General features: G+C 60.0%; 49 protein-coding genes and 12 pseudogenes (2 of these 61 running past the window's edge). 35 read left to right on the forward strand and 26 right to left on the reverse strand.

Features of this window, described 5'->3' with window-relative positions; all coding sequences use genetic code 11:
* Positions 1–100, forward strand: partial view of an OFA family MFS transporter gene (locus HPS36_RS15720; RefSeq protein ID WP_173230967.1) — the end only. It extends 1,229 nt beyond the left edge of the window; the window shows 100 of its 1,329 coding nt (coding positions 1,230–1,329); its start codon lies off the left edge, out of view; the stop codon is at positions 98–100.
* A gap of 36 nt (positions 101–136) precedes the next feature.
* On the opposite strand, the gene HPS36_RS15725 is transcribed toward HPS36_RS15720, so the two are convergent.
* The 3 genes from HPS36_RS15725 to HPS36_RS15735 form a co-directional block, all read right to left on the reverse strand.
* Complete coding sequence (locus HPS36_RS15725; RefSeq protein WP_173230915.1) at positions 137–274, reverse strand: hypothetical protein; 138 nt, start codon at positions 272–274, stop codon at positions 137–139.
* 425 nt (positions 275–699) lie between these two features.
* Positions 700–1,305 (reverse strand): hypothetical protein, encoded by a 606-nt coding sequence (locus tag HPS36_RS15730; protein WP_173230916.1) that lies wholly within the window; start codon positions 1,303–1,305, stop codon positions 700–702.
* A gap of 9 nt (positions 1,306–1,314) precedes the next feature.
* Positions 1,315–2,511 carry a hypothetical protein gene (locus HPS36_RS15735; RefSeq protein ID WP_173230917.1) on the reverse strand — a complete coding sequence of 399 codons (1,197 nt, stop codon included), beginning with the start codon at positions 2,509–2,511 and terminating at the stop codon, positions 1,315–1,317.
* Positions 2,512–3,095: 584 nt separating this feature from the next.
* Between HPS36_RS15735 and HPS36_RS17015 the strand changes: the two are divergent.
* Both HPS36_RS17015 and HPS36_RS16930 read left to right on the forward strand, forming a co-directional pair.
* Positions 3,096–3,278 (forward strand): annotated as a pseudogene (locus tag HPS36_RS17015) (HU family DNA-binding protein); the annotation flags it as partial.
* A 153-nt stretch (positions 3,279–3,431) separates the two neighbouring features.
* A complete protein-coding gene (locus HPS36_RS16930) occupies positions 3,432–3,713 on the forward strand; it encodes an HU family DNA-binding protein (RefSeq protein ID WP_235681785.1) in 282 nt (93 codons plus the stop codon).
* A gap of 303 nt (positions 3,714–4,016) precedes the next feature.
* Here HPS36_RS16930 and HPS36_RS15745 read toward each other — a convergent pair whose 3' ends face one another.
* The 5 genes from HPS36_RS15745 to HPS36_RS15760 all read right to left on the reverse strand — a co-directional run bounded on the left by HPS36_RS15745 (position 4,017) and on the right by HPS36_RS15760 (position 10,922).
* Positions 4,017–5,792: a PAS domain S-box protein gene (locus HPS36_RS15745; RefSeq protein WP_173230918.1), complete on the reverse strand. Its 1,776-nt coding sequence runs from the start codon at positions 5,790–5,792 to the stop codon at positions 4,017–4,019.
* A 468-nt stretch (positions 5,793–6,260) separates the two neighbouring features.
* Positions 6,261–6,665 (reverse strand): DUF7344 domain-containing protein, encoded by a 405-nt coding sequence (locus HPS36_RS17110; RefSeq protein ID WP_449405254.1) that lies wholly within the window; start codon positions 6,663–6,665, stop codon positions 6,261–6,263.
* Positions 6,662–9,550, reverse strand: a complete 2,889-nt coding sequence (locus tag HPS36_RS15750; protein WP_173230919.1) for an ArsR/SmtB family transcription factor — start codon at positions 9,548–9,550, stop codon at positions 6,662–6,664. Before HPS36_RS15750 ends, HPS36_RS17110 begins: the two co-directional genes overlap by 4 nt.
* Before the next feature lie 337 nt (positions 9,551–9,887).
* Positions 9,888–10,391, reverse strand: a complete 504-nt coding sequence (locus tag HPS36_RS15755; RefSeq protein WP_173230920.1) for a hypothetical protein — start codon at positions 10,389–10,391, stop codon at positions 9,888–9,890.
* A 222-nt stretch (positions 10,392–10,613) separates the two neighbouring features.
* Positions 10,614–10,922 (reverse strand): helix-turn-helix transcriptional regulator, encoded by a 309-nt coding sequence (locus HPS36_RS15760; protein ID WP_173230921.1) that lies wholly within the window; start codon positions 10,920–10,922, stop codon positions 10,614–10,616.
* A gap of 378 nt (positions 10,923–11,300) precedes the next feature.
* On the opposite strand from HPS36_RS15760, the gene HPS36_RS15765 reads away from it, so the two are divergent.
* Positions 11,301–11,633 carry a phage repressor protein gene (locus tag HPS36_RS15765; protein WP_173230922.1) on the forward strand — a complete coding sequence of 111 codons (333 nt, stop codon included), beginning with the start codon at positions 11,301–11,303 and terminating at the stop codon, positions 11,631–11,633.
* A 379-nt stretch (positions 11,634–12,012) separates the two neighbouring features.
* On the opposite strand, the gene HPS36_RS15770 is transcribed toward HPS36_RS15765, so the two are convergent.
* Positions 12,013–12,501, reverse strand: a complete 489-nt coding sequence (locus HPS36_RS15770) for a hypothetical protein (RefSeq protein ID WP_173230923.1) — start codon at positions 12,499–12,501, stop codon at positions 12,013–12,015.
* A 2-nt stretch (positions 12,502–12,503) separates the two neighbouring features.
* Here HPS36_RS15770 and HPS36_RS15775 point away from each other — a divergent pair, with 2 nt between their 5' ends.
* The 8 genes and pseudogenes from HPS36_RS15775 to HPS36_RS15800 all read left to right on the forward strand — a co-directional run bounded on the left by HPS36_RS15775 (position 12,504) and on the right by HPS36_RS15800 (position 18,499).
* Positions 12,504–12,854, forward strand: a complete 351-nt coding sequence (locus HPS36_RS15775; RefSeq protein WP_173230924.1) for a HesB/IscA family protein — start codon at positions 12,504–12,506, stop codon at positions 12,852–12,854.
* 77 nt (positions 12,855–12,931) lie between these two features.
* Positions 12,932–13,177 (forward strand): annotated as a pseudogene (locus tag HPS36_RS15780) (helix-turn-helix transcriptional regulator); the annotation flags it as partial.
* Positions 13,178–13,202: 25 nt separating this feature from the next.
* Positions 13,203–13,526: a DUF7546 family protein gene (locus tag HPS36_RS17115; RefSeq protein ID WP_449405255.1), complete on the forward strand. Its 324-nt coding sequence runs from the start codon at positions 13,203–13,205 to the stop codon at positions 13,524–13,526.
* A 30-nt stretch (positions 13,527–13,556) separates the two neighbouring features.
* Complete coding sequence (locus HPS36_RS15785; RefSeq protein ID WP_173230925.1) at positions 13,557–14,762, forward strand: IS4 family transposase; 1,206 nt, start codon at positions 13,557–13,559, stop codon at positions 14,760–14,762.
* 289 nt (positions 14,763–15,051) lie between these two features.
* Positions 15,052–15,387: pseudogene (locus HPS36_RS17120) on the forward strand (DUF7546 family protein); the annotation flags it as partial.
* 383 nt (positions 15,388–15,770) lie between these two features.
* Positions 15,771–17,514 (forward strand): annotated as a pseudogene (locus HPS36_RS15790) (ISNCY family transposase).
* 263 nt (positions 17,515–17,777) lie between these two features.
* The gene (locus tag HPS36_RS15795; RefSeq protein ID WP_173230926.1) at positions 17,778–18,083 is read left to right on the forward strand and encodes a hypothetical protein; all 306 of its coding nucleotides are present in this window, start codon (positions 17,778–17,780) and stop codon (positions 18,081–18,083) included.
* Between the two features lie 68 nt (positions 18,084–18,151).
* The gene (locus HPS36_RS15800; RefSeq protein WP_173230927.1) at positions 18,152–18,499 is read left to right on the forward strand and encodes an SHOCT domain-containing protein; all 348 of its coding nucleotides are present in this window, start codon (positions 18,152–18,154) and stop codon (positions 18,497–18,499) included.
* A gap of 101 nt (positions 18,500–18,600) precedes the next feature.
* Here HPS36_RS15800 and HPS36_RS15805 read toward each other — a convergent pair whose 3' ends face one another.
* Positions 18,601–18,798, reverse strand: coding sequence for a heavy-metal-associated domain-containing protein (locus tag HPS36_RS15805; protein WP_173230928.1), 198 nt, complete (start codon positions 18,796–18,798; stop codon positions 18,601–18,603).
* Positions 18,799–18,929: 131 nt separating this feature from the next.
* On the opposite strand from HPS36_RS15805, the gene HPS36_RS15810 reads away from it, so the two are divergent.
* Positions 18,930–19,520 (forward strand): AsnC family transcriptional regulator, encoded by a 591-nt coding sequence (locus HPS36_RS15810; protein WP_173230929.1) that lies wholly within the window; start codon positions 18,930–18,932, stop codon positions 19,518–19,520.
* 178 nt (positions 19,521–19,698) lie between these two features.
* Here the strand turns inward: HPS36_RS15810 and HPS36_RS15815 are convergent, their stop codons facing one another.
* Positions 19,699–20,199: a methyltransferase domain-containing protein gene (locus tag HPS36_RS15815; protein WP_235681770.1), complete on the reverse strand. Its 501-nt coding sequence runs from the start codon at positions 20,197–20,199 to the stop codon at positions 19,699–19,701.
* Positions 20,200–20,646: 447 nt separating this feature from the next.
* On the opposite strand from HPS36_RS15815, the gene HPS36_RS15820 reads away from it, so the two are divergent.
* From HPS36_RS15820 to HPS36_RS16945, 5 genes and pseudogenes are all read left to right on the forward strand, one after another.
* Entirely contained in the window at positions 20,647–23,250 is a 2,604-nt protein-coding gene (locus tag HPS36_RS15820) for a heavy metal translocating P-type ATPase (protein WP_173230930.1), read from the forward strand.
* Between the two features lie 257 nt (positions 23,251–23,507).
* Positions 23,508–24,142 (forward strand): annotated as a pseudogene (locus HPS36_RS15825) (IS6 family transposase).
* A 154-nt stretch (positions 24,143–24,296) separates the two neighbouring features.
* Positions 24,297–24,521, forward strand: a complete 225-nt coding sequence (locus HPS36_RS16935) for a hypothetical protein (protein WP_235681771.1) — start codon at positions 24,297–24,299, stop codon at positions 24,519–24,521.
* Positions 24,522–24,578: 57 nt separating this feature from the next.
* Entirely contained in the window at positions 24,579–25,097 is a 519-nt protein-coding gene (locus HPS36_RS16940) for an amidohydrolase family protein (protein WP_235681772.1), read from the forward strand.
* A 259-nt stretch (positions 25,098–25,356) separates the two neighbouring features.
* Complete coding sequence (locus HPS36_RS16945; RefSeq protein ID WP_235681773.1) at positions 25,357–25,815, forward strand: amidohydrolase family protein; 459 nt, start codon at positions 25,357–25,359, stop codon at positions 25,813–25,815.
* Here the strand turns inward: HPS36_RS16945 and HPS36_RS15835 are convergent.
* Together HPS36_RS15835 and HPS36_RS15840 are read right to left on the reverse strand one after the other, a co-directional pair.
* On the reverse strand, positions 25,745–26,188 hold the full coding sequence (locus tag HPS36_RS15835) for a RidA family protein (RefSeq protein WP_173230931.1): 444 nt from the start codon (positions 26,186–26,188) through the stop codon (positions 25,745–25,747). The genes HPS36_RS16945 and HPS36_RS15835 overlap by 71 nt on opposite strands.
* Positions 26,189–26,291: 103 nt before the next feature.
* Positions 26,292–27,540, reverse strand: a pseudogene (locus HPS36_RS15840) (hydantoinase/carbamoylase family amidase).
* Positions 27,541–28,261: 721 nt separating this feature from the next.
* Between HPS36_RS15840 and HPS36_RS15845 the strand changes: the two are divergent.
* Positions 28,262–28,456: a hypothetical protein gene (locus HPS36_RS15845; protein ID WP_173230932.1), complete on the forward strand. Its 195-nt coding sequence runs from the start codon at positions 28,262–28,264 to the stop codon at positions 28,454–28,456.
* A gap of 316 nt (positions 28,457–28,772) precedes the next feature.
* Here the strand turns inward: HPS36_RS15845 and HPS36_RS15850 are convergent, their stop codons facing one another.
* Complete coding sequence (locus tag HPS36_RS15850; protein ID WP_173230933.1) at positions 28,773–28,964, reverse strand: hypothetical protein; 192 nt, start codon at positions 28,962–28,964, stop codon at positions 28,773–28,775.
* 318 nt (positions 28,965–29,282) lie between these two features.
* Here HPS36_RS15850 and HPS36_RS15855 point away from each other — a divergent pair.
* Positions 29,283–29,989: pseudogene (locus HPS36_RS15855) on the forward strand (IS1595 family transposase); the annotation flags it as partial.
* A gap of 227 nt (positions 29,990–30,216) precedes the next feature.
* Here HPS36_RS15855 and HPS36_RS15860 read toward each other — a convergent pair.
* Positions 30,217–31,224: an IS110 family RNA-guided transposase gene (locus tag HPS36_RS15860; protein ID WP_173230934.1), complete on the reverse strand. Its 1,008-nt coding sequence runs from the start codon at positions 31,222–31,224 to the stop codon at positions 30,217–30,219.
* A 350-nt stretch (positions 31,225–31,574) separates the two neighbouring features.
* Here HPS36_RS15860 and HPS36_RS15865 point away from each other — a divergent pair, with 350 nt between their 5' ends.
* A complete protein-coding gene (locus tag HPS36_RS15865) occupies positions 31,575–32,270 on the forward strand; it encodes a helix-turn-helix domain-containing protein (RefSeq protein WP_173230935.1) in 696 nt (231 codons plus the stop codon).
* Between the two features lie 572 nt (positions 32,271–32,842).
* On the opposite strand, the gene HPS36_RS15870 is transcribed toward HPS36_RS15865, so the two are convergent.
* A complete protein-coding gene (locus HPS36_RS15870) occupies positions 32,843–33,073 on the reverse strand; it encodes a hypothetical protein (protein ID WP_173230936.1) in 231 nt (76 codons plus the stop codon).
* Between the two features lie 260 nt (positions 33,074–33,333).
* Between HPS36_RS15870 and hutU (HPS36_RS15875) the strand changes: the two genes are divergently transcribed.
* Entirely contained in the window at positions 33,334–35,088 is a 1,755-nt protein-coding gene (gene hutU / locus HPS36_RS15875; protein ID WP_173230937.1) for a urocanate hydratase, read from the forward strand.
* Here the strand turns inward: hutU (HPS36_RS15875) and HPS36_RS15880 are convergent, their stop codons facing one another.
* The gene (locus HPS36_RS15880; protein ID WP_173230938.1) at positions 35,089–35,526 is read right to left on the reverse strand and encodes a CopG family ribbon-helix-helix protein; all 438 of its coding nucleotides are present in this window, start codon (positions 35,524–35,526) and stop codon (positions 35,089–35,091) included.
* Between the two features lie 294 nt (positions 35,527–35,820).
* Complete coding sequence (locus tag HPS36_RS15885; RefSeq protein ID WP_449405256.1) at positions 35,821–36,717, reverse strand: hypothetical protein; 897 nt, start codon at positions 36,715–36,717, stop codon at positions 35,821–35,823.
* Between the two features lie 451 nt (positions 36,718–37,168).
* Between HPS36_RS15885 and HPS36_RS15890 the strand changes: the two genes are divergently transcribed.
* Together HPS36_RS15890 and HPS36_RS15895 are read left to right on the forward strand one after the other, a co-directional pair.
* Positions 37,169–38,167, forward strand: coding sequence for an IS110 family RNA-guided transposase (locus HPS36_RS15890; RefSeq protein WP_173230939.1), 999 nt, complete (start codon positions 37,169–37,171; stop codon positions 38,165–38,167).
* 558 nt (positions 38,168–38,725) lie between these two features.
* A pseudogene (locus tag HPS36_RS15895) lies at positions 38,726–39,490 on the forward strand (IS5 family transposase); the annotation flags it as partial.
* A 53-nt stretch (positions 39,491–39,543) separates the two neighbouring features.
* On the opposite strand, the pseudogene HPS36_RS15900 reads toward HPS36_RS15895, so the two are convergent.
* Positions 39,544–39,884: pseudogene (locus tag HPS36_RS15900) on the reverse strand (hypothetical protein).
* Between the two features lie 22 nt (positions 39,885–39,906).
* Positions 39,907–40,112, reverse strand: a pseudogene (locus tag HPS36_RS16950) (ParA family protein); the annotation flags it as partial.
* A gap of 40 nt (positions 40,113–40,152) precedes the next feature.
* Between HPS36_RS16950 and HPS36_RS15905 the strand changes: the two are divergent.
* Positions 40,153–41,173 (forward strand): annotated as a pseudogene (locus HPS36_RS15905) (IS630 family transposase).
* Between the two features lie 138 nt (positions 41,174–41,311).
* Here HPS36_RS15905 and HPS36_RS15910 read toward each other — a convergent pair.
* Positions 41,312–42,643, reverse strand: coding sequence for a M28 family peptidase (locus tag HPS36_RS15910; protein ID WP_173230941.1), 1,332 nt, complete (start codon positions 42,641–42,643; stop codon positions 41,312–41,314).
* A gap of 97 nt (positions 42,644–42,740) precedes the next feature.
* Here HPS36_RS15910 and HPS36_RS15915 point away from each other — a divergent pair, with 97 nt between their 5' ends.
* The 10 genes and pseudogenes from HPS36_RS15915 (at position 42,741) to HPS36_RS15960 (ending at position 53,238) form a co-directional block, all read left to right on the forward strand.
* Positions 42,741–43,271 carry a cupin domain-containing protein gene (locus HPS36_RS15915; protein ID WP_173230942.1) on the forward strand — a complete coding sequence of 177 codons (531 nt, stop codon included), beginning with the start codon at positions 42,741–42,743 and terminating at the stop codon, positions 43,269–43,271.
* On the forward strand, positions 43,268–44,770 hold the full coding sequence (locus HPS36_RS15920; RefSeq protein WP_173230943.1) for a carboxypeptidase M32: 1,503 nt from the start codon (positions 43,268–43,270) through the stop codon (positions 44,768–44,770). Before HPS36_RS15915 ends, HPS36_RS15920 begins: the two co-directional genes overlap by 4 nt.
* Before the next feature lie 121 nt (positions 44,771–44,891).
* Entirely contained in the window at positions 44,892–46,691 is a 1,800-nt protein-coding gene (gene hutU, locus HPS36_RS15925) for a urocanate hydratase (RefSeq protein WP_173230944.1), read from the forward strand.
* Positions 46,688–47,608 (forward strand): formimidoylglutamase, encoded by a 921-nt coding sequence (gene hutG, locus HPS36_RS15930; protein ID WP_173230945.1) that lies wholly within the window; start codon positions 46,688–46,690, stop codon positions 47,606–47,608. Before hutU (HPS36_RS15925) ends, hutG begins: the two co-directional genes overlap by 4 nt.
* Positions 47,605–48,831: an imidazolonepropionase gene (gene hutI, locus HPS36_RS15935; protein ID WP_173230946.1), complete on the forward strand. Its 1,227-nt coding sequence runs from the start codon at positions 47,605–47,607 to the stop codon at positions 48,829–48,831. The genes hutG and hutI overlap by 4 nt, the downstream gene beginning before the upstream one ends.
* Positions 48,824–50,389, forward strand: a complete 1,566-nt coding sequence (hutH, locus tag HPS36_RS15940) for a histidine ammonia-lyase (protein ID WP_173230947.1) — start codon at positions 48,824–48,826, stop codon at positions 50,387–50,389. Before hutI ends, hutH begins: the two co-directional genes overlap by 8 nt.
* Before the next feature lie 162 nt (positions 50,390–50,551).
* On the forward strand, positions 50,552–51,793 hold the full coding sequence (locus HPS36_RS15945; protein WP_173230948.1) for an MFS transporter: 1,242 nt from the start codon (positions 50,552–50,554) through the stop codon (positions 51,791–51,793).
* Between the two features lie 481 nt (positions 51,794–52,274).
* A pseudogene (locus tag HPS36_RS15950) lies at positions 52,275–52,909 on the forward strand (IS6 family transposase).
* Entirely contained in the window at positions 52,867–53,037 is a 171-nt protein-coding gene (locus HPS36_RS15955) for a hypothetical protein (RefSeq protein WP_173230838.1), read from the forward strand. Before HPS36_RS15950 ends, HPS36_RS15955 begins: the two are co-directional and overlap by 43 nt.
* Positions 53,038–53,055: 18 nt before the next feature.
* The gene (locus tag HPS36_RS15960) at positions 53,056–53,238 is read left to right on the forward strand and encodes a helix-turn-helix domain-containing protein (RefSeq protein WP_268898309.1); all 183 of its coding nucleotides are present in this window, start codon (positions 53,056–53,058) and stop codon (positions 53,236–53,238) included.
* Between the two features lie 51 nt (positions 53,239–53,289).
* Here the strand turns inward: HPS36_RS15960 and HPS36_RS15965 are convergent, their stop codons facing one another.
* The 5 genes in view from HPS36_RS15965 to nikB are tightly spaced (each overlapping or abutting the next) and all read right to left on the reverse strand, a layout consistent with a single transcriptional unit that may run on beyond the window.
* Positions 53,290–53,754 carry a hypothetical protein gene (locus HPS36_RS15965; RefSeq protein ID WP_173230949.1) on the reverse strand — a complete coding sequence of 155 codons (465 nt, stop codon included), beginning with the start codon at positions 53,752–53,754 and terminating at the stop codon, positions 53,290–53,292.
* Positions 53,747–54,739 carry an ABC transporter ATP-binding protein gene (locus tag HPS36_RS15970; RefSeq protein ID WP_173230950.1) on the reverse strand — a complete coding sequence of 331 codons (993 nt, stop codon included), beginning with the start codon at positions 54,737–54,739 and terminating at the stop codon, positions 53,747–53,749. The genes HPS36_RS15965 and HPS36_RS15970 overlap by 8 nt, the downstream gene beginning before the upstream one ends.
* The gene (locus HPS36_RS15975; protein WP_235681774.1) at positions 54,736–55,803 is read right to left on the reverse strand and encodes an ABC transporter ATP-binding protein; all 1,068 of its coding nucleotides are present in this window, start codon (positions 55,801–55,803) and stop codon (positions 54,736–54,738) included. The genes HPS36_RS15970 and HPS36_RS15975 overlap by 4 nt, the downstream gene beginning before the upstream one ends.
* The gene (gene nikC / locus HPS36_RS15980) at positions 55,800–56,768 is read right to left on the reverse strand and encodes a nickel transporter permease (protein WP_173230951.1); all 969 of its coding nucleotides are present in this window, start codon (positions 56,766–56,768) and stop codon (positions 55,800–55,802) included. The genes HPS36_RS15975 and nikC overlap by 4 nt, the downstream gene beginning before the upstream one ends.
* Positions 56,765–57,671, reverse strand: partial view of a nickel ABC transporter permease gene (gene nikB, locus HPS36_RS15985; RefSeq protein WP_173230952.1) — the 3' portion only. The gene runs 41 nt beyond the window's last position; only the last 907 of its 948 coding nucleotides appear in the window; its start codon lies off the right edge, out of view; the stop codon is at positions 56,765–56,767. The genes nikC and nikB overlap by 4 nt, the downstream gene beginning before the upstream one ends.

Consider the following 57,671-nt stretch of genomic DNA (forward strand, 5'->3'; position numbering starts at 1 on the left):
TATCGGTGCTGGCGTGAGTGCCTTAGCACTCCAAACCCCTACTAATCAGCCTGTGAGGCCCGCTGGTAGCGCTGTAAACCCCAGTGAAGAGCAAAAGTAGACAGATCAAATCCGACTGAGTCTCCCCACCGAGGGTCTATCGACCCTCGACCCGGGCAGTGGTGGAGACCACGATCTCGTTGAGACCGGGTACCCAACTGGAGTCGATCCCAACGGCGACGACGTCGCCTCTCACCTGTATCGAGATCCTGAGAAATCGGTGGTCGCCGACCACCGTGTTCCACCGGCGGTTCGTCCCTCAGGCTTGGCCACGAATCGGCCGCCGACAGATGCCGATGACCACGGGTGACTGAACGACCACTCCCCAGCTGAGTGGTGGTCAACAAGTCGGCGATCGCCACTCCGATTCACTCGTCACACGCGGGGGTGAACTCCCCGGCTACTGACGACGTCAACGACGACCAGGGCAGGCACGTGTTTCGTGTTTTTCGAGCCTGCCTCATTCTTGCGTCATGCGGGCGTGGCGGCGTCTCTCTGCCCACATGTAATCGGTTCATCGATAACTCGCAGTGGGTTCGCTGCTCAAACGTCACCACTGGCGATCCACTGTGAGGCATAGCCTCGGTGCGAGTAGCCTGGCCACTCTGTCGCGGAGTGTCTCTCACGGCATCGGCAAACCAGCTAGTGTGGCGTGTTAGCTTACGCTAAGTACATCGGGACGGACTCCCACGCTGGTGGCGCGAGCTCAATCTGGTCTGGGGCCATGACGGAGCCGATCGTGACTCGCTTGTCGAAGGGATCGACGCGCCCGACTGAGATGGTGCCGACGGTGGCGAGGTCGCGTTCGATGCGGGCTGCCGAGGTGTCGGCGTTCGTTAAGACTACCACCATCGCGCCGTAGTCGTTGGCAAAGGCTTGGTGGAGGCGGTCCCGGAGTCGGTTGGTCGAGGCCTGATACACGATTTCAACGACGAGTTGGATCGGATCCGTAATGCGGACGTCGGCGATGATATACTCAGTGTCGCCCCCGACGCGTTTTTCGAGATCGATCGCAATCGTCCGGGGCGCGACCGGCAGCCAGTTACAGAGTTGTTTGCTGACGAGTTCCTGTCCAAGGCGGTGATACCGTGAGACATTGCCGAAGTTCTGGCAGGTCTCCGTGGTGGCGTGGACAAATGTGCCGGGCGTCTGGTAGTCGCTCGTTGCCGTGAGTGGCGCGTCACAGAAGAGACACCGATACTGGCCGGTGGCTGGGTGTGACGTTGGGCTCGCCACTACGCGACCGGTCTCTGTGTCAATAGCCACAAACACGGCTTACGCCTCCCTGAGTTCGTCGCTGAGATGCCGACAGCGTGTTTCGATCTGCTCGAACAGGTTGATCAAGAGAGTGGTCTCTCGATCCGGATCCGTGACGGAGACGGCTTCTTTGACGAATTGGACCTGTCTGGCGAGATCCACGAGCTCGTCCGCACAGGTGGCGGTGACTGGTGGCTCGTCGGCCTCGTCGGCCTCATCGGCCCGCTGTTCGCCGAGCAGTGTTGCGACGGTTGCGAATGCCGATGGCGACAGGGTGTGTTCGTCGTCCTCGTCGCTCGCTGAATCGTCGGGGGGCGTCTCGGCTGCCAGCCGGGTCTGGGCTGCGTCGTCACTGCCGTCGGGGGTGACTGTCTCGCCGGCAGTGTCTGACGGCAGGGCGCTGGCTTCTGGTGGCGACTCGACTGGCTCGTCACCGCTCGCTTCATCAGCAACCAGCGCTGCTACCTGCCCAGTCGCGAGTAGCTTTTCGCGTGCTGCTGTTGGCAGCTCTGATGAGATGATGGAGTAGAGATCCTCACCGGCGTCGTGTCGGGCCCGCAGTGCGTCGAGGACGTCAGCGTAGTTCCGACACGTTTTGCGGGGATAGTTTTTCGAGCACGCTGTGTAGGTGGCGATCGTCTCAGACGACGCCTCAGGGAGTGCGAGTCGCGTGATCAAAATCGCCTGCTGTTTCGTCGTGAGGGTTGTGAATGTCGGCGTCGCGTCATCACCGCACAAATGCGGATGATAGAACTTGGTGACCGCGTGGTTGACTGTCCGCTCGATAGGCGGTTCCCACGGGGTGTCTGCGAGTGCGTCGTGGACGTGCTCGGTGAGCGCAGTGCGGTCGCTGAGTGTTGGATTCCGTGTCGCAACGAGGAGTGCGCTGACCTCCTTGTGTGAGAGCTGGTCTGGAAAATCCTCGCGGGTGACGCTGGTGGGGGCAGCTGTGTCAGGACTGGCGGGTTGTCGTTCGGTGGTCCCCTCGGCTGTCGTGACGCGTATCACCGTGTCCGAATCGAACCCGTCGCATGAATCGTGGGCGTCATCATCGGCCCGGGTGAGATGGACGCGCGTAAACACCGCCTGGGTGTAGCGTGCCTCACAAACGGGGCACTCGTACTGCGGTTGCTGTTCGTGTGTCGGGGACGGTGCCACCGAGGTGGTCCGTGCTGCTGGCGTCGAGTCGTGTGCCGGGGGGACGGAGTCGCTCATGATCTCTGGGTGCCGTCTCGGTGGTAGCGTGTCCAGCAGTGTAACTAATGGGCGATTAAGGGGTGAGTACGAGGCTGGTCCCGCTGACCTTCTCCCTTGTGGCGCTGTGCTCGCTGGTTTCTTGAATATAGCGCGTGAGTTGTGTCCCTCGCTCTGCTCAGATTTCGTCAGGTCCGATCGTTCAGTACACACCATCTCGTGTGTGTCTGTTTGAGGAACTCTCCACCACCCCACGCGTATTAAAATCTAAGAGAGAAACGCTCCGTTCGTCTGAATTCACCACTTTGAACCGCCTGTACACCGGGTGAATCAGTGCCTATACAACGCCTGCTGTCGCGAAGTGTCTCCGTTCCACAGCGAAGGTCCTGGTCCGTGTTTGCTTTCAGACAAACGCAGGACGCGATATAATAACAGAGATATGAAAATTTAAATAATATTATATGGCCACAGAGCGTTAGAGGAGTGTGAGTAAAGGTATCATGTCACAAAAATATCTCTCGCGACGAACCGTCCTGCGGAGGGGCGCTATCCTCTCGACGGTCATCGGACTGGGTGCGGTAACGATGACTGGTCAGGCCGCGGCGATGAACAAAGCGGAACTGATCGAGGCGATGGCGAGCGAATCCGGACTGAGTAAGGCTGACGCGAAGCGGACGCTTGACGCGTTCACCCACGCGACGACGAGATCCTTGGCGAAGGGTAATAGCGCCGTACTGGTCGGATTCGGGTCGTTCAGTATCTCAAAGCGCTCTGCCCGGACAGGGCGAAATCCAAGCTCTCGAAACGGGCCCGAGGACGACTCGCCGGTGACGTTCGATCCCTGCCCGGAGTTCGCGGCCGCCCTCGATCTCAACCCCGGCAAGGGTGACGAGGCTAGCGCCACGTGCCGGCATGCTGACGTGGTGATCGACGCGGAGTACATCGTAGGCACAGCGGGACGCTCGGATGAGAGGATATCGGAGGACGACGCCAAGCGGGCGCTCGAAGCGTTCATCAACGTGACGACGAAGGCCCTGAAAAAGGGCGATCGGCTGTCGGTGGGTGGGAGCGAAGACGAGAATGAGGGGTTCGGCACGTTTAGCATCTCGAAGCGGTCAGCCCGGACCGGGCGAAACCCGCAGACCGGAAAGGAGATCCAGATCGCGGCGAAGAACGTGGTCAAGTTCAAGGCGGGTGCCGAACTCTCGAAAGCCGTCAACTGAACCGTCGGCGGCGTGTTATCCCCGAGACCGATCTCACTGTCGTTGGCTACAACGAGAGTCTAGGAAAACTACTGATTTCGCGTCTCCGAGACTCACTCCCCATGAGCGTCGGTATTTTGTTCTGAACTGCCAGAGTTACCTATACTTAATTCGCAAGCGCCATCTCTCGGCTCATTCAGGATCTTAGTGAGAAACCCAAGCAGTCCGTGTGCTGATGCTGATCCGTTGCGGATACAGCTCCGTAGTAGCCTCAGGTGATCCTGTGACGCGGCATCTGCCGAACAGGGTGAATATAAGACACAGCTACGACTCCCTGATGAACTCAACTCCGGTGATCTCAAATCGAGCCCCTCCTGTGAGACTTTCGGCCACCCGTATGTCCCATCCGTGAGCCGAAACAATCTGTTCGACAATCTTCAACCCAAATCCGATCCCGTCGTCCTTCGTGGAGTAGCCCGCAGTAAACACATCCGAACGTCTGTCTTCGGGGATTCCGGGGCCATCATCTTCGATATAGAAACCATCCGCATCAACGCCGACTGTAACGGTTACCTCTGGGCCTCCGTGTATGAGTGCGTTGCTAAACAGGTTCTCAAGGAGTTGGCGGAGCCGATCGTCATCAGCGACAATGGCAACCGCTGCGGGCGTTTCATCCGCGTACTGTAAGGTCGCGTCCTCTGTTTGATCCGCGACCATCTGCCAGGCAGTACGTAGTGTTTCTTGGAGCTCGATCGCATCCTTCGACCCAATATCTCGTCCTTCACGCGTTAACCAGAGCATGTCCTCCGTCAGTCGCTCAATACGGTCTAATGCGGTCTCAATTGGTGGAAGATGCTCACTGTCACAGTCCTCTTGGACGAGATCTAACCGTCCCTGCGCGACGTTGAGCGGACTTTGAAGATCATGACTCACGACACCAGCAAATTCAGTGAGCCGTTGGTTCTGCTGCTCTAATTTCTTCTCATTTTCTTTGCGTTCTGTTATATCTCGCAAAATCCCGACTGAGCCCTCGAACTCCTCGCCGCGATAGGGCAAGACTCCCATGTGGTCTTCACATGGAATCGCCTCTCCGTCCTTGGATTGAATCTCAATCTCGAATTGGATACTGCTTGGGCCATCCGAAGACAGGATTCGCCCAAGAGCCGCTTCCGCCCGGTCGACAGCGTCGGCAGATTTGACGAGCGTTGGTGGTGACCCGAGGATCGTTTCCCGGTCGTAGCCCACCATTCTGACAAACGCGTCGTTGACGTACTCGAACTCGCCCGCTTCGTTGAGTACGTAGACCGGGTCTTCGATCGTCTCCATGAGCGTTCGGAAGCGAATCAGTTCTGTTTGGCGCGCTTGTTCAGCAGACAGATCCCGAACTGTACAAATCAACTCACCAGAAGCTGTCTTTGTGAGGCGGTGATCTTCTGGAAACGTCGTCCCATCGGCTCGAAGCCCGGTCGTTTCACCACTCCAATACCCGCCGTCATCTACTGACGGCAGGATCTCGTTTCGGACGAGCTCGACATCCTCGTCGTGATAGAGTATTTGCCAATGTTCGCCGATGAGTTGGTCACGCTCATAGCCGTAAATATCCGTATAAGCTTCGTTTGCGTAGATGAATCTGCCAGTCTCATCGAGCAGACTAATCCCTACTTGCGCAGTTTCAATCGCTTTTCGCTGTCGCTCCTGCGCAGCTTCCGCATGATATTGGTCGACAACGTTGCGGACACGGTTCGCCAATACAGTGTACTGATCCCTGCCACCTTGTTTTTGAATATAGTCGGTGACGCCAGCCGAAATTGCCTCACTGGCGATCTCTTCGGATCCCTTGCCAGTAAACAAAATCACGGGGAGGTTCGGCGCTATCTCTCGGATGCGTTCTAGAAAGTCGATCCCGTCTTTGTTCGGCATATCATAGTCAGTGATGATACAATCGAACTCAGTGAGAGCAAACTGGTCGAATGCGTCATTGGGACTCGTTGCTGTCTGGACAGCAAAGTCATCAGCCTCACGCTCCAGAAATTCCGTCACTAGGTCAGCGAAAGCACGGTCGTCATCAACATGAAGAATATTGACTGTACTCTCTTCCATAGTGAGTCGGAATACAACCGGCCCTAAGAAGATACCGTCCAGTTCTCCACGGCTTAGAATCTCATATCTCGTGTGTCACCCGATTTGGCAGCGCGCGCATCCGACGGTGACGTTGTTTTGCCGCCCTCGCGTTCCGTGTCGACCGGTCTGTTCTTGACGATGTCGGCGACGCCACGAGAGGCTGCTCTCGCTGTGATCGACCCTTGTCACGAGCTTGGAGCGTCTGTCGCCACGTTCGACTGTGGCGGGGCCTCGTGTTCGATGCGCCGGCGTCCAGTGGGACACCATACGACACGCACGGATGACTGCGTTTCACGCAGCGTTCTAGCCAGCAATCGCGAGATCTGCGCCATCGTATTAACCAACAAGACGATGAATTGTCGGACTGCGTTGGTTAACACAAGACACCTCTTCGTATACGCGGGCCAGTCTCTCTGGTTGGGATCTTCGTTTCTGTGGGTTGAGCCACTACGGCTCTGAGCGAATAGTCGCATCAATATCACCGAGCGGCCACTCCGCTGCGTGACTTGGCTCATAGGCTGCCCACGCAGCCCGGAGAACGAGGAGCGCTGTTGGGAGTTCAGGGCCCGGTGCGATTAACTTCCGATCAGGATTGTAGGTGATGAGGTCTGCCTCTGCGAGTCGCGGGAGATGCGTCTGAATGAGTGAGACGTACACGTTTTGGTATCGATCGCCGGTCGCTGCCGACAGCGGAACCCCATCCAACAGGGCCGTTACGCGGCGCGCAATCGGCCGGACGCGGTACGGGGGCGTAGTGTTCGCACCAATGACTAGCAGGACATAACAGCGCCGTTGTCGCCGTAACATCTCATACAGCTCGCACATTTCATCGAGCGGCGGGCTATGGCTCATCGCGGCCCTCCCTGGCGGCGTGGCATCTGCGCGGGGTGAGGTGTTGGGACGAGGCGACAGTCGGCTGTGGTGCGTGTGACACCACGGGGCCACGGCGTGCGTGACCGGCCTCGCTGTCGCTGTCCAGGGGTAGATATCCCGGAGCGAGCGCTCAGTCGTGTCGACCGGCAGTCGCGTGGCGGTATGATTGGATTTGGTGGGTGACAGTCGAGTAGCCGACGCCACCGACGTGGATGGTGGCCGATTTTTGGCAGTAACCGCGACACCGCGGTCGGCCAGGATAGCCACCATGGAAGCGAGACGTCGGTCGACGCGCCTGGGACTGCGGTCGCATCCGGAAGCACCCGCCACCGCCGGTAGCCGGAGACGGAACAGGGTCGGACCCGTGGGATCGCTTGGACGATGTCGAGGCGGCGGTCGTAACTGCTTGCGGAGATGTCTGCCCGATCGATAATCTCCGTGCGGCCAAGTGGCTGGGATGCCCGACAGAGGGTGGCGTACATCTTAGTCGCCGTTGGGGGAAGATCCGGACGGAACCGCGTGGCAGGGAGGGACGCTGCGGCGCGCTCAACGGCTTCGACAGTCGGCGATGGCTCGCTGTGGCACGCTCGCAACAGACTCTCTGCGGCGTCGTATGGCGACGCATGCCCCGGTGCGTCTCGTCGGCCACAGGACCGGAGCAACAGTCGCACGAGCCGCTGGCGCGTCCGTGCGGTCCAGGTCGTATCCGTGGTGGCCGCGACTGTCTCCACGACGTCACGGATCGCGGCATACGTCGTTCCATCTCGGACTGGAATCGTCAGGGTCGGCACCTGTTCTGTGCCGTCAGCGACGCTGTCACGGAGCATCTGGCTCGTCTGCTCGAGTGTCTTCGTGATCGCTGACTGAAGCTCAGTTATTGTCGGGCCAGCAATCACCCACGAGGCAGTCAACTCGAGCGTGTCACCGTCGTCGACATCGGTCGGGAGTCGCCGCTTCAACTTCGCTGGGCGAGACTCAAAGAGCAGGCGGTAGCCCGAATGAATCCCGTAGACGCTCTGTTTCGGGACGGTATGCTGGAGGAATTCACACAACTCATTTCGGCACCGCTCGGTGCCAGCGACAGTGGCGGTGTCGGGGACCCGGAGGGTGATCGTGAGATCGACTCCAGCGGCGTGATACAGATGGGTTGCCGTCGCGATGAGCCCGTGGAGGTCTTCAAACAGCGCCGCACGGGCTGCTGTGTCGGTGCTGCCGCGACGATCGGCGAGCCGAGCGAGCAGCTCGTTCCGGACTTGTTCAATTCGGGTCCGCCACTGAGCGTACTGTTCCTCGTCGGCACTAAACCAGCCAACTTGGTGCCCACGACGGAGCGTCCGGCCCGCGGCAGTGTCGAACGCCCCGTCGTGGATGGCGGAGAACTCGTGGCCGACACGGGAGGGCGTCAGGATCTTATTCAGCGCCTGCTCGCTGAGTAAGACTGCCGCGAGACGTCCCAACGTGGCCAAGGCCCCGCCCCATTCGACGACAGCAAGCGTCTCGTCGTGGTGGTGGCTGAGGTAGGTGACGCGGCCGTCGTCGAACGCGGTTACCGGATCGTCGACGAGGGTGATGCCGGAGCCACGAGCCGGAATGGTGAATCGCCGGTGAAGTGACTCGCTTCGAAGTGTTTCATCGGGGCTGTCGAGCCACTGGACGAATGCGGCGTCGCCGTCCGGAGTGCCAGTCGATGCGAGCCAGTCGTCGATGGCCATCGTTGGCTTCCCTACGGTGGCCTCCCGGCGGGGAGACACTGTACTTGTGCTGTCGTGAGGGGTGTCGGTAAGACCCTCGTCAAGTCGACGTTGGTCCGGATGGACGAGGTCGTATTCGGAATCAAGATACTGGTTGACGGCCGTGGCGCCGCGATCGGACAGCCGAACGGTATTGCGCTGGCCACGACGGTCGACAGAGACGAGCCCGCGTGCTTCGAGATCGAGAACATACCGGCTGACAGTCCCTGCCTCGATATCGATCGCCTGATCCTGTTTGAGATCCCGGTAGCTCCGCCCCTGGCCGGGCATGAGATTCCCGAGGAGACGCCGTTTCCCGGGTGCGGACGCAAGTTCAGTGAGGCTCTCCCACACTGATTGGGTGGCGTCACCAACGGCGTCTCGTTCATCGGAACCGTGGTGTCCCAAGGAGGGGAACCGATCCCGGCTGTGAGTAAGACCGAGATGGATCTCACTCCACCGCGAGTATCGACGGGCGAGTTCCCGCTGGACCACTGGCGAGGCGACTACGCGGACATCGAACCCGTCCGCGAGGACGGCGATCGCCGCGAGTGCGCGCACGCCCGTCCGGCGGTCGGTGAGGTCGGTCCACGTCGGACCATCGAGCACGAGCGTGATCGCCCGTGGGCTGGGGTCGAACTCGCGGTGGAACGCAACTGGGCCTTTCGCGAGCGCTCCGAGGCCGGCGTTGACTGCGCCGCGGCCGGTGCCAACTGCCTCGACTGTCTCGTTCAGCGACTGGTGACGCTGCTTGTGGTACTGCGAGTTGGTGGGTGCGTCGCCGTCGGTGAGCGCGAGCTCGGTGAGTGCTTGCGTGTACTCGACCGCCTCCGCGGTTGCGTCGTCCCAGGTATCCTCTATGGAGTTCCACTCCGGGAGCGTCTCGTCGAGTATCGACGTACTCGCACGGAAGGCGTTGGTGTCACTCCTCTGGGCTTGAACCGTCTCGATGGTTACCTCGCGGAGCTGGGCAAGGACCTCGGGAAGCCACTCCGTCAGCCGCGGCGAGACACTCGAGCAGCGGATGCCGGTGGCGCCGTATTCCGTGGTTGGGCCCACAAGGTGGACGCCACGCTCGTGGCCCTGGCCGGCGGGCTGTGAGTGCCCGCTTCGGGCCTGATCGCTGACAGGCATCACTTGGGTGGCTCCCAGCAGTTGATGACTGTGACGAGCTGCCGAAGCAGCTCTCGGATGTACTGACAGACCGTCTGCGAGACTGGGTCGACACCCTGCGCCACTCGGATTGCGGACGCAAGTTCAGGATGGCGTGTCTCATCGACAGTTCGGGTGGCCCGGAACAAGGCCGCTCGCACACTGGCCGCGTCACTGGTGGTGCTCGCAGTGAGCGCCTGCTGAAGGTGGGCGATTATCGCGTGGGGGGCATCCGGGTCTGCTGCTGACTGTGTGGACGGACGCGTCGGGTGGCGCTTATGTCTTCGTGGTTGAAGCTCGGCGTGAGGTGGTGAACACATCAGTCATCCCCCTCCGCTTTCGGTGGGTGCGTGACCGTCACCTGCGCTTGGGCCCCGCGCCGTCGCTGTCGTTGGGTCGCCGTCGGCGTGACCTGCTCCGCGAGTGGTGTCTCCGGTGGCAGCCAGCGGATCGTCGTCGTTGCTGGCGCGCTCACGCCGAGTGGGACTGGCTCGACGAGAATCGGCCAGGTGGATTGGGTCGCGGCGTCTGAGGCGATTCCGATACGCCCGGCCACGAGGAGTTCGTGGACGCCGAGGGTGAACACCTCTGGGTGGCGGTGTTCGCTGTGCGCGCAGACGCAGTGGCCGACCTCGTGGGTTCGCTTCTCGGCTGGCTTGGAGACGTACGCGACAATCTCATCGCCCTCAACAAACGAGCGCCCGCAGTGTTGGCAGGCGCCCGATGTGGACGCAAGCGACAGCTGATCGAGACTCGTGGCGAGTGCGGGCGTGGGGCGGACTGGCGGCGTTGAGCCGGCGTCAGAGTGTTGCTCCCGACTCATGGGCCTCGGTTCACATACACGAGTGACTGGCCACAATACCACCCGCACCGTGGACAGACCCAACCGTTGACGAAGCGGTTGACGAGCCGCTCGCACTCGCGGCAGCGCCAGAGCTTCGTCATTACGCGTGGCCCTCCACTGCCTGCTGGACGGTGATGTCGTCGTAGTCGCCGGTGAGGCGTTCGCGGGCGTCAAACCGGATGTGCGGTGGACCAGAGGAGCTCACGTCGTCTCACCCCGTACTTGCCACACGCGGCGCGCTTGAAGCGTGTGACGGGCCGCGTCGGTGAGACTGTATTCGTTAGTGCGTCCGTCGCGCGACTTCTGGGTAACGAGGCCGTACTCGACAAGGGTGTCGAGGTTCTGGTATAGGCGGCTGTGGTTGATCTCTTCACCGTAGTAGTCGGCGAGGTACGCATTCAGGGCCGTCCCCTTGCGGGCGTTCTCGTGGGAGAGCGCCCAAAGGAGGTCGCGTTGGAACGCGGTGAGATCCGCGAGCGCGTCGCGGTCACTGGCGCACTCCGCGCTCATGCGTCGACCTCCGCACAGGAGCAACAGATGGGAACGCCGCGCTCGGCGTCAAAACCGTCAGCCGGTGCTGGGCAGAACGCACAGCCATCGTTGGTAGTTTCGCTCGATTCGCTGGTCGTCGCGCAGGGCTTAAGCCCCGCAGTTGCCATCATCAGCATGGTTCTGTGGTTTGAGCACAGAACCCGACCCGGCCGGGTGTTCCAGCACCGCGGCCGGGATTCCTACATTTCATCGCGAGCCGATGGTTCGTCACTCGGGCTCCGTGTCTACTCAACGTAGGTGATACAACTTATAGATTGTGCCTGAAACTAAGAGTTCAATAAGCTATTTTAAGTTCCAATCGTGTGTAATAGGTTTTAGCGAACTAGTAGTCTGCTCATGAGATATTCTGGAGACTGGATGGCACTCGTGGACGACAGAGTGCTCGAATATCTACGCGAGAACGGTTCTGGATCTCCTACGGAAATGAAAGAGGAGGGACCAATCCGATATTCAAGTCAATACATCGGTCGCCGCTGTAAGAAATTGAAAGAGAACGGGCTCGTTCAGCATCTCGGGAACGGCGTTTATGTCATCACCGACGATGGTGAGGCGTACCTCGCCGGCCGACTTGACACGCAGGAATGGCGTTATATCGATGACAACGCCAGCGAGGTTACCGCCAGCAGCTCCGAAGACGTCTCTGGTGAGTCAAACGGAGGCGCAACCTGAACGCGGTCATTCATTCCGTGGATATCTAATTAGGCGAACGAATTATTGAGAAGTTAGCCTCCGATGGTGCTGCCATCTTGTGGGACGTTCGCTTCGAGCTTCTCAGCACGGAGGGTCCTGATCATATGGCTGAGTAGGGTCTGCGGCCGCTTTATGCTATGAGGTCGGATGAGTCATTTGAGGTGTGGAGAAGCGGAGAGTAAGATTTCACTCACATTTTCGGGGGCGTGCCAATATTTTAAACAAGTAGCGGTTACTACTATTCTGTGTATACCACTTCCTTCTCGACAAACTAGTCGTCGCAGTTGAAGGAAAATAACGGCGAGAAGCTATGCCCGAGCTGGCACGGCGAGTTCCGAGGTCTCACACGGAAGCAACCTCACATCCCGATTCTCGATTGCTCTCCGAGTCCGCCCCATTCTCGTGTTTCCTCATCACTAATCACCATCCAACACATGAGTTGGATGTCTTCCTTCCGGATTCGGGGCTTGGGATCCGGGCTCTCGAAGGGCTCTAGCCCCAATTCGTCGACCTTGTCAACGAATAGATTCGACTTCTCCACCGGCCCGAGACCATCGTCGTTGTATATCTCACGGAATTCGCGCTGTTCGCGCCGACTGAGCAGAGCTCCGACAGACTTCCGAGCCCGTTCCGCACCCTCCTGATCAGTATTCGTCGGCACGTGTTCCGCCAAGTGCTCCTCAACCTCGCGGAGGATCTTCGGGATATCAGGCTGAACGTTCCGAGGATCGACTTGGTGCTGCCACTGACCGAAGATGTCGTTGATGCCATACGATGTGCGTCCGCAGCGGGTCATGTTGGTGTTTGGCGTTACATTTAACACTAACGGAGGAGACATGTAGAGCATTCATGATCGACGAGGACTGCGGAGAGCTACTTACGCTAAGTAATGCTGCCGCCAGCGCGATGAACACGATCCTCCGTGAAGATGGGTTCGATCCTAAATCTGCTGGGGTACGTATCTCCGTCGAACGCGGCGGCTGTGCGGGACTGTCCTACCGGTTTGACCTGGTTACCGATCCGAGAGATGAGGATCTCGTACACGAGACCGCGCAGGCGAACGTTATCGTTGACCGGGCGAGCGCCCAGTATGTCCGTGGGGCAGAGGTTGACCTCAACCGGACAGCCCACGGTACCGGGTTTACAATCAAAAACCCCAACGCCGAACAGGAGTGTGGGTGCGGGTTGTCTTTCCATTAGCTGAGGGTGCGTTCCCCGTTGGTGGTAGATACCTGGTCTTTCGAGCGGAACGTACCGGCGGCTCTCAAGAGGAATATCCTGAATCGGATCCACAGGGGCGTGTTCTCGATCTCTTACCGGATGATGAACGACGTGTCCTCCAACCCGTCCTGAACTCCCCCGGAATCACGCAGATCGAACTTCGGGATCGATCTGAATTCTCGAAGAGTAAAGTGAGCCAGACTGTGAGTTCACTCGAGGAGCGTGGGCTGCTGTATCGGGAACGACAGGGTAGGACCTATCGCGTGTATCCGAGCGATGACCTTCAGAACCAACAGACATAGAACTTCACACGAACATTACCCCACCATGTCACAAGCAACACTCGAAAGCGATCAAATTAGCCAACTTCTTAAGTCGAGTACGTGGCTCAATCTATTCCTCGCCGTAAAACTGATTGCTGGGTTGGTGTATGTATATTTCACAGGGGATATAGGGAGTCGGTGGACGCATTTCGTCCTTCCGTTCATTTGGTTCACCGCCTCACTCTGGGTGATCTGGCACACCCGACCTGCCACGACACGTCGAGTGTATCGTGTCGGTGCCGCACTTGTCGTTACTGTATACCTCATCATGATGTTTTATTTTTCAGGATTACTTGGACCGAGCACCTGTCGCGTTTCCAGTATTTAAAACCGGCGTGAAGTCGGTAATGGCGACCTGATGGCTGCGAATTCCAACTCTCAGCAAAGGCCGCCAACAGGAAAAACGGACGCAGCGTACTTCAATTCTGATCACTCAACTGCGACCGCAGTGTACTCGCTGCTCGACGCAGTCGGCAGCGAGTCCATCGCCGACGAGTTCGATATCGGCAAACACAGCAAGAAACACGACTTCGACAACCACCTCAAAGTCGCCGTGCGTGAAGGGATCGATCCCTCAGACTCGCTTGCCGAACTCGAAGAAACCACCGATACAGCCGCTGAAATGGAGAATATGGCTGCCTCTACGTTCTCACGGTACACGAACGACCGCGACTACCGCGCGGTCGTTCGTACCATGTTCGAGCTACTCCATACCCCACAGTTGGCCCATCAACGAGCCGTCGAACGAAAACGACTCCAGCGACTCACGCGAGGCGTTGTTGCGACCGATGCGACAAATCTCGAACTCACACGGTCGGTATTCGTCTCGGACGACTTCGTCGGAGACGACGAGCAGTCCTACGAGATCTACACTGGCGACGGTGGCATCAAACTCCATGTTGCCGCGCGTGTCGACGGAGAACACAAGCATCCGCTCGGTGCGACCGTGACAGAAGGTGAGACCCACGAGAATCCGCAGTTTGAGCATCTCTATGGCGATGTCGAGGTCTTTCCAGACCTCGACTCGCCAATCTGGGTCTTCGACCGTGGCTACACACGCTACGAGCGCTTTTGCGGCTTCACAGCCATCAACGATGACTTCATCACACTGCTAGAATCGGACGCTCGGTACGATGTCTGTGAACAGATCCAGACCGCTGAGGTAACCGACGGTGATGAAACACGGCAGGTACGGGACGACCGCATCGAACTCGCCGACACAGGAGAACAGTTCCGGCGAGTAGTGCTTGAAACGCCGGACGGAGAGCAACTCGAGTACCTGACGACGCTGGCGTCGTCAGAGTACGACCCTATCGACGTAATCAGCATCTACACGCTGCGAACTGTGATCGAGATCCTGTTTCGGGAGCTGAAGCAGTATCTGAACGGTGAGAACTTCCACTCGACAACGCTCAACGGCGTGCTGTTCGAGTTGTTTTCTGCGTTGGTTGGACTGTTGTTGATCCAGTGGCTGCGGCAACGCCACCCGATGCGGGGTGGCGTGCCGCAAGCGATTCGAGAAGTACGGAAACGCTGGAACGACACGCTCGGCTCGGTTGGGTAACTCCTCTCACGGCGGGTGATTCGCCGCCGCTGTGAGCGGCGGCTCTGGTCAGCGCAGCAGAAGCCACTCTAAATTCTGGTAGAAACCCGTCCGAACCGGACTCTCGAGCCGAATTCGCTGGTTGCTCGTCACCGCGTATCTTTCAGCCAGCGGACTCAGCTTGATTTCGTTGCTCACGCCCGCGCGGTGTCTTTATCAACTTGAAACGCGACAGCCGAGCACCTCTCATTTCGGGCAGCTCACTGGACCAAGCGGCTTCGTAATAACATAGGGTCGATCTCTAGGGTGGAGTCCGGTCTTTCTCTATACAGGAGACCTGATCACAGTCTCGCTCATTCCTTACCAAGCGGTTGGCCTGTTCGCGCTGGCGTATCTCGTCCACGATGCGTTGCTTGATTTCTCGCAGTCGGCAATCGGAAGAATCGTCGGGATCGTAGCGTGCCCTGCCTGCGTTAGTCCGTTATTTGCTGTTCTACCTACAGGCGGACTAAGTGGTTCTTCAACGATGCTATTGCTTGGTGCGTATGGATACGAGATTGCGACCGTTCTGTTTCTCGTGACGATTGGAATTCTCTTCCATCGTCGAACACTCACGAGACAGTATCACCGGTTCCGAACGGACTGAGCTAGTTCGTTTGTAAGCAGCAATAACCGAGCCTCACTCGCCGTCCGAACCGTTGTTATTGTCTGGATCGTCGTCATAATTGCTCTGTTTTGACAGCTCTCTTTACGCTCATTTTTTCCGATCCACTCGAATTCAACAGGTATGAACGATCTTATCAGTAGAAACGTTTAGATATCGTTATAGACCTCTTGAACAGTCTAACACGTTTTCGGGATCTCAAATCCTACCAACCACTAGACTGCTGACAATACCAGTTAGTCGTAGTATCGATTGACGAGACAGCGATGAGTTCAGGAGAGATCTGAACTAGTCTATTTGACGACTAATGTAACGACTTGAAATCTCTCCCCGACGGACTCAGAACTACGATGACTTCTGAGCAGATGTCGGCAGGTGACGACGCCCCCGCGCTCGCGGGGGCGATCGTCTATCACGCTGGGGAAGTCTGTGAAACAGTGGATCACCTCTGGCGTGTCCTCGGAGAGGTATCGATTCCAGTTGACGGGCTTGTCGACGACCGCCAGCAACACAAGGTCGGAAACGGGACTAAACCGATGGCTCGGGTGTATCTCTATCAGAAGATCTACGACCTCGCCCAGAGCGAGGTCGAAGATCGCCTCGAAAACCGCCCGTCACTCCTGAAGACACTTGATTTGGAGAAGGCACCGTCCCAGCAATCACTCTCGTACGCGTGGCAGCAGTTTACCGACCAAACCAAACGGACGCTTAACGCCGCAGCTACGGGTATCGCAAAAGAAGCCGTTGACCGTGGCGTCGTGTTGGAAGCACGGGTTCCGATCATCCCAGATGAAGACGATATCGGAGAAGACGATGATGAAACGACCGTAACACGCGAGCACGTTCGAAAGCAGGGGAACAAAATTGTCGAGCTCGCCCGAAGGCACGCCTTCGGCGAGTTCGACTCCCACAGAGCCGATAACAGAGTCTACGAGGACGAACAGATCCTTGATCTGTTCGCCTCGGCATGCCTCACCGAAAAGTGCCCATTCTGAGGGTGAAGCTGGCTGGTTTCTCGACGAGAACGACGCCTGTGACGACTCTACGTTCCTCCGAGTGATTAAGCAGTTCGCAATGCCGGCTGATCAGGAAGTCTCTGTTCCACTCCAAGACCAACAGATCGAGGATATCGTTGCGTTTACCGAGGTGTTCCGAGAGTATCTCATGGATTCATTCGATACCGCCACGGAGAATATCCTCCAGACGATTCGGTACGAGGATCCATTCGACGACCGCCACGTCGTGGCGGCCGTCGATTTCACGCACGTTCCCTACCACGTCTGGCCGTGGGTCGACAAGGACGAAGAGATTCCAAAGTCGACGTACCCGCCCATGGTGAGCGGGTACGTCGACGACGGTGAGTTGAAACACGGCTACACGTTCGCGACGATCACGATCGTTGGGAACGACGTGCCAATCATCCTCGGAATTGAGGGTGTCAAGGAACATTCAGAGTGGGAACCAGTCGACGCCCCAGCTGACTCGAAAGCAGACGTCGTTGCGCGTCTGCTTTCGAGAGCCCAGCAGTACGTCGATCTGGACGAAGTGCTACTGGACCGTGGCTTCTACGCGAAAGAGGTTCGTGTAGAGATCAACAGTCGTGACCTGTTGTACACGATGCCAATGGGGAAATACGAGTCAGATTACGAGGTGATCAAGCAGATCAAGAGCAAAGATGGGGTAGACGCCGCTGTCAACCACGACGCCCCCGTCTATCCCGACGGGGACGTCGACCATACCGCAGAATATCTGTATGTTCCAGCCACCAGTGACGACGCTGAAGGCAAGTACGCCGTATTCGTGACCAACCGCGATCACGTCGCTCCCGACGAGATCGCTCACGTGACGAACAGCTACAGCCGTCGCTGGGACATCGAAAACCAGTACAAGTCGGTTCAGTCATACCTTCCAAAGACCTCCTCGACAGACTACCGAGTGCGGTTGTTCAACTTCACGTTCGCAGCACTGCTGTACAATCTGTGGCGGCTCACCGACTTTCTGGTGAAAGTCGGCATGGAGCGAGAAATCAGGTCGCCGCCAGTCGTGACCGCCAGGACGTTCGTCCGGGTGGTCAGGAACTCTCCTCCGGAAAGCCAGGTGAGAAGATGATGAAACACCTGTCGCTCGCCTGCGGCAAGCCGCAGGCTTCGCTATCTGAGCACTATATCAGCCATTCCCTCGCCCTCCGCTGTCACTCCTCGGCAGCCAGCAACCGATACATACCATCTCCGCAAGAACATCTCAAACTCCGTCTGATTCGACCGCTATTCGTTTGTAGACGCTCTATATCCCGAAAACGTGGTCTAATGTTTGGATTCACACCCACGAGGATAACCCCGATCCCAGCGTGTGACTACGTGAGGCGAAAAACGATGACCACCTTCACCATTGGACGCTGGCTGCTCGTGGCACTCGCGATCGTCGGACTCGCGTTCGCCGCACCCGTGGTCAGCGCACACGGCGAGGAATCGACTGTTGACGACGCGCCCCCCTACAATGGCACCGCAGACGAGTGGGCCACCTGGATGGACGCGCAGACGACCGAACACATGGGTCCCGGTGCGACCGAGTGGATGGAGTCGCACGTGGGCGTGACTGTCGAGAAAATGGGCCAGGACATGGCCGATGACGGCGACATGAACGGCTACGGCTCGGGGGCCGGCTACGGTCACTGCTGACCTACCCCTCCCTTCGCGTTGGATATAATATTGGACGAACGCACGAGGTATCAACGAAACACGAAATCATGACCTCACAATTCGAAATCCTGCGACGGAACGGGCTGAAGACCGGCCTCGTCGCCGTCCCACTCCTCGTCGGTGCGAGCGGGACGGCCGCTGTACACGGTGGCGGCGTGATGGGCGGCGGTTGGGGCGACATGGGCGGACTCGGGTGGTTCGGGATGCTCGGCGGTGGAATGCTCCTCTGGACGCTACTCCTGATCGGCCTCGTCTTGGCGCTCGTCTACGGCGTCGAACGCGGGAACGGGACCGAGAACGGGGATACGGCCCTCGCAGAGCTCCGCGAGCGCTATGCGCGAGGAGAACTCTCCGACGAGGAGTTCGACGAACACAAGAAACAGCTCGAAGGCTAGACCACGTCTCAAACCAGCATCGTCGCTCTCCCTCTAGCGGCTCTCGAATATCCCTCGAGTCAATACCGCTCGGAGTCAGTACGACTGGGAGAGACCCACTCTTACGCTGAGGCGTCGTAGCCAGCGTCGTTGACCGCGTCGACGAGGACGCCTGCGTCCACAGTCCCCTCCACGGTCGCCGACTCCGACTCGCGGTCGGCACTCGCTTCCGTGGCTCCTTGGACGCCTTCGAGCGCCTCTTCGACGGTTTGCTCGCAGTGCTCACAGGTCATGCCTTCGACGGTGATCGTCTGCGTCATACAGCTATACGTATGAGAGGCACGTGTTTATGACTTACTGCTTCAAATCCAAAGAATACGGCCCGGTGTAGCTGCCGTTCGAAGGCCAAATCTGGGAAACAGTATTGTGGTGCGGAGTTCCTACGGGAGATATGCGCGAATTGGATGAGACCGATATGGAGATCCTCTCGCTATTGGCGGAGGACGCCCGTCGCCCGTTCAGCAACATCGGTGAAACCGTCGGCCTCTCCGGACCAGCGGTCTCCGACCGCGTCACGCGGTTACAGGAAGCCGGCGTCATCAACGGGTTCACCGTCGACGTGAACCGTGCACAGCTCCGCGCCGGCGTGCCAGTGTTCGTCCAGTTCGAGAACAGTTCCGATGCCAGCGAAACGCTTCGAGAGCGGCTCAGTGGCGCAGACGGTGTCGAACACCTCTTCGTCACGGCCGAGGGGAAACTCTGGATCTACGGCCGGGCCGAGGGACAGAACGTCCGGCGGTGGATCGACGGCCTGCTCGACGATCTCCCGCCGATCGACTACTCGGTCACGCTTGTCGACGACCTCGAATGGACGCCCTCGCTCGATGGGACCGAGTTCGCCATTACCTGTGCGGAGTGTGGGAATACGGTTGACAGCGAAGGTGAATCCACCCGGATCGACGACGACGTCTATCACTTCTGCTGTGGCTCGTGTCGCGGCCGGTTCGAAGAGCAGTGTCAGCGCCTCAAAGAGGGCGTTTAACGGTTCGGGCCACCGTGCCCAAAGTCTGTTACTCCCGATCAGTTGGTGTCGGGTCGTCTCGTTGTTTCAGGCCGCGTGCGATGAAGACCGTCCCACCGTTCGTATCGCTAATTGAGACGGAATCGAACGTTTCCCGCAGTACCATCTGGACATCGGTATCGACGTTCTAGTTCGTCGTCTATTTCGAGATGGGGACAACAAGTGAATTGAGGACTGTCCACGAGAACGCCTGGAAGGGTTGTGCATCGAGGACAGCGATCCGTCCGCCGTTCTGGAGTACGGAGAACGCCTCTCGGATGGCGGCGTCGGGGTCGGGCATGGCAGTTAACGACATCGCCGCGTAGACGGCGTCGAACGATTCGGGCTCGGTACCGAGCGTCGTCGCGTCACCGCGGACGACGTCGACATTATCCCACCCTTCCTGTCGAACCCGGCTTTTCGCTCGTCCGACCATCCCTGCACTGTAGTCGACACCGACGACGCGACCGGTTTCGCCGACTCGTTTGCGGAGCTCCGCGAACGAGTTCCCTGGGCCACAGCCGAGTTCGAGCACGCTATCGCCCGCTCCGAGCGCTAACGCCTCGGCGCTCCGGTCTCTGAACGATTGCTCTCCACCCAGGAACGCCAGATCGTACAACAGGCTGAACGCTCTGTCATGTCTACTCCACCAGTCGTACAACCGCTGGCCGCGGCGGCGAGCTGTCACAAACACTCACTTCCGGCGTGATCCAGAACTCGTCTCATCCTCGCAGGGCCGTCTCGTCGATGCTGTTGAATTCGCTGGGTCGATCCCGCTCTACTGCGGTCACGATACCGGTATGTCTGTTCCCGTCCGTCGTTTCTGCGCTCGACAAACCGTGAACGAGTGCCCGTGCGTCATTTGAGAGATAATCTATGGCGGGAGTCATCACGACACGCCGTTGGATACCGCGACGTATTGACGTTCTGCCTCGGGATTCCCACTGGCTACACCTCTTGTAATCCAGAACCGACCGTCCTATAGCCAACTACAACGACTAGCTGGCTGGTGTGGCGATTCGCTTTCGATTCTGAATTTTCTAGTCCGGCATACATTGTCTTTGAAACAGAAAACGCACTAAGGGAGGAACCCGTAGTATAGTCCACCATGAGTACGCGAACTGCACACCTCGACATCACGGGGATGTCTTGTGCCAACTGTTCACAGACAGTTGGCGAGGCTCTCGAATCCCTCGACGGGGTGCGCGAAGCGAACGTCAACTTCGCCACCGACGAAGGGAGTATCGAGTACGACTCCGAGGAGGTAACACTGCGAGAAATTTACGACGCCATCGAGGACGCCGGCTATGGTGCCGTCTCGGAGACAGTGACAATCGCTATCTCCGATATGACGTGTGCCAACTGCGCGGACACCAACGAGACCGCCCTCGAAGCCGTCCCCGGCGTCGTCGACGCCGAGGTGAACTACGCGACTGACGAGGCACAGGTCACCTACAACCCTGCGGACGCGGACCGAGAAGCGATGTACGACGCCATCGAGGACGCCGGCTACTCACCCGTACGCGAAGACGGCGATGAGGAGTCAAGCGGAGACGCCCGCGACGCCGCCCGCCAGGCCGAGAGCCGCAAACAGCTCCGGCTCACGCTGTTCGGCGCCGCGCTGTCCGCGCCCCTCCTCTTTTTCATGGTCGACAAGCTGCTGCTCGGTGGCGCGGTGGTGCCCGACCGCATCTTCGGCGTCAGAGCCGTATGGGCCCAGTTTGCGCTCGCGACGCCGGTTCAGGTCGTGCTCGGCCGACCGTTCTACGTGAACTCCTACAAGGCGCTCGTCACGAACGGCCGCGCCAACATGGACGTGCTGATCGCCCTCGGCTCGACGACGGCGTACGTCTACTCGGTCGCCGTCCTCCTCAACCTGGTCGCCGGGAGCGTCTACTTCGACACGGCGGCGCTCATCCTCGTCTTCATCACCCTCGGGAACTACCTCGAAGCTCGCTCGAAGGGGCAAGCTGGCGAGGCGCTCCGGAAACTGCTGGAGATGGAGGCTGAGACGGCCACCGTCGTCGACGACAAGGGGAACGAGGAGGAGATTCCGCTCGAGGACGTCGAGGTCGGCGACCGGATGAAGGTCCGGCCTGGCGAGCAGATCCCCACGGACGGCGTGGTCGTCGACGGCCAGTCGGCGGTCGACGAGTCGATGGTCACCGGCGAGTCCGTCCCCGTCGAGAAAGAGGAAGGTGACGAGGTCGTCGGCTCGACCATCAACGAGAATGGCGTGCTCGTCGTGGAGGCAACGAAGGTCGGCTCCGACACTGCGCTCCAACAAATCGTCCAGACAGTGAAGGAAGCCCAGTCGCGTCAGCCCGACATCCAGAACCTCGCCGACCGCATCTCGGCGTATTTCGTCCCGGCGGTCATCGTCAACGCCGTCTTCTGGGCCGTCGTCTGGTTTGCCTTCCCTGAGGTGCTCGCTGGATTTGTCAACTGGCTCCCGGCGTGGGGACTCGTCGCCGGTGGCCCGGCGATCGCCGGCGGGACAATCACCGTCTTCGAGTTCGCCATCGTCGTCTTTGCCTCGGCGGTGCTGATCGCCTGTCCCTGTGCGCTGGGACTCGCGACGCCGGCGGCAACGATGGTCGGCACGACTATCGGCGCACAGAACGGCGTTCTGTTCAAGGGCGGCGACATCCTCGAACGCGCCAAAGATGTCGACACGGTCATCTTCGACAAGACCGGCACGCTCACCGAGGGCGCGATGGAGCTGACCGACGTGGTCATCTTCGACGCTGACGGGCAAGCAATCACGGACGGAGGCGACACAGCCGCCGATGGTGGACAACTGGCGGCCCGAGATCGGCTTTCAGAAGACGACGTCCTCCGGCTCGCAGCGACCGCCGAGAGCGGGAGCGAGCACCCACTCGCCCGTGCCATCGTCGACGGAGCGAAAGAGCGCGGCATCGATGTCACCGACCCGGACGACTTCGAGAACGTGCCTGGCCACGGCATCCGTGCTACGGTGGGTGAGAACGATGTCCTAGTGGGGAATCGGAAACTGCTTCGGGACAACGGCATCGACCCCGAGCCGGCCGCAGAGACGATGGAACGCTTCGAGAACGAAGGGAAGACCGCGATGTTAGTGGCCTACGAGGGCGAACTCGTGGGGGTGGTCGCCGACGCTGACACGGTCAAGGAAAGCGCAAAAGATGCCGTGAGCCAGCTCACAGAGCGCGGCGTCGGCGTAATGATGATCACCGGCGACAACGAGCGGACCGCCCGCGCGGTCGCCGGGCAGGTGGGCATCGACGCCGAGAACGTCCGCGCAGAGGTTCTTCCCGAGGACAAGTCCGACGCCGTCGAATCCATCCAGGACGGGGGGCGGCAGGCGATGATGGTCGGGGACGGCGTCAATGACGCCCCCGCACTCGCAGTGGCCTACGTCGGCACCGCAATCGGCTCGGGCACCGACGTCGCCATCGAGGCCGCGGACGTGACGTTGATGCGCGACGACCCCCTCGATGTCGTGAAGGCAATCCGTATCTCCGATGCGACGCTCCAGAAGGTCAAGCAGAACCTCGTGTGGGCGCTGGGGTACAATACCGCGATGATCCCGCTGGCGTCGCTTGGGCTCCTCCAGCCCGTCCTCGCCGCGGGTGCGATGGCGTTCTCCAGCGTCTCAGTGTTGACGAACAGCCTGCTGTTCCGGCGGTACGGCCCCGATCACGACTACGAACTGTTCGGTCGGCTTCGCTGACCGCGAACGTTTCCGGACAGTGTGCGCGCACCCCCGCCGGAACAGCCGACACCAACTCGACGGACTCCGCGCCTGCTACCTCGCGGACGCCCTCGCCGACGCGTCGCTCGAACAGCGGGACCGATCGAAGAGCACGACATGACGGCTGGAGGTGAGTGAGTCGTGGAGTACCGTCAGCGGACCGTCGAAACCGTTCTTCGGGGGAGGGTGTTCAGATAAGGATGAAAGGGTGAGGCGGTGCGTTTTCAAGGTGTTCTATGCCCGAAAACGACCGCCTCAGCGGCTTTTTAGACGAGATCAATTTAGACTTTGTGGAGCAAGAGGCAACACCGTGACTGTTGATGAAGCTCAGTATCCAACTCCATTTAGCTGGGATCCCACTTTCGAATAATGTTTCATTTATTGAGGTATTCGGTGTTAATCGGGTTCGCTCTACCATTCACAACTGGGTTCACAAAGCCGATCTACAGCCGGAATCTGGCCGGTGCCCGAATCACATTGCGGGCGATGAGATCGTGATTCGATTTGAAGATGAACAGTATTGGCTGTACGCTGCCGTCAATCCGAAAAGAACGATCTGCTCTATACACAGCTTGAGCTACCGATAAACAACGCTCTCGCAGATCAGTTTTTCGCTGATCTCCGTGACAAACACGATGTCGATGACACAACTGTTCTCGTCGATGGATCAGCCTCACTTCATCGAGCCTGTCGCAAACACGGCCTCGATTTTAGATACGAACGACATGGAAATCGGAACAGCGTCGAACATGTCTTTTGTGATATAGAACGTCGAACTATCTGTTTCTCAAACTTTTTCAGCAACGCCGAAGCAGAAACTGCTGACGAGTGGCTCAGATCGTTTGCTTTCGCATGGAATCAGCTTATCTGAACATTATCGTCAATATGGGGAATGTATATATATATACATATATATGCGAGTTGCCGGTCCACGATAGCGCTATGAGCACGACCGCGTCGTCGACGGGACCGGAGCCCCGTGGTTCCTTGGCGCGGTCCGCCTCGAAGACGGCGAGATAGCCAACGTGAGCCGCGTCCCGGAGCCGTCAACAGACGCCGAGACCGTCCTCGATGTCGACGGCGATGTCGTCTCACCTGGCTTCATCGACACGCACTCAAACTCCGACCTCCAGCTGTTTGCCGACCCTACGCTCGCGCCGAAGGTCCGGCAGGGCATCAAGACGGAGATACTCGGCCAAGACGGGCTCTCGATGGCCCCGATGTACCGGGAGGGCGGTGCCGAAGAATAGCAGGACCAGCTAGCAGGACTGGCCGAGCGGGTCGACCACGAGTGGACGTGGGGCGACGTGGGCGCGTATCTTGATGCCGTTGAGGAGTCGGGCATCGCGCCGAACGTTGGGACACTGGTCGGCCACGGAACAGTGCGGTTCAACGTGATAGGCATGGAAGACGCGGAGCCGACCGACGAACAACTGTCCGAGATGCGAGACCTCGTCGCTGAAGCGATAGACGAGGGGGCGTTCGGGCTGTCGACGGCGCTGGTTATCACGCAGTGTTCGTACGCCACAACCGAAGAAGAGACCGCGCCGGCCGGGGAACTGTCGCCATACGGCTGTCCGTTCGTCGCCCACATCCGCAGCGAGTGGGGGGACATCTGGAACGCCTTGAACGAGTTCGTCAACATCGGCGCGACGGCCGGGGTGCCGGTCCATCTCTCGCACTTCAAACTGGGCGGCCCGCGAGCGGGGTGTCGACTTCTCGGCCGACCAGTACCCCTACACGGCGAGCAACACGCTGCTGTCGCACGTCCTGCCGCCGTGGGTCCACGCCGAGAGGCCCGAGCAGACGGTCGGATACCTTCTTGATCAGCAGGCCCGCGAGCGCATCAGAGCGGAAATCGAACAAGGCCGCATCGAGGGCTGGGACAACCCCGGCGCCTACTCCGGCTGGGAAAACGTCGTCATCGCCTCCGTCGAGAGCGATGTAAACAGTCATGTCGAGGGCGAGTCTGTCGCGGCGCTGGGCCGTCGGTGGGATACCGAGCCGGTCTACGCCGTCTTCGACTTACTGGCCGAGGAGGAACTGAGCGTTAGCGTCATCAACCATTTCATCGACGAGGACGACGTGCGCGACATTCTCGGCTCCGAGCGGATTAACGTCATCACCGACGGGCTCTTTGGCGGGAACCCCCACCCACGGGTCTACGGGGCGTTCCCGCGCGTGCTGGACAAATACGTTCGCGAGGCGGACCTTATGTCGCTGGAGGAGGCCGTCCGGAAGATGACTTCGCTGCCTGCGCGGTCGATGGGGCTGGACACGAAAGGCTTCTTTCGCCCCGGGATGGACGCGGACCTCGTCGTGTTCGACCCGGATATCTTCTCCTCACCGGCGACGTACGACAACCCCAGACAACACCCCAAGGGCATCTACCATGTGCTCGTCGACGGCGAGTTCGTCGTCAGGGACGGCGAGACGACCGGCGCGGCCCCCGCGAGGCGCTCCGGGCGTCGCGTTAGAGTTCGCGTATCGTCTCGCCGTCGGCCTCAATGGCCTCAATGTCGGCCGGCGAGAGCGGGACCTTGACCTCGATCTCGACGAGGTACTCTTCGTTGGCCAATTGGTCGTGTCCGAGCACGGTGTGACACGGGTACGGCTCGTCGAAGGTCTCCCAGTACACCTTCTTGTAGCCGTCGTAGTAGTGTTGGGCCGGGTCGACGATGTGTGTCGTCACCTTCGAGATGTCGTCGTAGCTCTTGTCGATAGCGTCGAGCAGAATCCTGACATTCTCGTAGGCCTTCCGGGCCTGCGTCTCGATGTCGTCGCCGACGACCGTCGAGTCGGCGCCCATGGCGACCTGCCCGGCCATGTAGAAGGTGCCGCCGTCAATTCGCGCGTGGTTGTACCCGATCTCCCGGGCGTCTTTGAGTTCCGGGGGGTTGATGGCGTAACTGGTCACACCCGAACATCATCGATATCGGATAAAAAACGTCACCCTCCAGATGGTGGTCCGAAACCCCTCTCTAACTCGGCGAATCCACGTAGTCGGTCACCCGCGTATATCACGCCGACGCGAGCGATCGAACCGTCTCCGCGAGCACAGCCGTCGCCGCGGTACAGTTGCTCCAGTCGGTCCATTCCCGCGGGGAGTGTGAGTAGCCGTCGTCCGACGGCGTAAAGAGCAGTCCGGCGTCGGTGACGGCGGCGACGTTGGCCGTGTCGTACATCGCTCCAGACGACAGTCGTACCGACTCGACGCTAGTCGCTGTGGCCGCGGCCTCGGCCGCTATGAGAAATCGGTCGCTACAGAGCGTCGTGGCGCTGTCTCGGTACCGCTCTATCGACGTGTTCACGCCCCGATTCCGCTCCAACCGCGTTATGCTGTCCCGACAGCGTTCGACCATCCGCGTCATGTTGTCGTGGTCGACATCCCGGATGTCGAAGTCTAAGTCCACACGTTTGGGGACGATGATTCCGCGCGTTCGGCGCGATAGAGCCCTTCCCGGCAGTCGCCACCGCGGCTTCGCTCGTCTCGGCGCAGTCCCGACCGGCACGTTCCAGATCGGGGACCAACTCCGATGCGGCCGCGAACGCGTCGGTCCGCTCGTCCATCGACGTCGAACCGGCGTGATCAGCCTCGCCGGTGATACGCACCTCGCACTTCGTGATGCCGGTAATCGAGTCGACGATACCGACGCCGGCACCGGTATCCGTTAGCGTTGTACCTTGTTCGACGTAGAGTTTCACCCACGAGTCCCAGCGGCCGGCCTCGACCGTGTCGTCCCAGGCAAAGCCGATACGCTACAGGCTCTCTTCGAGGGAGACGTCGTCGTCGTCCGTGAGCGACAGCGCTCCCGACGCCGTCCGCTGTCCCGCCACCACGGATGACCAGAGAGTTCCGGCACCGAACCGACCGCCCTCTTCCTCAGTGAACGAGACGACCTCAATCGGCCGGTCGGGAGCAACGTCAGCCGACTGTATGGCACGGACGCTCTCCAGTGCCGCGTAGACTCCCAGTGGCCCGTCGAATATTCCGCCTCGCGGCACGGAATCCAGATGGCTACCGGCCGCGATCGGTGCGGCCTCCGGATTACAGCCTCCCGGCGTCCAGCGATCGACGATGTTTCCCACAGGGTCAACAAGGACGGACAGGCCCGCCGCAGTCAGTCTTTCGACGAAGCGCTCTCTGACCTGTCTGTCCGCCTCGCTGCCGGTCAGGACCGTTCGGCCGACGCCCCCGGACGCATCGACCGCCCCGAGCCGCGCGTTCGCCTCGATATCCTCACACAAACGGTCCGCATCAATGTACATATCTCTACGCATCGCCGTCCCGTTTATAAACCCGTGACCACCGTTCAGATGGTCCTGTTTACGACCATCGTACCGGTTCTCTCGACTTAGAAGTGTACAGATGTTGGATAAGCCAGACTCACACTTCGGTGCGGACCGACAGGTGCCAGAACCGACCGAACCAGTTGTCACCGATATCTAGGCGACCATCATGTGGCGTACGTCTCCAGGATATGAAATGTTGCCTCGTGACACTCGTGATACTTGGCGAACTCCAGCCTAACACCACCGACTTACTGGCAAGTCGGCACACTCGGTTAGATTGCTGGGTACTTGATTGGCCGGTCGGCGACATCAATCACCGCCCACGTTCGCGGGTCCCGTTGATTACGAGGGAATCGTCTTCGGTGACAGCCTGTATCGTACACATGACTGTCGGTGTCGTGCTCTCATCCGGTCGAACACGTTGGCCTACATCGAATATGCCCATCACTAGGAGCCGCGCCGGACTCGCGCTCCAGAGCCACCGAGCAGTGCCGTGGCGCGGCGCCCGGCCGCGTTTGAGATCACGTCGATTGATGACCCGATAGATGGATTTCTTTGAAACATCGTGCGCTGTGCGAGGACGACAACGCCGAGGACAACCGCGAGAGCGGTCGCGAGGGGGGCTAGGTGTTAGTAGGCGTCAGTGTCGAACTCGTATAGGCTGAAGGCAGACACGAGTTCACGTCGAAGTTGGCTCGTGACAACCGGTTCAGTGCGGTCAGTCATTGCGAACAGCCCCCCGAATTTCCTGCTCAAGGAGACCTGTATCAGCGAGGATATCCGGATCTTCAATAGGTTCAACTTCATGTATAAGGGCTTGGAGCCGGTCATCTGTAGCTTCGGCATAGAGGTAGAGGTCACGGCACCTGTCGTGGAGGGCACGCAACGTTGATTCGGCAACTGGTGTTCCATCAGCTGCTTCAGTGTAGCTGTAGCCCTGCTCGACACGTTTGAGTGCCCGTCAAATAGTCAGGAACTCGTCGGCGTTGACTTGGAGATAGCCGTCTTCGAGGGTGTCATAGAACCGTTCTCATGGCTATCGACGATTCAGTATTATCGGCTCCGAGCTTGGTGTCTACGGCTTCATAGAAATCACGGTCGCTAAGGTGAACTACGCCAACCGAGCAAGAATAGTCATCATACAGAAATAAAACGCCTATTTTTGAGCAATTTTAAGCACCGTGCACTTGGTGCACAGCTTTATACGACTACATTCCCCTGAAAAGGTAATAAACATAATTGTACCATGTGAAGACTTCTATGACACGCTGATCCTCGACGACGCGCTCACCGATATCCGCCCGCTGGAGGACGCCCGAACCGAGGGCCCTGATCTTGAAGAGTTGCGCGAGCGTGTTGAGCGGCTGGAGGAAGCCACCGATATTGACCTTCACTGACACACACCCTACCTCCTCAACCCCGAGTCGTGCGTACGTGTCGAATTGGCTCTGATGGTACAAAAGCCTGCTAAGTCCCCAGCGTGCGTGAAGAGGTACTGGGGTGGTCAAAGGCCGATGATTCAACAGCGTCATCGAACGCGTGGCTCTGATTGGCCTACCTGCCAAGGACGCACTATCATGGGCGCTCTTGATGGACTGCGGTCCTGCGATTTGCGGGTGCATGGACCAAATTGGGAGTCCACGGTAGAGGTGCTTAGAAAGTCAATTAGTGTTCCTGCTCAGCTAGCGACGACTGTATCAACAATCTCCTACAGAAGAGCGACTGGCACAATCTTCGCTCACTCGAAGATCGCACTCCGCAAGTGGCTGTTCTCGATCTACGCGTTTTTGCGATTTAACACGAGTCTCAGGCAGTTACAATGCGAAATCGAGGTCACCTACAAAACGATCCATAGGCGTGTCGAGCGCTTCGCTGAAGCGCTCGACGCGCCGTCACTCGATCTTCGTGGCCCGGTTGAAATTGACGAGTTCTACGTCTCTGCTGGTCTGAAAGGCCGCGAGAGCGCGACCGGTCGCGCTCTCGCGGCCTCTCTCGACGCGGGCGCGGAACGTATGATCAAGACAAACCGCCCGTATTCGTCCTCGTGGATCGCGGCACCGAGCAGCGGTACGTTGTGCCAGCGAAATCCGCAGACGAATCGACGATCCGGCTCCTGCTGGCTGACCGCCAGCAGGAGCCTTTCACCGTCTATACCGACGGATTTCGTGCGTACGATCCGCTTGATGAAGATGAGCGATTCGACCGCGAATACGTCGTTCACGGAGACGGTGAATACGCCGACGACACGGTCCACGTGAACACTTGCGAGAGCCACGCGTCGCTGGCGCGACGGTGGCTCTCGCCGCATCGAGGCATCTCAAAAGACCGCCTTACACAGTATCTCCGAGCGTTCCAACTCAGACGAGAACTCTACCGCAAACCCGGACGAGAAGCGCTCAAACACGCCGTCAAAGCCACTCTCTGAAATCAACAATGTGCTACACACCTATGAAAGCCTGCTAGCTCAACAAACCACGTCTGCGATACTATATTTTTCGCCGGGATCGATCCGATCTTGATCACGAGAGAGAAACCGCAAGCAGGCACCATGGTGGTTCAGGAACCAGCCGGCAGGCGGTCAGAACGTGAAGGCGACAGCTGTAGCTCACGACCGCTGCGACCGGCCGATGAGGGCCGCCGGCCCGGCGGCCCTCAGGCACTCACCTCTGGTGGATCATACACCTCCTCACGCTCCAGCATGTGGAAGATTGACACGAGCAGTTTTCGCGCCGTTGCGACGATCGCTATCTGATGATTCTTCCGCTGTTTCAATCGAGCGTAAAACCGTCCAAGATACGGATCGTTACACCGGTGAACCGCTGTTTGAACGCACTGAACGAGGATCCAGCGTAATTCTCCACTTCCGCGCTTCGAGATTGATCCTTCCGTCCGCGAGTCCCCTGACTCGTGGACGACCGGATCCAATCCCGCGTAACTCACCACCTGCTTCGCCTCATCGAATCGGTCGATCTCACCGATCTCCGAGGTGATCAGCAGCGACGAGTAGAAACTCACGCCAGGAATTGTCATCAACAGCTGCGTCTCCTCAAGAGACGCAGCAGTTTCTTCGATCAACGATTCGGGTTCCTCGATTTGAGCGGTTAGCTCGTCGATGATCGAGAGGAACGACTCCATCAACTGATCGCCGACAACACCGAGCGAGACATCCTCGCCAGCGAGGATGTCTCGCCCGCTCACACTGAATGGATCCCAGTCGTAGGTGATCCCGTGTTTGTCGAGGAGAGCGTGGACTTCGTTTTTGAAGTCCGTACGTTTCTCAACTAATCGCTTCCGGCCGCGCACGAGTGCGCGGCGCTGTCGGAGCTCTTCGGACGGGACATAACTCTCAGCGATCATGCCGGCTCGGCGAAGTTGCGCGAGCAACTTCGCGTCGAGCCGGTCGTTTTTCACCTCAGCATAGCCGATCGCCTTGGTTTGGCTCGGATCTGCGACAACCACGTCGAGGTGTTCGTCAAGGGCGTCGTAGACCGTATAGTAGTTGCTGGTTGCTTCGATCACCGCTTTGGCTCCGGCGTATTCTTCGGCAACTTCGTCGAGATTCGCGTTTGTGACGCGAATCTCTTCGACAACCTCGGCATCATCGTCCAAAACAGCGACGTGTGATTCGTCCTTGTGAAGGTCGATTCCGAGGTAGTACATGGTGACCTCTGGAGTGGGAGTGCATGGAGTAGAGACACACCTATTCGGGCTTGCCGTCCGTCTGTCCGACAGACAGACGGGCGGCGTCCCATGATGCGGCTTCCTTGGCACGTAGACCAATCAAGAGCACGCGTTCGAAGACGCCTGTGTAGCATCGGCCTTTACCACCCCATTCTTACTCCATGCGCTGGGGACTTAGCAGGCTTTCATCCCATCAAGAGCGTATTATCGGTTGTCGATTTCACCAGAGTCCCGTCTAGGTCATAGTCGTTGCGATCAAAATCATTAGTTCGGACAGATCTAGTCTATATGTGTGGTCAATTATATATTCGGACCTATTAAACACGTACATGTACGAAGCAACCTTTCATATTCGTGGTGGGCTTCTATACGAGGAAGCCACCAGAAATCGCGATGTGAGCATCAAGTTGTGGTGTAACAACCACTGCGATTTGCTTCAAGTCCAGGGGGATGTCACCGACGAAATCCGCGACGAAATCGCAAAAACGGTCGGGATCAAACACTCCAGCCACGGGCAACCTGAAATCAAGGAGACAGTCGCCGGCAACGGCGAAGAGATTATTATCACGTCCGAGTGTCTCCGCCCACACACCGAGAATAACATCGAGAGCTACCTCGCCAAACACGACTGTCTCTTACTCCCTCCGCTGCGGTACGAGCGAGGCGGTAAGGTCGTCCGGGTCGTCACGCTTGACCCAGAGAATATGACGCGGTTCTACCAAGATATTCAGGAGTCTTTTCGCGTCGAAGTCCAGTCCAAACGTAGAATCGACTCGATTTCACAGGACCAGCCGATACTTTCTGTCGGCTCGCTCGTCGCTGGCCTCTCCAAGCGACAGGAGGAGGCGATTCTGCTGGCGTGGGAAGCCGGCTACTACGAAATCCCCCGCGAGACGACGACTAAAGAACTTGCCGGCCGCATGGACATCGACCGCCGGACGTTTGAGGAACATCTCCGCCTCGCCGAACACAAATTCATCGGCACGCTCGTCGAACGCGTTCTTAATGGGCGAAAATATAGTTGAGCCCTCTGAGTACTATTACTTGGCGGTCTGTCGCCCACTCCGCCTTGCCCGTCCCTATCGGCGTGTACATTAGGTTCTCCCATTCGATCCACGGTCCGTGGTAATTCTGTACGGGCTCGAAATCCAGGATTTTGTGTAACAGAACCACTCGATCGACGACCGATCGCCGAGGCGACAGTAGGTCACCATCGACTCCTTGGTGTCGAGACCGGGCTCGGTATATAAATCTTGTAGTTCTGCCGGGATCTTACAGGTGCCATCCGCATTGTGTACTTTCGGCATCGGAACGTTCGTCGCCCGCGAGATGTGCCCGGCTCGCTGTGCCGTCGGTTCGACCCCCTCAGTGCGATTACGTCGCCTTCGAACTCCTGTGGCGTGCGGCCATCAAGTAACGCCGCGTCTGCGCCGGCTACGGCTTCGGCGTCGTTATTGTACGCTCGAATCGACTCGTCAGGTTTGCCCGTGGTGTATTCCTAGACAGTGAACGATGAGACGTCGGTCGTCGTCGGGTAGTCGTTTTCGAGTACTGCTTGCCACCGTTGAGTACTCGCACGTCGTCATGCCCGTGGTAGCTACACCCAGCAGGCGAATATTCCGTACCAGTTGGGGACGCGACCGTTGCCACAGATAACAAGGATCGTTTCCTTGGTGATCCCCGCCTCGCCGTTGACCTTGGATAACCCTGATTTGTCGACGGTATTTCGGCGTGTTCCGTCGGTGACACCACTCGGGTCACAGTCCATCTGGCACGCAAGCGAGACGATTGCTCGCCCGCGTTCGGAGAGCACGGAGAGGTAGCCCATGCTGAGTGCGGTGATTGTCTCCGCTAGCGCGTCATCATACTGGACGTACCCGATACGAGGCATTCGTCTCTATGATCACACGGCACGTAGTGACTGAGTGTCCCACGCATGGAGGTGGGATTTTACGCGTGTGTAGAAGCGTCGACAGCCTCGCTCACCGCCCGCCAACTCCTCGACTAGTTCGTGATACTGCCAAGTTAAAAAATCCCCCTCCATTCGGTGGCAATTCATTATTTGGCTTGTGTGCGCAACAATTACACATGAGTCAGGAAGAACTCAAACCGGAACGTGACACACCGAGCGCAGAGTGGCGCTCGTACCAAGGTGCACCGACCGGCACCGAAATTGAGTGCGAGGGCTGGCAACAGGAAGCCGCTCTGCGTATGCTCAACAACAACCTCGACCCCGAAGTCGCCGAAGACCCCGAAGACCTCGTCGTCTACGGTGGGGCGGGACGCGCGGCCCGTTCTTGGGACGCCTATGATGCGATTCTCTCGGAACTGCGCGACCTCGGTGACGAGGAGACGCTGCTCATCCAATCCGGCAAACCCGTCGGGCGCTTCCCGACGCACGAGCGCGCTCCGCGGGTGCTCATTGCGAACTCGAACCTCGTCGGAAACTGGGACGACTGGGAACACTTCCACGAACTCGAAGCAGAGGGGAAAATTATGTACGGGCAGATGACCGCCGGTTCCTGGGCCTACATTGGTACCCAGGGTATTCTCCAAGGCACCTACGAAACCCTCGCCGAACTCGCCAGACAGGAGTACGACGGCAACCTCCGTGGCAACACCGTCGTCACCTCGGGGCTCGGCGGAATGAGCGGTGCGCAACCGCTTGCGGTCACGATGAACTACGGCGTGTGTATCGTCGCCGAGTTAGATGAAGAGCGTATCGACCGTCGCATCGAGACGGGTTACTGTATGGAGAAAGCGGAGACCCTAGACGAAGCACTAGGGCGAGCCGAAGAGGCGGCCGAGGCGGGCGAACCCTACAGCGTCGGCGTCCATATGAACGCGGCCGAGATGCTCGAAGGGATGCTCGAACGCAACTTTGTGCCTGATGTCGTCACCGACCAAACGAGCGCGCATGACGTGATAGAAGGCTACTATCCGTCCGGCTACACGACCGACGAGGCGGACGAATTCCGGGAAAAAGATCCTGAGGCCTACCGCGAGGAGAGTCTCGAGACGATGGAACGCCATCTCGATGCGATTCTGACAATGCAAGACCGCGGTGCCGTTGCTTTCGAGTACGGCAACAACATTCGCGGCCAAGTACAGGAACAGTGTGGCCGGGACGACGCCTTCGACTTCCCGGGATTCGTCCCCGCCTATATCCGCCCGCAGTTCTGTCGAGGCAGAGGCCCGTTCCGCTGGGCGGCGCTTTCAGGCGACCCGGCAGATATCCATCGCACCGACGAGGCGATTCTCGAACTGTTTCCCGAGAAGGAGCGTCTCGAACGGTGGATCGAACTCGCCCAAGACCAGGTACAGTTCCAAGGGCTGCCGAGTCGCGTCTGCTGGCTCGGCTACAACACCGACAGCGAGGGCGACGACACTGACGAAGCCCTGACCGAACGCGCTCGGTTTGCGCTCCGTATCAACGAACTCGTCGCCGACGGCGAGATCTCGGCACCCGTTGTCGTCACGCGCGACCACCTCGATGCGGGGAGCGTCGCTAGTCCCTTCCGGGAGACGGAGGATATGAAAGACGGGACGGGCGCGGTCGCCGACTGGCCGATTCTCAACGCCCTACTCAACTGTGCTGCCGGTGCAGATATTGTCAGTGTCCACGACGGCGGCGGCGTTGGTATCGGCAACTCGCTACACACGAACAACCACGTCGTCCTCGACGGGTCGGAGATGGCCGCAGAGAAGGCCAGTCGGGTCTTCACGACCGACCCGGGAATGGGTGTCATCCGACACGCGGATGCCGGGTACGAGGAGGCGCTCGCCGAGGCCGGCGAGTCTGACGTTCCCATTCCGATGCGAGACGCCACTGATAGTACATAACTATTCAGGTTCGTGATTTTGGTTTCTAAATTCTTCGACTGAATCATTAGCGGCTGGTTGTAAAAAAGTCACATTAACTCGTCCAACAGCATCAAAATCGCGCAATTTATAGACAAGAGTTCGAATCTGATCAGCAGGTCCTGAGCAAAAAATCGTTTCTAAACACCACTCACCATGATGCATGTGGTGGGTAGTTGCGATGACATCACTGTATTCGTGTTGTACTGTATGGAGCTCACCGATAACTAATGTATGCTCGTAATCAAACGAGATAGTGGCGATTACTTCACCTCCAATCTGCCTAAGCGAAGTATGTCTCTCGATATACTCTTGGATAGCTTCCCGTCCGGCCCGAGAACGTGACTCAAGACCCTGCTCCTGCCAGGTTTCGTCGAATGAGTCAACAATTTCTTCTGGGATATTAAGACTTGTTCGCATGAATTGGTTATTATTTGCCGGGGGTCTTAATTGTAGAACATTCGAACTACTGACCGCCTCTCGGTTAACTTAACACCACGTTTGATCCCTGCGATTCGGTTCTCAGTAATATTACTGTCGCTCTTATGTAGCACATTGTTGATGGACTGCTGTCTTGCGATTTTGGTCAGTCCCAGATAAACTCTATTTAGCTTAGAGAGACGTTCAGATCGGTGGTTGTGGTTACTCGTGAGGAATACACCGACCGTATCAACAATCTCCTACAGAAGAGCGTATTACTGTAAAACACGTGGTTCAGATGAGACCACCGATGAAGAGGAACCCCATGACGACCAGCACAAATGCGGTAATTACTGGCAGGTAGCTCCTATACTCTTTTACGGTGTCCTCGAAACGCTCGAACCCGGCAACGAGCAGCAAGGTCATCGATACGCACATGATCAGCACCGCCATCGCGTACACGAACATAAGTTCGAGGCAGTGAAGAGAACCCGTACAGATGGCGATCATCTCGATCTCCTCGTTGTGTGCGAACCCGAGAATGAACGCGAATGCAGTGATTCCCCAGAGACCCCGCTCGTCGGCTCTCTCTTCTAGCGATTGATCGTGTGCGTGTGTATCGTCACCGAGGAATGGGATGAACATCTTGACCTTGGAGAATAAGCCGTCGTTGTCCGATTCGCCGTGACCGTCGTGGTCGTGTCCACCCTCGCCGTGGTCGTGTCCACCCTCGCCGTGGTCGTGTCCACCCTCGCCGTGGTCGTGTCCACCCTCGCCGTGGTCGTGTCCACCCTCGCCGTGGTCGTGTCCACCCTCGCCGTGGTCGTGCGAGTGCCCACCGCGCATGTACTCACGGATGCCTAGGATGACCAGAATGACCCCGGCGACCTGCGACATGTAGGGAATTTGGGTCAGGTCGAAATAATTCAACGCCCAGAAGTATGCGACGACCACAAAGATACTACTGACGAGGTGACCGAATCCAAGAATGAACCCAGAAATAAAACCGTGTAGGTAACTCCGCTCTTGATTGAGCGAGTACATCGCCGCAACTGGCCACCCGTGATCAGGGAGGATACCGTGGACGGTGCCAAGTACGATAGCCCCGACAAACAACCAGATCAAGCCACCCCCCGTGAATTGCTCCATCCCGAACCCTAACGCTGCTATTTGTACCGATTCTGGCATCATACAAATCCTGCTTATGTTACTGCTTGTAAAATAGTTGTTATGATAGTTATCCAGCTACCGTAATAATACATGGAGCAGCCTGTACAAGGGCATTCAACAGAAGTCCCCCTAGTCGAATATTGCTACACGTGTAGAAAACTAGTTTCTTTCCGGCTTCCGATAGTATCGTCCGTCCCTCTTGAGTTCAAACTGATACGTGCTTAGATCCCAATCAATGTGCTGTGTTGACTCGATGGAAACGCTGCTACCCTATAGGAGAGCGTGAAACAAGACATGGGGCGCAAGAGGCCGACCGCTATTCCGTGCCTCAGAGCACGTCATGTTGACTGGTCCGCGTGCGAAAGGAGCCGAGTCATGGGCGCTACAGCCCGGATGCCGCGCCCCGCGGCATCCGGGAAAGCCCAATAGGTGAATCTCTGCTTCACGCACTGGCGTCCCGGGTGAACAAGCTATGTACCTCGGAATCGACGTCCACAAACGGTACGCACAGGTGGCAGTGATGGATGAGGCTGGGAGGATCGTCGAAGAGGTTCGCGTCGAAAACGCGAACCTCGACGAGCTCGCCCAGCGGTACGCCGGCGCACAAGCCGTGCTTGAGGCAACCTCCAACTACTACCACATCCACGATATGCTGTCGGAACACTTGGATGTGACCGTTGCTCATCCCAAAAAGATCAACCAGATCGCAGACACCGACAAGAAAACCGACCGCGTTGACGCGAAAGAACTCGCGCGGATGCTCCGGTTAAATTCGGTGCCTGAGAGCTACGTTCCGACCGAGGAGGTCAGGGAAGCCCGCGCACTCGTGCGCGGGCGACAGACCTTGGTCGAAAACCGAACCAAGTACGCCAACAAGGTCCATGGACTCCTCTCCGATCACGGCATCACCGAGGACGTGAAACCGCTAACCGTGGAGGGACGAGAGTCCCTGCGGGGACTCTCGATCCCGACGCCATTCGACACGTTGCTTGAGTCATACCTCGACCTGATCGAGTCGCTCACCGAGGAGATTCAGAAGCTTGATAAGACGATTGAAGAATGCGCTGGGTCTCTGAAGGAGACCCAGCTGCTGATGACGATCCCTGGGGTGAGCTACTACACGGCGCTGACGATCTGCGCGGAATTAGGTGGGATCGACCGATTTGACGGTGACAAGGAGGTCGTCAGTTACGTCGGACTGAACCCGGTGATCCGCGAGTCAGGCGACTCGCGGATCGAAGGGAGCATCTCGAAACGTGGATCAGGGCGTGTACGATGGCTGCTCGTCCAAGCAGCAAACACTGCAGTTCATACGAGTAACGACGAGTATCTGAGCCGGTTTTACGACCGGTTAGCAAGCCGGAAGAACTCACAGAAAGCGATCGTGGCGGCAGCTCGGAAGATGTTGGTGTCGATCTACCACATGCTTGATCGGGGAGAAGCGTACGATCCACCCGGTGTGACCGTATAGACGAAAGACCTGAGGGCCGCCGGTCCGGCGGCCCTCAGTGGCAGCCGAGGCTCTCCGTGAGCGTCAGGTATCGCCAGACAGCGACCGTATCGCAGACACGTTCCGACCGCCTGTCGGTTGTGAGAACAGCAGATCCCCAGACGGCGTAATCATTTTATCGCTAGACGTGGTTTGATCGGCTAGCAGCGTTTCCATAGGTGAATAGCGATCTAATCGACTAGTATCACGGGGTAGAAGGACGAAGCCGAGGAAATCGATTCTGTCCATGGAAGTCGATCTCCTCGACTTCGTTGAGCAGTGTCGGCACCTAGTCAAACAAGCGTTGGGGAAGCACGCGGGCCATTCGTCTTTAGCTAAGACCGATAGTAATCATTGAAGGGAGAGTTATTACTGATAGTATTGGAAGAGTCGGTTCCAACTGGTGAGACGCTGTTCATGGTGAAATTGGTCGATGAACGACGCTGGGAACCGGCGTTTCCGGCGGTTTAGTGAAATGTACAGACGAGATCTGCCGAAAATCACGGCTGAGTAGTATTACTGTGAGTATTAGCTAAAGACGGATGGCACGCGGGCGAGCCCGCCAGCGGCGGGTTCGCCCGCTGGAAACACGTCGTTCTACACTGTTTTCGGCTCGAAGAAGACCACAGCTACCGCGAAACGCTGAATCGGCTGGAGTACATGGCCGAGATTCGTGACGTACTCGACTTAGATCGGGACGATCTGCCTGACTATAGCACGCTCTACAAGTCGTTTGATCGGCTGAAAATGTGGGCGTGGCGGGCGCTGCTGCGCGTTTCCGCGCAGCAGCACCCGCAGTCCGGCCACGCCGCTCTCGACAGCACGTTCTTCGACCGCCGACGTGCGTCGTCGTACTTCCGCCAGCGAGCTGGACAGACGATACAGACGCTGAAAGTGACGACATTGACTGATGTGGAATCGCTTGCTGTTCTTGATGTTCACATCACAGCTAGATGGAAGCACGACACGAAGACCGGACCGCAGGTCGTCCGCCGAAACGCGGACGACCTACAGTCCGTCGCCGCCGACAACGGCTTCCAAGACTGGCATACTGAGTACGAAATCGCCGCACACGACATCGATTACCTCGTTCATTACCGCGGTTCGTCAGCGAACGCAGCCGCGAACAACGTGCTCAACCGGGCAAAGGGATACTCTCAGCGGTAGATGGCCGAAACATCGTATTCGACAACCAAGCGCTCGCTCGGCGATGCCGTGCGAGCGCTGGGCTGGTATCGGCAGTTCCGTAAAATCGTCTTGATGTTCGCCATCACCAACATAGAACCACTGTGTGAGCCGTTGTAACCGTGACTCAGTACCTATTCAACACAGCAGTTTGTTCCTCGTTCTGACCGGAGCTACCCGTTATCAAGGTCGAAAAGCATCGAGTAAATTTCCCCAGCATCCACCTCAGCGAGCGCCTCAACCCCGAAATGTACGAGTAGCAGGTAAAGTGGGAATTCTTTTTGAACTCGCCCTGACCCCCTTTGCGGAGCCGCAACTGAGACTCAAGATAGATGTCCTCCATCTCCCCGAATATCTCATCCGGGATGTAGATCGTCCGGCCGTCCCGTTCGTCTTTGATGATCGCCTTCATCTCCTCCGTTTCGGTCGTCGAGCGGGTTTCCTGCGTTCCGTTCGCTTCATTCACTTCTGAGGAGTCACTCTCCTCACCATCATCTCCGTAGTTCCCCTCGATGCCAGAGGCATCTACCCAAGCGTCAGTCTGCTTCTAACTCTGTAGCCCCGGTCTTCTCGAACGTTTCGTCAAACAGGTCGACGATCTCGTTGAACAGGTCGCGTGTATCCTCGACGCGCTAGTTCTCCTTGCCAAAGCCGCAGACGACACTCCTTCGCCGATCGACTGAAAGATGTTGGTTCGCTTTGAGATCTCGAACACTAGGAGAGAGTACGCCGACTTATACTGACGGCTAAAAATTCATAGAACTTGAGGGACAAGGATCAGTATGGCGACGTTAGAGAACGTCTCTGTCGAAGACCTCCGCCAGATCCTGGCGGAGGTCGATGACGCCGACGCGACAAAGCGGCTCATGGCGGCGATCACCTACAAGGAAATAGACGAACTCACGCAGACAGAAGCCGCCCAACTCTACGGATTTTCCAGTAGTTGGGCCTCGGAATGGTTCAACCGACTCGAACGGCTCGCCGACGAGCCGTTCGAGGAGGTCGTCTACGACAAACCACGTGAGGGTAGACCCTCCGAACTCTCCGACGAAGAGCACGAGCAGTTCGTCGAGGCACTTCATCAATCTCCCGAGGAAGCCGGATTCGACGCACCCGCATGGTCTGTGCCACTCGCGCGTCACTACCTCATCGAAGAATTCGGCGTCGAGTTCTGTGAACGCCACGTCCGACGGTTGATCTCTGAGGCCGGGCTGTCCTGGAAGACAGCCCGGCCGGAGTATTACAAATCCGACGAACGCGCACAGGAAGCCTGGCAGGAAGGCTTCAAAAAAAGCGCGACGACCTGGACGCCGAATACACGATCCTCGCAATAGATCAGACGCGGCAGGTTCTCTCGACACTGATCTATGCGTGGTTTCCAGAGGGGGAGCGCCCGTCACTGCCGGTGACGGGCGCGTGGGACAGCATCAAACTACTCGGTGCAGTCAGCGATACCGGCGAGACGTTCTTTCTGCCGTCTTCGGAAAACTTCAACAGCGACACGACGATCCGTTTACTGGACGCACCCCAAACCGAGTTCGGCGAGAAAATCTGCGTCGTCTTGGACAACGCGTCGTATTTCACAGCGAATGCAGTGCAGAAATTCGCCGAAGGATCACCGATCGAACTATGCTATCTTCCGCGGGGTTCACGGGAGCTGAACCCCGCGGAAGACTGCTGGAAACAACTCAATCAAGAACTTGGAAACCGTCTCTTCGACACACTGGACGAACTTCGTGATGCTGCGCTCTCCGCGCTCGACAGCATCAAACCACCAGATATTTTGCGTATTTGTGTTCGTGAGTATTAATCTTCTTAATGATGTCTCAGTGTACCTGTTTGAGGGAGTTCCGCTGACACACTCCGCTCTCGATCCCTGTTTCGCTACGCTCTCGCTCGACACTAGATGTATGCCCGCCGGATTGTCCTGAGACGTTCACGTTACAGCACTTCGTCCGCACTGTCGAACTCGTAGGGCCAGTCGCCGACGATCTTGATTCCCTCAACTTTCCCCTCTTCCTCGAACGACTTCGCCACATCAGCATTCATTCGGTGCGGGATCTCGACGTCCTCGCGAGCGAGGTCGGTCACCAGCGCTGTCAGGAGTATGGCTTGCTCGCGGAGATTCCGAGACTCCAGTTTATCGAGCGTGTCGGCAGTCGTGTGCCCGTAGCCGCGCCCCTCCGTGTCGCGGTGGCCCGAGACAAAATACCCCGGGACGCCCCAGCGGACCAGCGGCCACTGGTCGCCGCGGAACCCCTCTTCGGGGAGGATCCGTACGGGGTGGTCGAATCGGTCAGAAACGCGCTCCAGGGCAGCCACCAGTTCGTCGAACGTGTGCGTGAAGGCCTGTAGTGTCCGTCCGCCGACAACGCCGTCGCAGTTGACGATCACCTTCACGTTCTCTGCGTCGGTAACGCTGTCGTGGTACTCCGAGCCGCAGAGACCGACCTCCTCGGCCCCGAACCCGACGAACTCCACACGCGTGTCAAGCACGTCTTCGCGATCGGCGAGGGCGTTCGCAATCTCCACGAGCATCGCTGTCCCCGCCCCGTTGTCGGCTGCCCCCTCCGAGATGTCGTGACTGTCGACGTGGCTGCTGACCAGCACTCGCTCGTCGGTTTCGGGGCCGAGTTCGGCGTGGACGTTCTGGCTCGTCGCGTCGTAGATATCTGCGTCCACCGAGACAGTGACGGTGTCGCCCTGGTACCGTCTGGCGAGACGCGTCCCGACCTCCTTGCTGACGCCGACCGCGGGAATCTCGCCGATCGGCTGGTGCTCTCGACCGACGCTCCCAGTCGGGGCGAGGTCGCCGTCGACGTGATTTCGGAAGACAAAGCCCGCGGCGCCGTTCTCGACGGCGTAGTAGTACTTCTCCGTCCGGTGCGGGAAGCGTTCGTAGTGGGCCGGGGCGTTCGAGGCGACCATGACGAGCTTCCCCTCGACGTCGACGCCCTCGAAGTCCTCGGGGACACCGTAGCCTAGGTCGACGAGTTCGCCGGTGACTTCGCTCGTCGGACTCCGTGGGAGCGCGATGCAGTCCAGTTCCTCGTCGGGCGCGACGATCGAACTGCTCCCTCGCTCCCACCCCTGGAGGTCGAATTCCTCCAGGTGGGCGTTGCGGGCGCCGACCGCCGCGAACGCGTCCCGGGTCGCTTCGGCTCCGCGGCGCTCCCCCGCAGTGCCGGCCATCCGGTTCCCGATGTCGACGAGCCGCTCGAGGTGGTTCCACCCGACGTCGCTACAGAACGTTTCGCCGATCCAGTCTGCCATACGCCTCCCTGTGCGGCGGTGATATAATATGCTGTTATTACGCTGCAGCGGGATCGTACTAAGTAGGTTTTTATGCGCGGCGGTGGTGAATTAGAAAATGGCCGAGAACGAGGACGCCGACCTGCTCCCGACCGTCGAGTCGTTCGCCGATGGCGTCGACGTCGTCGACAACGTGTACGACCAGCCGGGCATCGAAACGCTGGAGGGGCGGATGGGGCTGCTCCTCCAGGGTGAGGAGATGCAGAGCCACTTCATCGAGATGCCTCAGGGGATGTTCACGCCCGAACACGCCCACGAGACGGAGTCCATCATCATGACGCTCCGCGGGGAGTGGGTGCTCTGTGCGGATGGAGACCGACGGCTCATGACGGCAGGCGACATCTTCCACTTCGGGTCCGGCGTCCCGACGGGGTACGAGGTTCCCCCAGGATTCGACGAGGAGGCGTTGCTGCTCGTCTTCAAGGGCGAACGCTCAGACGGCTCCAGGGCGGGGTTCGTGGAGTATCTGACCGAGGAGATGAACCCACACCTGGAAGAACAACGGGAACAGGGGACGCCGTTCACGTTCGAGGATCTGGCGGCTGATCATCCCGCAAAGGAGTTCGCGGCGTCGCTGGCGGACGAATGACTGGCGGCGGGCCCGACGCGTACGAGGCGTTCCGAACCCGTGTGGAGCGGCTCACGAACGTCAGCCACGCCTCCCGGCTCCTCGACTGGGACCAGCAGGTGATGATGCCCGACGGCGGGACCACTGCGCGGTCCAGCCAGCTGGCTGCGCTGTCCGGCTTGGAGCACGACCTGCTGTGTGACCGAGAGCTCGGGCAGTTGCTGGACGACCTCGAGGGCGCCGACCTCGACCCCGTCGAGGCGGCGAACGTTCGGGAGATCCGCCGACGACACGACCGCTCCGTCAAGGTGCCGGCGTCGCTGGTCGAGCGCACCAGACAGGCCCGCAGCGACGCGTTCGACGTGTGGAACGCCGCGAAGGCCGACGACGACTTCTCCGCGTTCGCGGACACGCTGGCCGAACTCGTCGAGCTCCGGCGGGAGTACGCCGACCACCTCGCCCCCGACAGGGACCCCTACCGGGTACTGTACGAGGAGTTCGAACCGTACCTTCCCTACGACCGAATGGTCGACGTTCTCGACACCCTCCGTGCGGCGCTGCCGCCGCTGATCGACGCGATCCGCGACAGCGACGTTACGCTCTCGAAGCGGGCGCTCAGCGGCACGTTCGATCCGTCGAGACAGGAGGCGTTCGTCAGGGAGCTCCTCACCGATCTGGGCTACGACTGGGAGCGAGGCCGCCTCGACACGGCGGCCCACCCGTTTCAGCGCGGCTCGCAGTTCGACGCCCGAATCGGGACGCGGTTCGACGAAAGCGACCTACTGGACGGCGTCACCAGCACGGTCCACGAGTTTGGCCACGCGCTCTACGTCCAGAACCTCCCGGACGAGCAGTACGGGATGCCGACGGGCGAGGCTCGCGACATGTCGATCCACGAGTCACAGTCGCGCTTTTGGGAGAACCACGTCGCTCGCTCCCGGCCGTTCTGGGAGCGAACGCTCCCGCTGGCCCGGGAACAGTTCGACTCGCTGGCGGGCGTCTCGGCCGACGAGATGTACCGCGCGGCGAACGTCGTCGACCCGGAGAACGTCATCCGCGTGGAAGCCGACGAACTCACCTATCACCTCCATATCGTCGTCAGGTTCGAGATCGAACGGGCACTCGTCCGTGGCGAACTCGAGGCCGAGGAGGTGCCGGCGGTCTGGAACGACAAGTACGAGGAGTATCTCGGCGTGCGCCCGAAGACGGACGCCGAGGGCTGTCTACAGGACGTCCACTGGAGCAACGCCACGTTCGGGTACTTCCCCACCTACTCGCTGGGAAGCGTCGCCGCAGCCCAGTTTCGGTCGGCCTTCGAGGCTGACGTCGGCGCGCTCCCCGAGGTGCTTTCGGCCGAGGGGTTCGATCCCGTCGCGGACTGGCTTCGGGAACACGTCCACCGGCACGGCAAACGGTACCGGACCGACGACCTGATCAAGACGGCCACGGGAGAGCCACTCACGGCCGACCACTACGTGTCAACCGTCGAAGCGAAGTACACCGATCTGTACGATCTGTGAGTGGGCCAAAACTCCCCGTTCGGACCCGACCCTCTGCGGCGCAGCCGGCTCTCATTCTTAAACACATCTCCACAGGGAGAGTGTGTGCCCATTGTTCTGTCTCCCCAAGGTGGGGGTATTCATGGACGAATCCTCCGGCAGGGAGAACCGGATCGGTGACCCGAGCGACCAGTGGCGAACGTATCAGGGCGCGCCGACCGGCACCGATATCGAGTGCGAGGGCTGGCGCCAGGAGGCGGCGTTGCGACTGCTGAACAACAACCTCGACCCAGAAGTCGCCGAGGACCCCGAGAACCTCGTCGTCTACGGCGGGACAGGCCGAGCGGCGCGGTCCTGGGACGCTTACGACGCCCTCCTCGAAGAATTCCGGAACCTCGCCGACGAGGAGACGTTACTCGTCCAATCGGGCAAGCCGGTCGGGAAGTTCACGACCCACGAGCGCGCGCCGCGGGTACTTATCGCGAACTCGAACCTCGTCGGCAACTGGGACAACTGGGACCACTTCCACGAACTGGAGGCCGAAGGGAAGATCATGTACGGGCAGATGACCGCCGGCTCGTGGGCCTACATCGGAACACAGGGCATCATCCAGGGGACCTACGAGACGCTGGCGACCGCGGGCCGCGAGCACTTCGACGGCACCCTCGAGGGAGCCATCGTCGCCACCGGGGGGCTCGGCGGCATGGGCGGGGCCCAGCCGCTGGCCGTGACAATGAACCATGGCGTCTGCATCGCCGCCGAAGTCGACGAGGACCGCATCGACCGACGGCTCGAGACCGGTTACGTCCAAGAGAAGACCGACGACCTCGACGAGGCTATCGAGGCAGCGTCGGCCGCCGCCGAGCGCGGGGAGGCTTACAGCGTCGGCGTTCACATGAATGCCGCAGACATGCTCGAGGGAATGCTTGAGCGCGGGTTCGTCCCCGATATCGTCACGGACCAGACATCGGCCCACGACGAACTCGAGGGGTACTACCCGGCCGGCTACACCGTCGACGAGGCCGACGAACTCCGCCAATCCGACCCCGACACCTACGTCAAGAAGAGCATGGACACGATGGCCCGCCACGTCGCAGCAATCCTCGAGATGCAGGACCGCGGCGCCATCGCGTTCGAATACGGCAACAACATCCGCGGCCAGGTCGAGGACCACCGCGGGTCGGTGACCACGTCGACGGGGACCGAACACGATCCGTTCGACTTCCCGGGATTCGTCCCGGAGTACATCCGGCCGCTGTTCTGCCAGGGGAAGGGCCCGTTCCGCTGGCTCGCGCTGTCGGGCGAGGAGGAGGACATCTACCGGACGGACGAGGCGGTCAAGGAACTGTTCCCGGAGAAGTCGGCGCTCCACCGCTGGATCGATCTCGCACAGGAGCGCGTCCAGTTCCAGGGCCTCCCCAGCCGCGTGTGCTGGCTCGGCTACGGGGCGAGCGAGACGCCGGTGGCGTCTCGAAACGGAGGCGGTGAAACCGCCGGCGACAAGGAGCGGCTGACCGAACGGGCCCGGTTCGCGCTCCGGATCAACGAACTCGTGCGGGAGGGGGAGATCGCGGGCCCGATCGTCGTGACGCGGGACCACCTCGACGCCGGCAGCGTCGCCAGCCCCAACCGGGAGACCGAGGCGATGAACGACGGCACCGACGCGGTCGCGGACTGGCCGATCCTGAACGCGCTGCTGAACACGGCCGCGGGCGCTGACATCGTCAGCGTCCACGACGGCGGCGGCGTCGGCATCGGCAACGCCATCCACGCCAATAACCACGTCGTCCTGGACGGCACTGATCTGGCTGCTGAGAAGGCCGAACGCGTGTTCACGACGGACCCGGGCATGGGCGTGATCCGCCACGCCGACGCCGGGTACGAGGAGGCGATGGACGAGGCCGACCGATCGAACGTTCACGTGCCCCTCCCCGACTCATGACTGGATTCACCGACCCCGAGCCGTGGCAGAGGCCGTCGTCGGACCCCAACGACGAACAGTTCGGCGACATCGTGCGCTCGACCACCGTTGAGGATGCCGACGAGTACGACGCCGTCCTCCTCGGCGAGCCGTACGACGGAGCCGTCGTCGGTCGGACTGGGGCTCGCGAGGGGCCGGCAGCGATCCGCGACGCCCTCGCCGCGACGAAGACCCACCACTTCGAGGGGGGACCGATCGACTGTGTGGGTGACATGGGCAACGTGGACGCTGACTGGACGGACTCCGTGTCGGACGTACAGCGGGCGGTCGAGTCGGCGGTCGCGCCGCTGCACGACGCCGACACCCTTCCGGTGTTCCTCGGCGGCGACAACTCGGTGACGGTGCCCAACGTCGCACCCCTCCTGTCGAGAGATTCTGTCGGCGTCGTCAGTCTGGACGCCCACCTCGACTGCCGGAAGATCCGGGACGGGCCGACGAGCGGGACGCCGTACCGCCAGCTGTTCGACCGCGGCCTCGACTCGCTGGCCGTCCTCGGCGCCCGCCACTTCGAGACGAGCACGCGCTACCACGAGTACCTCCGCGAGCAGGGCGGAGAAATTCACTCAGCCCCGGCAGTCGGCGACGGTCCGGAGGATGCCGCGGCGACGGTGCTGTCGAAACTCGCCGCCGTCGACACCGTCTATGTCAGCCTCGACGTGGACGTGTTGGACGCCGCGGCGGCCCCTGGCGTGAGCGCGCCGACGCCCGGCAGGCTCACGTCACGGGAGCTGTTCGCCGTCCTCGGGCGACTCGCGGCCGACGACCGGGTCGCCGGGTTCGAGGTCGTCGAGTGTGCACCGCCGCTGGATCGCGACGGGCGGACGGTGACCGCAGCCGCTAGAGCGATCGCGCAGTTCCTCGCGGGGGTGGACCGATGACGGTCGACCTCCTGCTCCACGACGCCAGCGAGGTTCTTGTCGACCCGGACGAACAGCTCGAGAACGCGAGCGTGGTCGTCGACGACGGCGAGGTGGTGGCCACTGGGCCGGCGACCGAGATCGAGCGAGAGTATCCCCGCGAGAACGCGTCCCGAACGGTCGATGCGTCGGGACGCGCTGTGATCCCGGGGTTCGTCGACTCGCACACCCACGCGCTGTTCGCCGGGGACCGGTCCGACGAGTTCGCGGCGAAATTGCGGGGGAAGACGTACCAGGAGATCCTGGCCGAGGGTGGCGGCATCCACCGGACTGTGGAGGCAGTCCGCGAGGCCTCGCGGGAGACGCTGCTCGACAACCTCCTCGCCGAACTCGACGTGCTGCTGGCCCACGGGACGACGACGGTCGAGGTGAAGTCCGGCTACGGGCTCGACCTCGACATCGAGTTGCTGATGCTCGACGTGATCGCCGAGGCGGACGACCGCCACCCGGTCGACGTGGTCGCGACGTTCATGGGCGCCCACGCAGTCCCCCGGCAGGAAGACGCCGACGAGTACGTGGATCGAGTAGTCGACGAGTTCCTGCCGGCCGTCACCGAGCAAGGCGTCGCGTCGTTCAACGACGTGTTTTGCGACGAGGGGGCATTCACCGTCGAGCAATCCCGGCGTGTCCTCGAAGCCGGCGCCGAGTACGGGCTGACGCCGAAGATCCACGCCGAGGAGCTTGTCCGGACCGGCGCGGCACAGCTGGCCGCGGATGTCGGCGCCGCGAGCGCGGACCACCTGCTGATGGCGACCCGTGAGGACGTCGAAGCCCTCTATGAGGCGGGCGTCACGCCGGTGTTCCTCCCGGGAACAGCGTTCGGACTGGACACCGAGTACGCCCACGCGGACGAGTTCCTCGCGGTCGCCGACGAGATGGGGGTCGACGCACCCGCGATCGCGATCGCGTCTGACCTCAACCCCAACTGCTACGCACAGAGCATGGGCTTCGCGAGCACGCTCGCCTGCGTCGGGATGAAGCTACCGCCGATGGACGCATTGGCCGCCGCGACCGTGGGCGGGGCCCGCGCGCTGAACCGCTCGGACGGGCTCGGGACACTCCGGGAGGGCGCGCCTGCCGACGTCGCGGTCGTCGACGCGCCGACCGCAGTCCACGTCCCCTATAACTTCGGCGTGAACACCGTCGACACGGTGATCAAGGGAGGTCGTGTGGTCCATGAGTGACGTAATTCTCGACGGCGGGTCGCTGACGCCGGCAGCGGTGGAAGCGGTTGCACGGGACGGGGCGACGGTGAACGTCGCCGAGTCAGCCCGTGAGCGTCTCCGCGAGTCGCGGGCCCGCGTCGAGGACGTTATGGCGACCGACGAGGCGGTGTACGGGCTGAACACCGGCTTCGGCTCCCTCGTCAACGAGCGAATTCCGGACGACGACATCCGGAGTCTCCAGACGAACCTGATCCGTAGCCACGCCTCCGGGGCCGGACGGTACCTGACGCCCGAGGAGGTCCGGGCGATGATGGTTTCGCGCGTGAACTCGCTGGTGAAGGGCTACTCGGGTATCCGTGAGGTCGTCGTGGACCACCTCGTGACGATGTTGAACGAGGGTGTCAACCCGGCCGTCCGGTCGCGCGGGAGTCTCGGCGCAAGCGGCGACCTCGCCCCCCTGGCCCACATGTCGCTCGTCCTCCTCGGCGAGGGCGAGGTGCTCGACGGCGACGACCACGTCGACGGCGAGACCGCGTTGGTGCAGGCGGGCCTCGACCCACTCGAACTCGAACCGAAGGAGGGGTTGGCACTCATCAACGGAACACAACTGACGACCGGGCTCGCGGCACTGTTCGTCGTCGACGCCGACCGCGTCCTCGAGGCGGCCGACGCCGCCGGCGCCCTGACAACGGAGGTGACGATGGGCACGACCGCGAGCTGTGACGCCGCGATCCAGGCGGTTCGCCCGCACGACGGCCAGCGCGCGACTGCCGAGCGGATCAAGCGGTTGACGGCCGGCTCCGAAATCGTCGAGTCCCACCGCAACTGTGACCGGGTCCAGGACGCCTACTCCGTCCGGTGTCTCCCGCAGGTCCACGGCGCTGTCCGCGACGCAGTCGGCCACCTGCGGTCGGCCGTGGAGACGGAGCTGAACAGCGCGACGGACAACCCGCTCGTCTTTTCCTCGGACCGCGTGGACAGCCGGTCGAGCGGAGGCGAGTCTGTGGCGGTCCTCTCTGGGGGGAACTTCCACGGCGAACCGCTCGCGCTACGGCTCGATTACGCCGTCAACGCGCTGACCGAGCTTGCCACCATCTCGGAGCGACGGACAAACCGGATGCTCGACCCGAACCTACAGGAGGACCACCTGACGCCGTATCTCGCGAACAACCCGGGTCTGGAGTCGGGTTTCATGATCGCCCAGTACACCGCGGCATCGCTCGTGAACGAACTCAGGTCGCTAGGGTCGCCGTCGACGGACAACACGCCGGTCAGCGGAGGGCAGGAGGACCATGTGAGCATGAGCGGCCAGAGTGCGCTCCACGCGAGAACCGCCGTCGAGAACGCGGTGACCGTCGTCGCCGTCGAACTCCTCGCCGGGACTCGTGCGAGTGAGTTCGTCGACGACGGGCTCGCACACGGGGCTGGAACGGGGACCGTCCGCGAACTCCTTCGTTCGACGGTGCGCCAGTGGGACGGTGACCGACCCCTGGACGATGATGTCGCGGTGGTCGCAGACCTGATCCAGCGTGGTGATCTCGAGACCCACCTCACCCAGCGACTCTCGGAGGATTGAACCTGGACCGCGAGTAATCGGTGTAGGTAGTGTCCAAACTTCATTTTTCACCGTAGTCGATGTCGATACGACTTCGTCGAGGACTCTAACGTGCTCTTATTACGTTATGACGGTAACTGAATAACAGAAACCAATTAAACACACCGTCTGGAGTCATGCCCAATGAGTATGCCTGTCCTGTCTGCCAGAGGGAGCCTCCCAAGCGGTCCGGTACTGAAGTACTATCTGTACAAGGCGACGAAGTCGGTCGAGTTCTACCGGCCGATCATGTATCTCTTTTTGCTCGCCCAGGGGCTCAACTTCACGCAGATCGCGATCCTCGAGGCCATCTACAATCTCACGACGCTGCTCGGGGAGATTCCCACTGGCTACATCGGCGACCGCGTCGGTCGACGCAACAGCCTCCTGATCGGGACCGTCCTGATTTCGGTGACACTGCTTGGAATCGGACTCGCGAACACGTTTCTCTCGCTGGCCGTCCTCTACGTGTTCTGGTCGGGGGGTTACAACTTCAGATCCGGGAGCGAAGACGCGTGGTTGTACGATACGCTCACGGACGAACTCTCGGAGAGAGAGTTCGCCCGCGTTCGGGGGCGGGGAGAGTCGGCGGCCCTCGGCGTCGGTGCGGGTGCGGCTGTCGTCGGCGGCTATCTCGGGAGTATCGACCTCTCGTACCCGTGGTTCGTCGCCGCCGCAGTCACTGGTGTCGGGTCGATCGTGCTGCTGACCCTCGACGATCCGGAGACGTACAAGCAGTCGGAGAGTGACGAGTTGAGCTTCAGACGAACGGTCGAGATCGTCAGAGAGGCGCTGACACAGCGGAACCTTCGTGCGTTTATTCTGTACTACTATGTCCTGTACGCTGCGGTGACGTATCTGGTGTTCGTCTTCCTCCAGCCGATATTTGAGACCGTAGTCGTTGACCTCGGCGTCTCACCAGCACAGGTCGAATCATTACTCGGCTGGTTCTACGCGGCGTACAATCTTGTCGGCGCGGTGCTCAGTTACTACACCGGTTTAATAAAGGAGCATCTCGGTATCCGGACGTGGTTCCTGTTCCTCCCGTTCCTCATCGGCGCCGCGTTAGTGGGAATGTACTTCGTGCCAGTGCTCGCCCTCCCGCTCTTCCTCGTCGCCCGAGGGGTCTCGGACGTGACACGCTCGTTCGCCGGGCAGTACGTCAACAACCGGATCGAGACGCTCGGTCGGGCGACTATCTTGAGCGCGATGGCAATGGTGAGCGGGTTGGCAGTCGTCCCGTTCCAGCTCGGGAGCGGCGTGCTCTCGGACTACGTTTCCCCGCTGTTCGCGCTGGGGATCGGGGGCGGCGTCCTCATCGTCGGCTCGGCGCTGATCCTCCTGTGGGAGAGCCCGGTGAACGACCAGACGGTTCACAGTCGGTGAGACAGCGAAGGTGGTTCGTTCTGACTTGGCGGCGGGCTGATCGATGGCTACCCATCACTGTTCCGATGGTGGTTTTTATTTGTAAACACCTAGCAACCTCGACTACGTATGAGACGACGATACGGATCGTCGAGACACTGCGTGCGCCGCAGCGACGGCCGAAAACGACGCGACGATAGAGATCTGGGGTAACGAGCACTATTATGTGCTCCGGGTCCACGCCCCCGTCGACGGGCTTGTCGATTACGTCGAACACCGGGTCGGGAGCTAGGACCGAGTCCACGACGACGAGCAATTCATTATCACGCAGGACTGGATGAAGTAACACGAGGAGGGGTACATCGAGGCATACGTCCAGCGCCACGGCTGCCTCCTCCCCCACCGATACGGTATGGGAGGGGTATGAAATGCGTACGGGTGCTCGCACTGACGGTGTTCAGATAAGGTTTGAAGGTGAGGCGGTACGTTTTCAAAGTAACTTATGCCCGAAAACGACCGCCTCAGCGGCTGTTTAGACGAGATCAACTTAGAGTTTGTGGAGCGAGAGGCAACACCGCGTCTGTTGATGAAGTTCAGTATTCAGGTCCACCTTGCTGGATTATCTCTTTCGAATACTGTTCGTTTCTTGAGGTATTTGGTGTTAATCGGGTTCGATCCACTGTTCATAACTGGGTTCACAAGGCCGATCTACAGCCGGAATCTGGTCGAAGTCCGAATCACGTTGCGGTCGATGAAACTGTGATTCAGCTTGACGATGAACAGTATTGGCTGTACGCCGCCGTCGATCCCGAATCAAACGATTTACTCCACACAAAGCTTAATCCGACAAGAACGAACGTGATCGCAGATCAGTTTTTCGCAGAACTCCGTGAAAAACACGACGTGGATGACGCGATCTTTCTCGTTGATGCTGCGGTTCCACTTCACCGAGCATGTGAAAAACATGACCTCGATTTCAGATACGAACGACATGGAAATCGGAACAGCGTCGAACGTGTCTTTCGTGAGATAAAACGCAGAACTACCAGTTTCTCGAACTGTTTTAGCAATGCCAAAGCAGAGACGGCTGACGAGTGGCTGAGATCGTTCGCGTTCGCATGGAATCAGCTTATTTGAACACGAGGCTCGCACTCGCAGGCCAGCGGTTGACGGAGTTCTTCCGGGACCTCAGCGACGACTTCGAGGTGACTGTCGACTCGGAGCGGACTATCAACGTCCCAGTTTCCGGATCGCCACTCGTCTGAGAGACTTATCTGTTCCGGATCTTTCCCCGACAGTACGAGGTACTGCTCGCGGCGTGGGAACGGGGGGACTACGAGATACCACGGGAGATTACGATGGTAGAGCTCGCGGAATCGTCCGACCTCGACCGACAAACCGTCGAGAACCACATTCGCCAGACGGAACAGAAACTCGTCGACGCCATCGTCGAACACCTTGCCTGACCCCTCGACATCGCCACTGTCGTCGAAACGGACAGAATCCAGAGCGCTGCGCTACTCCGGTTCTTCGGGTTCGTCGATCCAGTTGTAGCATCGATATAGTTCGCGGTCACTCGTGAGCATTGAGAGCGGCACGAACCCTTTCCCACCCCGCGAGCCGGCGGGTGTCTCCTCGTCTCCGGCGACAAACATGGCCTTCGCGGACAACCGGAAGGTGAGTTCCAGCTCCCCACGATGGTCCTCGCCGGGCTCGAAGACGGCGTCGACTTCCTGCGGGCCGACACCAAGGGTGAGGAACCCGTTGGGTGTCGAGACGCCGAGGTCGTGGCTCCCGAGTGCATCGGCGAGATCCTCGGCGAGGTCGGCCATCTCGTCGTAGTCCACGTCGCGACTGAGGTCGAAGCTCCCGTTTGCCTCGATGCCCCCGTCCTCGAACTCGAGTGTCGGGTATTTGAGGTCCTCCGTCGACTGTGCGTGTCCCGGGTCGTCACCCTTCGAGATCTCGTCGTCGTTACCCACGCTCGTACACCTCCTCGGCGAAGTGACAACGCGACTCGGCGTCGCCGATCTCCGTCACTGTGGGCTCCTCCTCGGCACAGCGGTCTCCAGCGTCCGGACAACGGGTGTGGAACACACAGCCGGAGGGAGGGTCGACCGGGCTCGGTGGGTCCTTCGTGAGGACCACGCGGTCGGATCGTCCCCCTGGTTTGACCTCCGGGATGGCCGAGAGCAGCGTCTCGGTGTACGGGTGACTCGGTTTTTCGAACAGCTGTCGGGTCGGTCCACTTTCCATTATTTCACCCAGATACATTACCGCGACCCGGTCGGCGATGTGCTCGACGACGTTCAGGTCGTGGGCGATGAACAGGTACGTGAGGTCGAGTTCGTCCTGTAGTTCAATGAGGAGGTTCAGGATCTTCGCCTGGACGCTCACGTCGAGCGCAGACACCGGCTCGTCGAGCACGAGCAGCTTCGGGTCGAGCGCGATCGCACGAGCGATCGCCACTCGCTGGGCTTGCCCGCCTGACAGCTCGTAGGGGTAGCGGCTGCCGAAGCTCTGCTGAAGGTTGACAATCTCCATCAGTTGGTTCGCGCGTTCCTCGCGGCGCTCGCGGCTCCAGCCCGCGGCGTGCATCGGCTCCTTGATCGCCTTTCGGACGGTGATCCGCGGGTCGAGACTCCCACGCGGGTTCTGGAACACCATCCCGATGTCCGACAGCGTGGCCCGGTCGCGCTGGGTCGCCGTCGGAAGCGGATCCCCCTCAAATCGGACTTCGCCGTCGGTCGGCTCGTGTAGGCCCGTCACAAGGTTGGCGAGCGTCGACTTCCCGCTGCCGGACTCGCCCACTAGGCCGAGCGTCTCGCCCGGTTTGATCGCCAGCGAGACGCTGTTGACGGCCTGGAGGTACTTCCCCGTGCCGAGCAACTCAGCCAGCACCGAGTCATCGGTCGGGAACTCCTTCGAGATGTCGTCGGCCTCGACGAGGGGCTGCTCCGTGCTCACGAGCGGTTTTCCTCCGATTCGACGCCCGTTCGCCCCTCGACACTGCCGAGGTTACAGCAAGCCACCCGGTGGCCATCATCGACGTTCCGGTCGTGTATCTCGTTCCCACGACACTCCTCGGTTGCGTGCTCACACCGCGGCGCGAACATACAGCCGGTATCTGGGTTCTTCAGGTTCGGCACCTGGCCGTCGATGATCCGGAGTGGCTCCTTGGGCTGGGTGTTCTGTGGCATACAGTCGAGCAGCGCACGCGTGTACGGATGCTGCGGGTTAGTCAGGATCTGTTCGGTCGTCCCCGACTCCATGATCTCGCCGCCGTACATCACCAGCACACGGTCACATACCTCGGCGATGACGCCGAAGTCGTGCGAGATCAGGACGACCGACATCCCAAGTTTGTCTCGAAGCTCCTCGATCCGATCGAGGATCGCAGCCTGGATCGTCACGTCCAGAGCTGTCGTCGGCTCGTCGGCGATCAGTAGGTCGGGCTCGCGGGCCAGCGCGATCGCCAGCGTCGCGCGCTGGCGCATCCCGCCGGAGAACTCGTGTGGGTAGTCGTCGAGTCGCTCGTGAGGATGTGGAATCCCGACCTGCTCCATCAGTTCAGCCACCCGGTTGCGGCGCTCCTTGCGCTCGTTGCTGTCGCTGAACAGCGGGACGTTCAGGTAGTCAAGCAATTTTTGAGAGCCCGGGTTTTCATGGATCTTCAGCGATTCCTCGATCTGCTCGCCCACGCGGAATACGGGGTTGAGCGTCTCCATCGGGTCCTGGAACACCATCGCCATCCCGTCGCCCCGGATCCGGCGGATCGCTCGGTCGTCGGCCTCGGTCATCTCGGTCCCGCGGAACCGGATCGACCCCTCCGTGATGGTGCCAGGGTCCTCGAGGCGGACCAACGAGAGCGCATTGACGGACTTCCCGCTGCCGGACTCGCCGACGATGCCCACGATCTCTCCCTCGTCGACAGTGAAGGAGACGCCGTCGACGGCGTGGACGGTCCCTTCGCGCGTATTGAATTGCGTGTGGAGGTTGTCGACCTCTAGGACGGGCTCGTCGCTCATCATAGGCCCTTCCCCTCCACGTTGCCCACGTCACGCGGATCCAGCACGTCGCGTAGCCCGTCGCCGAGCAGATTGAACCCAAGCACCAGGATCATGATGGCCAGCCCAGGGAAGTTGACGATCCACCAGGCGGTCGTGACGTAGTCTCGGCCGCCCGCGAGCATCGTCCCCCATTCGGGCGTCGGCGGCTGCGCGCCGAGGCCGAGGAAGGAGAGCCCCGCAGTACCGAGAATCACGTACGCCATGTCCATCGTCGCCAAGACGACGACCGGCGTGACTACGTTCGGCAGGGCGTGGCGAATCAGGAGTCGCGGCGTGGAGACGCCCATGAGCTGGGCGGACTGCATGTACTCCTTCTCCTTAACCGAGAGTGTCTCCCCGCGGATGACGCGGGCATACTGCGTCCAGCCCACCACCGCGAGGGCGAGCATGATGTTGTTGAGGCTGGGCCCGAGGATGCCGGCGACGACGAGCGCCAGCAGCAGCCCCGGGAACGACAGCAAGACATCAACTAGCCGCATCAGCGCCTCGTCGATCCAGCCGCCGAAGTAGCCCGCGGTCACACCGACGACCGTCCCGATGGACAGCGTGATCGCGACGACGGTCACGGCGATTCGTAGCGAGATGCGCGCGCCGTACAGCACCCGGCTGAAGATGTCCCGACCCAGTTGGTCTGTTCCCATCGGGTGGGCGAGCGAGGGGGCGGCGAGTCGGTTCAATAGGTCTTGCTCGGTCGGCGAGTAGGGCGCGATTGAGAACGGCTGGATCGGGATCGACCAGTCGAAGACAACGATCTTGATTGGTGCCGCGAACACAGCCGCGAACACGACCAGCGACACGAAGAACAGCCCCGCCAGGTTCAGCCGGTTCGAGATGAACTGCTTGGTCTTTCTGGAGTTCCAGAACGATCGCGCGACTTTGCCGATCCGCCCTGGATGGAAACTGCTGCGCTCCCTGTGCTCGCTCATTGGTTCCCCCCCTCGAAGGAGATCCGCGGATCGACAAAGCGGTAGGTGATGTCGACCGCGAAGTTGGTGAACACGAAGATAGCCCCGATCACCAGCACGACTCCCTGCACGACCGGGTAGTCTCGGCTGAAGATCGACTGGATGAGGAGGTTCCCCAGCCCCGGCCGCTGGAACACGATTTCGATGACGACGGCGCCGTTGAGCACGTAGCCGAACTGTAGCCCGATGATGGTTATCACTGGGATCAGCGCGTTCCGGAGGGCGTGTTTGTAGACGACGATGCGTTCACGTAGCCCCTTCGAGTGTGCTGTCTGGATGTACTCCTCGTCGAGCACCTCGAGCATCGACGACCGCATCAACCGCGTGATGATGGCCGCCATCCCCGTCCCGAGGGTGAGCGCGGGCAGCACGAGGTGATCCAACCCCCCTACCCCCGCGACAGGGAAGATGTCGAGGTGGACGGAGAACATGATGATCAGCAGGTAGCCCAACCAGAAGTTCGGCATCGAGATTCCGAGCAGCGCACCAAACTGGCTGAGGTAGTCAGGTGGTTGCCCCTGGTGGATGGCACTGATAATCCCCGCTGGTATCGAGATCGCGACAGCAACGACGATACCCGCGACTGCGAGTTCAAGTGTCGGTATCGCTCTGTTCAGTATCATCGTACTCACCTTCGTCTCTTGGAAGTATGACTCCCGGAGGTCCCCGGTGGCCACGTCGGCGAGCCAGTTTACGTACTGGATCGGGAGCGGGTCGTCTAGCCCGTGCTCCTGCCGGAACTCCTCGACCGCCTCTTCAGAGGGCGACTGGCCACCCATCTGCTGGCGCATGATCGTCTCGGCGGGATCACCCGGCGTCACAAACATCAGCCCGAACGTGATAACTGAGACGCCGAATAGTACC

Origin of the sequence: Halorubrum salinarum, from assembly GCF_013267195.1 — an archaeon.
Taxonomy (GTDB): Archaea; Halobacteriota; Halobacteria; order Halobacteriales; family Haloferacaceae; genus Halorubrum; species Halorubrum salinarum.

What these genes read in the sequence shown, in the direction of transcription:
- nikC (WP_173230951.1), bottom strand. Translation starts at nt 56,768, where the DNA reads ATGAGCGAGCACAGGGAGCGCAGCAGTTTCCATCCAGGGCGGATCGGC.
- hutH (WP_173230947.1), top strand. Translation starts at nt 48,824, where the DNA reads ATGAGTGACGTAATTCTCGACGGCGGGTCGCTGACGCCGGCAGCGGTG.
- HPS36_RS15770 (WP_173230923.1), bottom strand. Translation starts at nt 12,501, where the DNA reads ATGCTCTACATGTCTCCTCCGTTAGTGTTAAATGTAACGCCAAACACC.
- HPS36_RS15795 (WP_173230926.1), top strand. Translation starts at nt 17,778, where the DNA reads ATGACCACCTTCACCATTGGACGCTGGCTGCTCGTGGCACTCGCGATC.
- HPS36_RS15910 (WP_173230941.1), bottom strand. Translation starts at nt 42,643, where the DNA reads ATGGCAGACTGGATCGGCGAAACGTTCTGTAGCGACGTCGGGTGGAAC.
- HPS36_RS17115 (WP_449405255.1), top strand. Translation starts at nt 13,203, where the DNA reads ATGTCACAAGCAACACTCGAAAGCGATCAAATTAGCCAACTTCTTAAG.
- HPS36_RS15760 (WP_173230921.1), bottom strand. Translation starts at nt 10,922, where the DNA reads ATGAGCGCGGAGTGCGCCAGTGACCGCGACGCGCTCGCGGATCTCACC.
- HPS36_RS15945 (WP_173230948.1), top strand. Translation starts at nt 50,552, where the DNA reads ATGAGTATGCCTGTCCTGTCTGCCAGAGGGAGCCTCCCAAGCGGTCCG.
- hutU (WP_173230937.1), top strand. Translation starts at nt 33,334, where the DNA reads ATGAGTCAGGAAGAACTCAAACCGGAACGTGACACACCGAGCGCAGAG.
- hutG (WP_173230945.1), top strand. Translation starts at nt 46,688, where the DNA reads ATGACTGGATTCACCGACCCCGAGCCGTGGCAGAGGCCGTCGTCGGAC.
- HPS36_RS15750 (WP_173230919.1), bottom strand. Translation starts at nt 9,550, where the DNA reads ATGCCTGTCAGCGATCAGGCCCGAAGCGGGCACTCACAGCCCGCCGGC.
- HPS36_RS15785 (WP_173230925.1), top strand. Translation starts at nt 13,557, where the DNA reads ATGGCTGCGAATTCCAACTCTCAGCAAAGGCCGCCAACAGGAAAAACG.
- HPS36_RS15820 (WP_173230930.1), top strand. Translation starts at nt 20,647, where the DNA reads ATGAGTACGCGAACTGCACACCTCGACATCACGGGGATGTCTTGTGCC.
- HPS36_RS15860 (WP_173230934.1), bottom strand. Translation starts at nt 31,224, where the DNA reads ATGTACTACCTCGGAATCGACCTTCACAAGGACGAATCACACGTCGCT.
- hutI (WP_173230946.1), top strand. Translation starts at nt 47,605, where the DNA reads ATGACGGTCGACCTCCTGCTCCACGACGCCAGCGAGGTTCTTGTCGAC.
- HPS36_RS15890 (WP_173230939.1), top strand. Translation starts at nt 37,169, where the DNA reads ATGTACCTCGGAATCGACGTCCACAAACGGTACGCACAGGTGGCAGTG.
- HPS36_RS15735 (WP_173230917.1), bottom strand. Translation starts at nt 2,511, where the DNA reads ATGAGCGACTCCGTCCCCCCGGCACACGACTCGACGCCAGCAGCACGG.
- HPS36_RS15745 (WP_173230918.1), bottom strand. Translation starts at nt 5,792, where the DNA reads ATGGAAGAGAGTACAGTCAATATTCTTCATGTTGATGACGACCGTGCT.
- HPS36_RS15975 (WP_235681774.1), bottom strand. Translation starts at nt 55,803, where the DNA reads ATGATGAGCGACGAGCCCGTCCTAGAGGTCGACAACCTCCACACGCAA.
- HPS36_RS15810 (WP_173230929.1), top strand. Translation starts at nt 18,930, where the DNA reads ATGCGCGAATTGGATGAGACCGATATGGAGATCCTCTCGCTATTGGCG.
- HPS36_RS15915 (WP_173230942.1), top strand. Translation starts at nt 42,741, where the DNA reads ATGGCCGAGAACGAGGACGCCGACCTGCTCCCGACCGTCGAGTCGTTC.
- HPS36_RS15805 (WP_173230928.1), bottom strand. Translation starts at nt 18,798, where the DNA reads ATGACGCAGACGATCACCGTCGAAGGCATGACCTGTGAGCACTGCGAG.
- HPS36_RS15800 (WP_173230927.1), top strand. Translation starts at nt 18,152, where the DNA reads ATGACCTCACAATTCGAAATCCTGCGACGGAACGGGCTGAAGACCGGC.
- HPS36_RS15765 (WP_173230922.1), top strand. Translation starts at nt 11,301, where the DNA reads ATGAGATATTCTGGAGACTGGATGGCACTCGTGGACGACAGAGTGCTC.
- HPS36_RS15775 (WP_173230924.1), top strand. Translation starts at nt 12,504, where the DNA reads ATGATCGACGAGGACTGCGGAGAGCTACTTACGCTAAGTAATGCTGCC.
- HPS36_RS17110 (WP_449405254.1), bottom strand. Translation starts at nt 6,665, where the DNA reads ATGAGCCATAGCCCGCCGCTCGATGAAATGTGCGAGCTGTATGAGATG.
- HPS36_RS15865 (WP_173230935.1), top strand. Translation starts at nt 31,575, where the DNA reads ATGTACGAAGCAACCTTTCATATTCGTGGTGGGCTTCTATACGAGGAA.
- HPS36_RS15885 (WP_449405256.1), bottom strand. Translation starts at nt 36,717, where the DNA reads ATGATGCCAGAATCGGTACAAATAGCAGCGTTAGGGTTCGGGATGGAG.
- HPS36_RS15755 (WP_173230920.1), bottom strand. Translation starts at nt 10,391, where the DNA reads ATGAGTCGGGAGCAACACTCTGACGCCGGCTCAACGCCGCCAGTCCGC.
- HPS36_RS15870 (WP_173230936.1), bottom strand. Translation starts at nt 33,073, where the DNA reads ATGGGCTACCTCTCCGTGCTCTCCGAACGCGGGCGAGCAATCGTCTCG.
- hutU (WP_173230944.1), top strand. Translation starts at nt 44,892, where the DNA reads ATGGACGAATCCTCCGGCAGGGAGAACCGGATCGGTGACCCGAGCGAC.
- HPS36_RS15920 (WP_173230943.1), top strand. Translation starts at nt 43,268, where the DNA reads ATGACTGGCGGCGGGCCCGACGCGTACGAGGCGTTCCGAACCCGTGTG.
- HPS36_RS15880 (WP_173230938.1), bottom strand. Translation starts at nt 35,526, where the DNA reads ATGCGAACAAGTCTTAATATCCCAGAAGAAATTGTTGACTCATTCGAC.